At 64.3% G+C, this 57,671-nt stretch carries 46 protein-coding genes and 1 tRNA gene (1 of these 47 running past the window's edge); 13 read left to right on the top strand and 34 right to left on the bottom strand.

All coding sequences use genetic code 11. The features are described from left to right. The 5 genes in view from P9M14_18745 to P9M14_18725 are tightly spaced (at most 4 nt apart) and all read right to left on the bottom strand, a layout consistent with a single transcriptional unit that may run on beyond the window. A protein-coding gene (locus P9M14_18745; protein MDP8257789.1) for an extracellular solute-binding protein crosses the window boundary here: on the bottom strand, positions 1–765 show its beginning. Its footprint begins 1,404 nt before the window's first position; 765 of the gene's 2,169 nt are visible here — the first part of the coding sequence; it begins with the start codon at positions 763–765; its stop codon lies beyond the left edge, outside the window. Beyond that, complete coding sequence (locus P9M14_18740; protein MDP8257788.1) at positions 762–1,838, bottom strand: ABC transporter ATP-binding protein; 1,077 nt, start codon at positions 1,836–1,838, stop codon at positions 762–764. The genes P9M14_18745 and P9M14_18740 overlap by 4 nt, the downstream gene beginning before the upstream one ends. Positions 1,839–1,841: 3 nt before the next feature. Next, positions 1,842–3,641, bottom strand: a complete 1,800-nt coding sequence (locus P9M14_18735; GenBank protein MDP8257787.1) for an alpha-amylase family glycosyl hydrolase — start codon at positions 3,639–3,641, stop codon at positions 1,842–1,844. A gap of 4 nt (positions 3,642–3,645) precedes the next feature. Next, entirely contained in the window at positions 3,646–5,577 is a 1,932-nt protein-coding gene (locus tag P9M14_18730) for an alpha-amylase family glycosyl hydrolase (GenBank protein MDP8257786.1), read from the bottom strand. After that, positions 5,550–6,938: a carbohydrate porin gene (locus P9M14_18725; GenBank protein MDP8257785.1), complete on the bottom strand. Its 1,389-nt coding sequence runs from the start codon at positions 6,936–6,938 to the stop codon at positions 5,550–5,552. Before P9M14_18725 ends, P9M14_18730 begins: the two co-directional genes overlap by 28 nt. A 255-nt stretch (positions 6,939–7,193) precedes the next feature. Here P9M14_18725 and P9M14_18720 point away from each other — a divergent pair, with 255 nt between their 5' ends. Further along, positions 7,194–9,008, top strand: coding sequence for an acyl-CoA dehydrogenase (locus P9M14_18720; protein MDP8257784.1), 1,815 nt, complete (start codon positions 7,194–7,196; stop codon positions 9,006–9,008). A gap of 76 nt (positions 9,009–9,084) precedes the next feature. On the opposite strand, the gene P9M14_18715 is transcribed toward P9M14_18720, so the two are convergent. Further along, complete coding sequence (locus P9M14_18715; protein ID MDP8257783.1) at positions 9,085–9,921, bottom strand: radical SAM protein; 837 nt, start codon at positions 9,919–9,921, stop codon at positions 9,085–9,087. A 116-nt stretch (positions 9,922–10,037) separates the two neighbouring features. Here P9M14_18715 and P9M14_18710 point away from each other — a divergent pair, with 116 nt between their 5' ends. Both P9M14_18710 and P9M14_18705 read left to right on the top strand, forming a co-directional pair. Then, positions 10,038–10,967, top strand: a complete 930-nt coding sequence (locus tag P9M14_18710) for a hypothetical protein (protein ID MDP8257782.1) — start codon at positions 10,038–10,040, stop codon at positions 10,965–10,967. 52 nt (positions 10,968–11,019) lie between these two features. Then, positions 11,020–12,018: an NAD-dependent epimerase/dehydratase family protein gene (locus tag P9M14_18705; GenBank protein MDP8257781.1), complete on the top strand. Its 999-nt coding sequence runs from the start codon at positions 11,020–11,022 to the stop codon at positions 12,016–12,018. 31 nt (positions 12,019–12,049) lie between these two features. On the opposite strand, the gene fmt is transcribed toward P9M14_18705, so the two are convergent. Genes fmt through galU form a run of 6 tightly spaced genes read right to left on the bottom strand, consistent with a single transcriptional unit; the run spans position 12,050 to position 19,914 of the window. Continuing rightward, positions 12,050–13,027 (bottom strand): methionyl-tRNA formyltransferase, encoded by a 978-nt coding sequence (fmt, locus tag P9M14_18700; GenBank protein ID MDP8257780.1) that lies wholly within the window; start codon positions 13,025–13,027, stop codon positions 12,050–12,052. Further along, the gene (gene def / locus P9M14_18695) at positions 13,014–13,526 is read right to left on the bottom strand and encodes a peptide deformylase (GenBank protein MDP8257779.1); all 513 of its coding nucleotides are present in this window, start codon (positions 13,524–13,526) and stop codon (positions 13,014–13,016) included. Before def ends, fmt begins: the two co-directional genes overlap by 14 nt. Before the next feature lie 9 nt (positions 13,527–13,535). Further along, a complete protein-coding gene (locus P9M14_18690; GenBank protein MDP8257778.1) occupies positions 13,536–15,413 on the bottom strand; it encodes an ATP-binding protein in 1,878 nt (625 codons plus the stop codon). Then, positions 15,388–16,557, bottom strand: a complete 1,170-nt coding sequence (locus tag P9M14_18685) for a diguanylate cyclase (GenBank protein ID MDP8257777.1) — start codon at positions 16,555–16,557, stop codon at positions 15,388–15,390. Before P9M14_18685 ends, P9M14_18690 begins: the two co-directional genes overlap by 26 nt. 29 nt (positions 16,558–16,586) lie before the next feature. Next, positions 16,587–19,055 (bottom strand): primosomal protein N', encoded by a 2,469-nt coding sequence (gene priA, locus P9M14_18680; protein MDP8257776.1) that lies wholly within the window; start codon positions 19,053–19,055, stop codon positions 16,587–16,589. After that, positions 19,036–19,914 carry a UTP--glucose-1-phosphate uridylyltransferase GalU gene (gene galU, locus P9M14_18675; GenBank protein MDP8257775.1) on the bottom strand — a complete coding sequence of 293 codons (879 nt, stop codon included), beginning with the start codon at positions 19,912–19,914 and terminating at the stop codon, positions 19,036–19,038. The genes priA and galU overlap by 20 nt, the downstream gene beginning before the upstream one ends. A 225-nt stretch (positions 19,915–20,139) precedes the next feature. On the opposite strand from galU, the gene P9M14_18670 reads away from it, so the two are divergent. Beyond that, entirely contained in the window at positions 20,140–22,443 is a 2,304-nt protein-coding gene (locus P9M14_18670) for a hypothetical protein (GenBank protein MDP8257774.1), read from the top strand. Beyond that, positions 22,440–24,671 (top strand): hypothetical protein, encoded by a 2,232-nt coding sequence (locus tag P9M14_18665; protein MDP8257773.1) that lies wholly within the window; start codon positions 22,440–22,442, stop codon positions 24,669–24,671. The genes P9M14_18670 and P9M14_18665 overlap by 4 nt, the downstream gene beginning before the upstream one ends. Before the next feature lie 5 nt (positions 24,672–24,676). Here the strand turns inward: P9M14_18665 and P9M14_18660 are convergent, their stop codons facing one another. Further along, positions 24,677–26,227: a YncE family protein gene (locus P9M14_18660; GenBank protein ID MDP8257772.1), complete on the bottom strand. Its 1,551-nt coding sequence runs from the start codon at positions 26,225–26,227 to the stop codon at positions 24,677–24,679. 53 nt (positions 26,228–26,280) lie between these two features. Further along, positions 26,281–26,354 (bottom strand) — tRNA-Pro (locus tag P9M14_18655). A gap of 102 nt (positions 26,355–26,456) precedes the next feature. On the opposite strand from P9M14_18655, the gene P9M14_18650 reads away from it, so the two are divergent. From P9M14_18650 to P9M14_18635, 4 genes are read left to right on the top strand one after another with little or no spacing between them, the layout of a single operon-like run. Then, positions 26,457–27,302, top strand: a complete 846-nt coding sequence (locus tag P9M14_18650; protein ID MDP8257771.1) for a sugar phosphate isomerase/epimerase family protein — start codon at positions 26,457–26,459, stop codon at positions 27,300–27,302. Next, positions 27,299–28,369 (top strand): phosphotransferase, encoded by a 1,071-nt coding sequence (locus tag P9M14_18645; protein ID MDP8257770.1) that lies wholly within the window; start codon positions 27,299–27,301, stop codon positions 28,367–28,369. The genes P9M14_18650 and P9M14_18645 overlap by 4 nt, the downstream gene beginning before the upstream one ends. Before the next feature lie 4 nt (positions 28,370–28,373). After that, the gene (locus P9M14_18640; protein ID MDP8257769.1) at positions 28,374–29,372 is read left to right on the top strand and encodes an NDP-sugar synthase; all 999 of its coding nucleotides are present in this window, start codon (positions 28,374–28,376) and stop codon (positions 29,370–29,372) included. A 2-nt stretch (positions 29,373–29,374) separates the two neighbouring features. Further along, positions 29,375–30,736 carry a replication-associated recombination protein A gene (locus tag P9M14_18635; protein ID MDP8257768.1) on the top strand — a complete coding sequence of 454 codons (1,362 nt, stop codon included), beginning with the start codon at positions 29,375–29,377 and terminating at the stop codon, positions 30,734–30,736. A 30-nt stretch (positions 30,737–30,766) separates the two neighbouring features. On the opposite strand, the gene P9M14_18630 is transcribed toward P9M14_18635, so the two are convergent. Both P9M14_18630 and hpt read right to left on the bottom strand, forming a co-directional pair. After that, entirely contained in the window at positions 30,767–31,735 is a 969-nt protein-coding gene (locus P9M14_18630; protein MDP8257767.1) for an ROK family protein, read from the bottom strand. Between the two features lie 2 nt (positions 31,736–31,737). Next, the gene (hpt, locus tag P9M14_18625; GenBank protein MDP8257766.1) at positions 31,738–32,262 is read right to left on the bottom strand and encodes a hypoxanthine phosphoribosyltransferase; all 525 of its coding nucleotides are present in this window, start codon (positions 32,260–32,262) and stop codon (positions 31,738–31,740) included. Between the two features lie 79 nt (positions 32,263–32,341). Here hpt and P9M14_18620 point away from each other — a divergent pair, with 79 nt between their 5' ends. Then, positions 32,342–34,399, top strand: coding sequence for a DUF2723 domain-containing protein (locus tag P9M14_18620; GenBank protein MDP8257765.1), 2,058 nt, complete (start codon positions 32,342–32,344; stop codon positions 34,397–34,399). On the opposite strand, the gene P9M14_18615 is transcribed toward P9M14_18620, so the two are convergent. From P9M14_18615 to P9M14_18605, 3 genes are read right to left on the bottom strand one after another with little or no spacing between them, the layout of a single operon-like run. Then, positions 34,396–35,961, bottom strand: a complete 1,566-nt coding sequence (locus P9M14_18615; protein MDP8257764.1) for a GldG family protein — start codon at positions 35,959–35,961, stop codon at positions 34,396–34,398. The two genes, P9M14_18620 and P9M14_18615, sit on opposite strands and share 4 nt — an antisense overlap. After that, on the bottom strand, positions 35,949–36,731 hold the full coding sequence (locus P9M14_18610; GenBank protein MDP8257763.1) for an ABC transporter permease: 783 nt from the start codon (positions 36,729–36,731) through the stop codon (positions 35,949–35,951). Before P9M14_18610 ends, P9M14_18615 begins: the two co-directional genes overlap by 13 nt. 4 nt (positions 36,732–36,735) lie before the next feature. Beyond that, positions 36,736–37,656: an ABC transporter ATP-binding protein gene (locus P9M14_18605; GenBank protein ID MDP8257762.1), complete on the bottom strand. Its 921-nt coding sequence runs from the start codon at positions 37,654–37,656 to the stop codon at positions 36,736–36,738. A 173-nt stretch (positions 37,657–37,829) separates the two neighbouring features. On the opposite strand from P9M14_18605, the gene P9M14_18600 reads away from it, so the two are divergent. Next, positions 37,830–38,639 (top strand): DUF4190 domain-containing protein, encoded by an 810-nt coding sequence (locus P9M14_18600; GenBank protein MDP8257761.1) that lies wholly within the window; start codon positions 37,830–37,832, stop codon positions 38,637–38,639. Between the two features lie 76 nt (positions 38,640–38,715). On the opposite strand, the gene P9M14_18595 is transcribed toward P9M14_18600, so the two are convergent. From P9M14_18595 to P9M14_18525, 15 genes are all read right to left on the bottom strand, one after another. After that, the gene (locus P9M14_18595) at positions 38,716–39,207 is read right to left on the bottom strand and encodes a hypothetical protein (GenBank protein MDP8257760.1); all 492 of its coding nucleotides are present in this window, start codon (positions 39,205–39,207) and stop codon (positions 38,716–38,718) included. Positions 39,208–39,209: 2 nt separating this feature from the next. After that, a complete protein-coding gene (locus P9M14_18590) occupies positions 39,210–40,577 on the bottom strand; it encodes a trypsin-like peptidase domain-containing protein (protein MDP8257759.1) in 1,368 nt (455 codons plus the stop codon). Between the two features lie 60 nt (positions 40,578–40,637). Then, complete coding sequence (gene dnaJ, locus P9M14_18585; GenBank protein ID MDP8257758.1) at positions 40,638–41,744, bottom strand: molecular chaperone DnaJ; 1,107 nt, start codon at positions 41,742–41,744, stop codon at positions 40,638–40,640. Between the two features lie 33 nt (positions 41,745–41,777). Beyond that, complete coding sequence (locus P9M14_18580; GenBank protein ID MDP8257757.1) at positions 41,778–42,044, bottom strand: hypothetical protein; 267 nt, start codon at positions 42,042–42,044, stop codon at positions 41,778–41,780. 9 nt (positions 42,045–42,053) lie between these two features. Beyond that, the gene (gene rpoZ / locus P9M14_18575; GenBank protein MDP8257756.1) at positions 42,054–42,278 is read right to left on the bottom strand and encodes a DNA-directed RNA polymerase subunit omega; all 225 of its coding nucleotides are present in this window, start codon (positions 42,276–42,278) and stop codon (positions 42,054–42,056) included. After that, entirely contained in the window at positions 42,259–43,659 is a 1,401-nt protein-coding gene (locus P9M14_18570; protein ID MDP8257755.1) for a DUF4340 domain-containing protein, read from the bottom strand. Before P9M14_18570 ends, rpoZ begins: the two co-directional genes overlap by 20 nt. 22 nt (positions 43,660–43,681) lie before the next feature. Continuing rightward, complete coding sequence (locus P9M14_18565; GenBank protein ID MDP8257754.1) at positions 43,682–45,841, bottom strand: AAA family ATPase; 2,160 nt, start codon at positions 45,839–45,841, stop codon at positions 43,682–43,684. After that, positions 45,838–46,965, bottom strand: coding sequence for a metallophosphoesterase (locus P9M14_18560; GenBank protein MDP8257753.1), 1,128 nt, complete (start codon positions 46,963–46,965; stop codon positions 45,838–45,840). Before P9M14_18560 ends, P9M14_18565 begins: the two co-directional genes overlap by 4 nt. Next, the gene (locus P9M14_18555) at positions 46,962–47,708 is read right to left on the bottom strand and encodes a TlyA family RNA methyltransferase (GenBank protein ID MDP8257752.1); all 747 of its coding nucleotides are present in this window, start codon (positions 47,706–47,708) and stop codon (positions 46,962–46,964) included. The genes P9M14_18560 and P9M14_18555 overlap by 4 nt, the downstream gene beginning before the upstream one ends. Positions 47,709–47,941: 233 nt before the next feature. Further along, positions 47,942–49,861, bottom strand: coding sequence for a 1-deoxy-D-xylulose-5-phosphate synthase (gene dxs / locus P9M14_18550; protein MDP8257751.1), 1,920 nt, complete (start codon positions 49,859–49,861; stop codon positions 47,942–47,944). A 10-nt stretch (positions 49,862–49,871) separates the two neighbouring features. Continuing rightward, positions 49,872–50,117, bottom strand: a complete 246-nt coding sequence (gene xseB, locus P9M14_18545) for an exodeoxyribonuclease VII small subunit (GenBank protein ID MDP8257750.1) — start codon at positions 50,115–50,117, stop codon at positions 49,872–49,874. Positions 50,118–50,195: 78 nt separating this feature from the next. Continuing rightward, positions 50,196–51,554, bottom strand: coding sequence for an exodeoxyribonuclease VII large subunit (gene xseA, locus P9M14_18540; protein ID MDP8257749.1), 1,359 nt, complete (start codon positions 51,552–51,554; stop codon positions 50,196–50,198). Further along, complete coding sequence (locus P9M14_18535) at positions 51,554–52,663, bottom strand: cytochrome c biogenesis protein/redoxin (protein MDP8257748.1); 1,110 nt, start codon at positions 52,661–52,663, stop codon at positions 51,554–51,556. Before P9M14_18535 ends, xseA begins: the two co-directional genes overlap by 1 nt. A 142-nt stretch (positions 52,664–52,805) precedes the next feature. Next, complete coding sequence (locus P9M14_18530; GenBank protein ID MDP8257747.1) at positions 52,806–54,221, bottom strand: hypothetical protein; 1,416 nt, start codon at positions 54,219–54,221, stop codon at positions 52,806–52,808. Positions 54,222–54,230: 9 nt separating this feature from the next. Beyond that, positions 54,231–54,731, bottom strand: a complete 501-nt coding sequence (locus P9M14_18525; GenBank protein ID MDP8257746.1) for a hypothetical protein — start codon at positions 54,729–54,731, stop codon at positions 54,231–54,233. Positions 54,732–54,885: 154 nt separating this feature from the next. Here P9M14_18525 and P9M14_18520 point away from each other — a divergent pair, with 154 nt between their 5' ends. Next, entirely contained in the window at positions 54,886–56,220 is a 1,335-nt protein-coding gene (locus P9M14_18520; GenBank protein ID MDP8257745.1) for a cytochrome c biogenesis protein ResB, read from the top strand. Further along, positions 56,217–57,515, top strand: coding sequence for a cytochrome c biogenesis protein CcsA (ccsA, locus tag P9M14_18515; GenBank protein ID MDP8257744.1), 1,299 nt, complete (start codon positions 56,217–56,219; stop codon positions 57,513–57,515). The genes P9M14_18520 and ccsA overlap by 4 nt, the downstream gene beginning before the upstream one ends. The last annotated feature ends 156 nt before the right edge of the window (positions 57,516–57,671 follow it).

Genomic DNA, 57,671 nt, shown 5'->3' with positions numbered 1-57,671 from the left:
GCGGTCCTCGACCTGTCCTAAAAACCACGGGCCGTTGATGGTCATGGCGGCCAGGCCGGAGTTGAACAGTTGGGCCACCAGCGTGCCGTTGGGCTCCTCGGGAATATAGCCCGCGCTGATGAGCTGCTCGAGGAAGCGTAGCGACGCCGCGTTCTGCACTGAGTCGAGTTCGATCTCGCCGCGTTCGTTGAACGCCCCGCCGCCGAATCCGTGCAGCCAACCTGAATGGTGGTAGAAGCTGCCCGCCTCGTAGGCCAGGCCGAAGATTTCGGGCTGCTGTGTCTTGAGCTGCGCCAGCATTGCCAGCAGCTCGTCGGTTGTCTGCGGCGCGTTGGGCGCCAGCGCGATGTTGCGGATCAGCGCCACGCACTTGGAGCTCAGCGGCAGGCCGTAGAGTTTATCTTCATAGCGCAGGGCCTGGACCGTGGCCGGGATGAACTGCCCGAGGGAGCCTTGGTCCAGGCGCTCGTCCAGGGGCTGTATCAGGCCCGAGGCGGCCCAGTCGCCGATGCGTTCGTGAGCGAAAATGAACAGGTCCGGGCCGTGGCCGCGCGGGATCGCCGAGCTGAGTTTGTTGGCGTAGGCCTCGTAGGGCACCGACTCGGGGCGCACCAAATCTTCCGGGTGCGCCGCGTTCCACTCAAGAACGATGCTTTCCAGCGCGTCGCGCTCAGCGCCGTAGTACGAATGCCAGAGGGTAATCGGCGCGGCCCAGGCCGCTGTGGGCAGCAGCAACAGCAGCGCGATTAGCGCCAGCCGTCTCATGCGCGGAGCAGCGCGTCCCCGCTCGCGGGGTCGAAAAGGTGCAGCGCTCCGGAATTGGGCGCCACGCGAAGGCGCGAGCCGGGAGCGATGCCCGCAGCCTCTTTGGCGGGGAGCTGGAGCACGGCGGCTAACCCTTGGCCGAGCAGGCCGTGGATCTGCACGTCCCACCCCACGGTTTCGACCACCTCAACCTCAAACGGCATGCTCATGCCCTCAGCGTCGCCTTCGCTGCACAGCGCCAGGTCGTGGGGCCGCACACCGAGCTCGAGTTCGCCAAGGCGCGCTCCCTGGGGAGCGGGCATGGACCAGCCCGCGCCGCGCAGCATGCCGTTGTCGCAGCAACAGGGCCAGACGTTCATCTGCGGCGAGCCGATGAACTGCGCCGTAAAGCGGTTGGACGGACGCTCGTAAAGATCGAGCGGCGAGCCGACCTGCTGCAAGCGGCCGCGATCGAGCAGGGCCACGCGGTCGGCGAGAGTCATGGCCTCGACCTGGTCGTGGGTCACGTAGATCATGGTCGTGGCCAGTTGTTGGTGCAGCCGCCGCAGTTCCACGAGCATCTGGCCGCGCAGCGCCGGGTCGAGGTTGGACAGCGGCTCGTCGAACAAAAACACCTGCGGTCGGCGCACGATGGCCCGGCCCACAGCCACGCGCTGGCGTTGGCCGCCGGAGAGTTCCTTGGGCAGACGGTCGAGCAGCGGGGTCAGACCGAGCATCTCGGCGGCGCGCTCGACTTCGGCCTCGGCCTGCTCGCGCGGGATTTTGCGCACGTCCAAGCCGAAGCGCATGTTGCGCCGAACGCTCATGTGCGGGTAGAGCGCGTAGGATTGGAAAACCATTGCCACGTCGCGGTAGCGCGGAGCCAGCTCGTTGACGCGGCGGCCGTTGATGCTGATCGTGCCCGCGCTGGGTTTCTCGAGCCCGGCCACAAGCCGCAGCAGGGTCGACTTGCCGCAGCCGCTGGGGCCCACCAGCACCACGAACTCGCCGTCCTCAATCTGTAGATCGATCGAGGTCAGCACCTCGACCTCGCCGAAGCGCTTGGCAATCTGTTCGAGTTTGACGTCGGCCATGGTTCAGTCGGCGATCAAAATTTTAGCGCCGCGCGCCGGAACAGTGATCCGCAGTTTGCCCTCATCGCCCACCACGAACTCGTCGGCCGCGTCCGCGTCGGGCCAGACGTTGACCAGCACCGTGCCCGCGTTGAACGAGGTCTGCATGTCATCGCCCTCAAAGTCCGTGGCCGAGGTCTGGGATGAATGGTCGTCGGAGAAGTTGAGCACCACCAGCACCGCCTGGCCGTCGTACACGCGCTCAAAGGCGAAGATTCCGGCGTCCTGCTCTGAGCCGTTGCGCTCGGTGGACCAGCGGATGCGTAAATCGCCGCGACGTAGCGGAGCCAGCTCGCGTCTGATCTGTGCAAGCTTGCGGATCACGCGGAAGGTCTCGCCGCCGGTTGAGTAGCCGCTGCTCCACAGGTCCTCGCGGTTGGACGGGTCGTTGCCGCCCTCGAACTGCTGCTCCGTGCCGTAGTAGACGCAGGGGATGCCCTGCATGCTGAAGATGTAGATCAACGCCTGGTGCAGCGCCGAGGTGTTGGGGAAGCCGTAAAGGAAACGCGGTAGGTCGTGGTTGTCGATGAAGTTGATCAGCAGTTGCTCGGCGATCAAGCCGTCGCCGTAGGAGTCGGTCGGGCCGCGGGGATTGGGCACGCCCGAGTAGTGCTCGCCGCGCTGATCGAGCAGGCTCTCGATTTCGCTGGTGGGGTTGCCGCCCTTGATCACGCCGTCGATTACCGTGAACTTCTGGCTGAAGTAGAAGACCGAGTCGACCTCCTCGTTGAAGGTGTACGAGCCGATCAGCTCGTCGTCGCCGTCGAACGCCTCGCCGAACATCAGGAAATTGCGCTTGCCCATCCGCGCCGCGCGCCGCCGGACGTTGGGGCAGAACACCTGCCAGAAGCCGTGCTCAACGTGCTTGAGCGTGTCGATGCGGAACCCGTCGAGATCAGCCTTGGCGATCCAGTCGCTGAAGGCGTTGACCAGCGCCAGACGCACGTCGGGGTGGCTCGTGTTGAGGTCCTTGAGCCCGCCGGGGAAGTCGCCGCGCACCACCTGGTCGAAGTCGTTCCAGTCGATCACCCGGCCGCAGCGGTTGTACCAGTTGGGATTCTGGAAGCCCGATGGCTGGGGCGGCACGCGGTTGATGTCCGGCTGGTAGACGAAGATCGTCGGCGCCAAACCGGACTCGCCCATCGAGGTGTAGGCGTGGATTCCGCGCGGATCCCAATCCGGGTCCCACTCGCTGACGCGCGTCAGGTCCGAGCCGCTGCCCGAGCCGTAGAGCGTCTCGTCGGGCCGACCGTTGAGGTTGATGTCGTAGTAGAAAAGCTGGCCGATGTGGTTGACCACGATGTCGAGGATCACGTTGATCCCGCGTGCGTGGCATTCGTCGACCATCTGGCGCAGCTTGGCCAGGTCGCCGAAGTGCGGATTGACCTGGGTGAAGTCCTGGGTCCAATAGCCGTGGTACGAGGAGACCCCGGCGTCCTCCTCGACGTTTTTCACAACCGGCGTGATCCACAGCGTGGTCACACCCAGCTCCTGGATGTAGTCCAGGCGGTCGATCACCCCCTGCCAGTCGCCGCCGTGGTACGCGGCCGGTGCGTAGGGGTTGACGTTGTAGTTGTTGTTCGGGTCGCCGTCGGCGAAACGGTCGACCATCAGCTGGTAGATCACCTCGTCGCGCCAATCATCGACGTGGGTCGAAACATCCCAATCCTCGGTCACCGGCGAGAGGTCGGGGCAGGCGCACAGCAGCAGCGCAACCGCGGCCAATCCGGCGATCAGGGTCAGGCGCAAACGAATATTGCTCATCGGCTCAGTCCTTGTGTTGGACGATCCGAAAGGCGCGCACGCGATAGGGATCGAGGGTCAGCTCAATACCGAGGTCCGCGGCGCGGCGGCTTTCGATGGTCGGCTCGTCGGCCAGCTCGTCGAGCTGGTCGGTGAAGGTCAGCGTGCCCTGCTGCTCGTCGAACCCCATGAACTGCAACGCCTGCTGCGGCAGCTTGAGGTTGAAGGCGTGGGTCTGGTCCGAGAGGTTGACCACGATCAGGTAGCTCTCGGAGCGTTGCGGTAGGTAACGCAGATAGGAGTAGACCCACTGGCCTGATCCGCCGTAGCGCCAGTCGTCCTTGTTGCTGTTTTGCAGCGAGTAGAAGCTGCCCTGCACGAACACCGGACGCGCGGCGAGCTCGATCAGCGCGGCGTAGTCCGCGCGCAGATCGCGGTGCTGCCCATCCAGGCCGCCGCCGTCAAAGGCGAAGTTGTTGACCCAGGCCGCGACCTGCGGCATGGACCAATAGTCGAAGATCGTGGTCCGGCCGTCCTCGCCCGAGAAACCCTCGACGCCCGCGCCGGGCTCGCCCACGGCCTGGCCGTTGTAGAGTAGCAGCGGGCCTTGGGCCTGTAAAAAGAGCAGGGCGCTGATCGCGAACCCGGCCTCGATCGAGCCTGCGCCCGAGTCGTCGGGATTCTCGCCGCTCACCAGGTCCGAGGCCAGCCGCCGCTCGTCGTGGTTCTCGGCATAGCGCACCACGCGCGGCGCGAGGAAGTCGTCGGGCCACTGCTCGTCGAGGTCGTTGGCCCACTTGCCGCAGCACAGTACGCCCTTGGTCGTGTCGTAGCCGCTATCGTCGTAGATCGCGTCGAACCCGCTCTTGATTATCTCGGTGAACGAGAAGCCGGGCACAGCGTCGGATGAGTTGTAGGCCTCGGCAAAGAAAAAGACGTCCGAATCACGTGCCCGGGCGCGTTCAATCAACCAGGTCCAGAACTCTAGTGGAACGTAGTGCGCGAAGTCGCAGCGGAAGCCGTCGATTCCCAGGCCCTGCCAATAGGCGACGATCGCGTCGAGCTTGAGCCAGGTGTCGGGGGTCGGCTCGTAGAGGTACGAGCCATCGACGAAGTTGTAGCCGTAGTTGAGCTTGATTGTCTCGTACCAGTCGTACTCGCTGAGAGTCGGCGAGGTCTGGTTGTTGCCCGTGACTTTCGGCACGTCGTTCGGCGGATCGCCGTCGTTGTTCTCGAGATCGAAGGTGCCATCGGCCCCCGGCGGCCGCTCCCAGTTTGAGGGTTCGGGGATCGAGAGAGCCTGGCCCGGCGGATCGACCAGGTAGAAGAAATTGTTTTGCTGGCCGAAGAACAGCGAGCGCTCGTCCCCCGCGCCGAAGTCGAGGTCCGACCGCACGTCCGAGGCGTAGGAGCGCGCCACGTGGTTGGGCACCAGGTCGATCACCACCCGCATTCCGTGGTCGTGCACGCGCTCGATCAGATCCTCGAACTCGCCAATCCGGTTCTCCGGGTCCAGGGCGTAATCCGGGCAGACGTCGAAGTAGTCCTTGATTGCGTAGAAGCTGCCTGCCTTGCCCTTGAGGATGTCCGGGTCGTCCGCGGGCTGGGGCGAGCTCAGGGTCGAGTAGTCGGTGTTGCTGGCCTGCTGCAGCACGCCCATCAGCCACAGGTGGGTCACGCCCAAATCGGACAGCGATTGCAGAGCAGTATCGTCGATCGACTCGAAGCGCCCCACGCCGTTGGTCAGGATGTCGCCGTCGGTTTCCGGATTTTGCGTGACGTTGCCGAACAGCCGCACCACCAGCTCGTAGATCACCACACGCTCGCCCGCATCGTCATCGTCGCCAAAGTCGTCGTCAGCGTCCGGGTCGTTGCTTTCGTACGGCTTGCACCCCGCGGTGCAAAGCAGCGCCAGGCACAGCAGCGCGATCAGCGGTAGCTGGAGTCGAACCACCACTCAACCCCCAGGCCGATGAAGTGTTGCAGCTCGTCGTTGCGGCGCGTGTCGCCCTCGGGGAAACGTCGGCGCGCGGCGGAGTTGAGCTTGCTTAAGGTGTAGACCAGGCGGAACTGCGGCCTCGCGTAGTTGCCGCGATCCCAGCTTAAAAGCTCGAGCACGCTCAGCTGCCAGACCTCGGGCACCTCCTGCTCGTCCGTGGACGGGTCCAGGCCGAACGGGTAGTGCTGCTGATAGCTGATCTCGAGCCCCTGATGAAAATGATCGGTGATGTAGACGATCGGCCTCAGCACGGCCACGCCCTCCCAGTAGTCGTCGATGTCGAACTCGTTGGGGTCGGCGTCCTCAAAGCGCCGCGCCTCGGCCCCGAGCATCACCCCCACCCAGCGGCTCTCCCAGTTGCCCGAGAGCGCCAGCGTCAGCTCGGACGCGCCGCGGGTCTTGCCGTTGGTGTTCAGGCCCCAGGGCACGCCCCACTCGCCGTAGGCCGCCAGGTCCGCGGCGTAGGCCACGAAGAGCTTGATAAAGCCTTGCGGCGGGATGCCAATCAGGCTCACCTCGCCGCCGAGCTTGTACCCGCTCTCCTGGGGCAGCTTGTCCTTGATATCCTCCGGGTCGTAATCCGGCACCTGGTCCTCGATCAGCTCGGGCGGAATGCGCTCGCCCTGGGGCAGGCGGTGAAACTCGCCGTAGAGCACGAAGTCCATGCCAAGCGGTGCGGGCAGGGCGCTGAGGCGGTAGGCGCTGCGCAGGCTGTAGATCCAGCGCTGGCGGTCGAGGATTGTGTATTCGGAGCTGCCGAAGCCCGCGTTGGGAATCTCGATCGTCTGCAACTGGTAGTCGTTGTTCAGTCGGTTGACGCCCATGTGCGCGCGCAGGTCCAGCCCCCAGTCGGCGAATCCCACGCCGCCGCCGATGGTGTTGAGGTTGTCCAGCGGCCAGCAATCCAGAAGGTACACGTCGTCGCCGCGATACATCCGGCTGCCGACCCACAGGCTCAGGCGCGGCAGGAACTGCGAGGCCTCGGCGTAGAGGTTGCGCACGGCAAGGTACTGCTGCGCGTCCCCCGAGTAATGGTAGAACGGCTCGAACAGCGCCAGGGTGAATTGCAAATCCACAGCCAGATCGGGACGGGCCAGGCCGTAGCCGAAGTCGAGCTCAACGTAACTCTCCTCGGCCAGGCGCGGGCCGTGGCTGACCACGTTGATCTCGCGTCCGGGGTGGCCGTCGAGGTCCGAAGTGAACTGCACCCGGCCGTAGGAGCCGAAGTGGAACCCGCGTCCCAGCCCGTTGGGGTCCGCGTCTTGGGCCACGACGGCCGTGAGCGGCAGCATCAGCAACAGGGCGAACAGGCTGCGCATCGGGAGTCGGCCGCTGATTATCGATCTTCGTAAATATTTCATATCAAATGCAAAAAGAGGGGCCTGGAAAGATCACACGATTCATAGCAGAGGGCTTGATAGCTGTCAATTTGTGGCACCGGGAAATGAATGAGCCCCCATTCATTTTAGGTTGCGCCTGCCGGGGCTCTCTGCTAAACTCCGTTGGGTTGACTGTTCAGTCAGACATCGTAATTATCATCAACCGCCGTACCTATTTCTGAGGAGGAAGCGGGCATGCCTTTCACGATTGAAGAACGTGATGTCAACTTTGTGCTCTTTGAGCAGTTGGGCATCGAAGACCTGTGTGGGACCGAGAAATTCGCCGATTTCGAGGTCGATGATTTTAAGATGATCCTCGAGGAGGCCGGCAAGGTTTCCAAGAACCTGCTCGCGCCGCTCAACGAGGACTCCGACCGTATCGGTTGCAAAATCGAGGACGGCCAGGTTTACATGCCGCCGGGATTCAAAGAGGCCTACGAGCAATACCGCGAGGGCGGCTGGATCGGCATGACCCACAACCCTGAGTTCGGCGGACAGGGCCTGCCCAACGTAATCGGAGTGGCCTGCTCCGAGCGTTTCCTCGCCGGCTGCACCGCGTTCTCGATGACCCCGGGCCTGACCAACTCCGCGGCCCATGTGATCGAGACTCACGGCACCGACTGGATGAAGAATACCTTCTGCGAAAATATGTACACCGGCAAGTGGGCGGGCACGATGTGCCTCACCGAGTCCGGCGCCGGATCGGCAGTGGGCGACACCAAGACCACAGCCAAGAAGGTCGAGGGGTCCGACCTCTGGAAGATCACCGGCACCAAGACCTTCATCTCCTCGGGCGATCACGACCTGACCGAGAACATCATCCACTTGGTGCTGGCTCGCACGCCCGGCGCCCCCTCGGGCATCAAGGGCATCAGCCTGTTCCTGATCCCCAAGAACAAAGTCGATGAGAACGGCGCGGTCGGCGGCTCCAACGACGTCAACGTGACCAACATCGAGCACAAGATGGGCATCAACGGCTCATCCACCTGTACGTTGAACTTCGGCGACAACAACGATTGCGAAGGCTGGCTGATCGGTGAGGAGTTCGCCGGGATCAAGTACATGTTCCTGATGATGAACGAAGCCCGCATCGGCGTTGGCATGATGGGAATGTCCCTGGCCGCGGCCTCCTACCGCGAGGCGCTGGACTACGCCCGGGAGCGCATCCAGGGCACCGACATCCGCGACATGAAGGACGCCGACGCCGCGCGCGTGCCGATCATCGTTCACCCCGACATCAAGCGCATGCTTCTGACCATGAAGGCCTACTCCGAGGGCTGCCGCGCACTGCTGTTCGAGTGCGCCTACTTCGGAGACAAGTTCGAGACCAGCGGCGACGACAAGTACAAGGGCTTCGTCGAGCTGCTGACCCCGATCTGCAAGGCCTACTCCACCGACCAGGGCTTCACCACCTGTTCGCTGGGCGTGCAGGTTCTCGGCGGATACGGCTACTGCCAGGAGTACCCGCTGGAGCAGCACATGCGCGACCAGCGCATCAACTCGATCTACGAAGGCACCAACGGCATCCAGGCCCTGGACCTGATCGGCCGCAAGGTCGGCGCCAAGGGCGGCATGCTGCTGATGAACTACCTGATGGATCTGGCCACGTTCATCGACGGCAACAGCGACGACGAGCTGCTGGGCAAGTACGTCACCTCCCTGGGCGGCTATCGCGACAAGCTGGCCGAGGTCACGATGAACTTCGGCATGATGCGCGACGACCAGCTCTACCCGGTGAGCCACGCCACGCCGTATCTCAAGCTGTTCGGCAACGTGGTGATCGCCGCTCTGCTGCTAAAGCAGGCCAAGATCGCCGCTGAGAAGCTGGCGGCCAAAGAGGCTGACGCGACCAAGTGGGCCGCACTGGCCGAGTCCGACGACGAGGTCAAGTTCTACCTGGGTAAGGTCGAGACCGCCAAGTTCTTCACCACCCAGCTGCTGCCCGAGAACATCGGTCTGGCCGACTCCATGGCCAGCGGCGACCGCAGCGTGATCGAGGTCGTGCTCTAGCAACTGCAATCAGTTATCGACTACAAGGGCCGCCCAAATGGGCGGCCCTTTTTTTAAGCCTCAAAGGTGCCGATCTTTACTTCGCCGGGCCGAAGCGCGCGGCCGAGCAGTCGTTGACACTGTAGGAGTAGTGACGCTGGGTGCAGAGCAGCATTGCCTCGTAGGTCAGCGCTCGACTGCCATATAGAAAAAACTTTTTGGCGAACAGCAATCCGGATTGGTAGCCCTCGCCCTTGAGGCGCGCCACGTTGGCGTCGGTCACCCACAACTCCTGCAGGTTCAGCTGGTCAATGCCCACCCGCTCGAAGTCGGCCAACGCCGCGAGCAGCGGCTCGCGTTGCTGCGGGTAGGAGGGCACCTCGACCACCACGCGCTTGAAGCGCCTGCGGGCCTGGCCCACCTGGTCGATCACCACCGGGTCGTAGTCGGAGGCCGCCACGTTGAAGCGCAGCTCGTCGATGCGCATCTTGGCCAGACGGTCCAACGTGCGGTCGTCGGCCAGCAGCCCGTTGGTGTAGACCCAGACGTAGAGCCCGGGCTTGAGTTTGCGCATGCGCGGGATCAGCAGTTCAAGGGCGTCGATATACAGCAGCGGCTCGCCGCCGGTGAACGCCACGCCCTCGATCCGGTCCAGGTGGCGCTCGAACTCTTGCCACTGGGTCTGACGCAACTCGACCCCGTCGTCGGGCGCGTTCGCTTTAAGGGTTTGGAGAAAGCAGAAGTCGCAGCTCGCGTTGCAGCGCATGCCCAGCCGGAACGACATGTAGGCTTGCCTGATGCAGATCCGGCAGCTGGGGACCAGCGGCCCGCTGCTGTACGCCTGATTCGTACCGTGGGTGCGCAGCATCGGTACTTTGGCGCGCAGCGTTTCGATCTGGGCCTCGACCTCGCGCAGGGTGCGATTGAATTCCATGGCCGCAGATTGTATACCCCACGCCGACCGTCGGCAGTAATCCTCGGCGTCCTTGACCATCAATAAAGCGGTTTCATATGATGCGAGCAGTAGTCGACAAACAGCGGAGGCCGCAGATGAGTGTACCGTTTCCGTACAAACGAGTGATCAAGCGCGCCTGGGAGATTACCTGGAAGCACAAGTATCTCTGGTTTTTCGGCTTCTTCTCCTACGGCGGTTCGGGCGGCTGCAACGGCGGCTTCAACATGCCGATGGATCAATCGAGCATGGGCTCGCTCAACGAGTTTGAGATCGCGTTAATGATCGGCGTGGGCGCGCTGGTGCTGCTCTTCGCCATTACCGCGCTAATTCTCAGCTGGGTCTGCACCGGCGGGCTGGTCGACCGCGTGCGGCACATTGCCGCGGGCAACAGCAGCAGCTTCGGCGAGACCTGGCAGGCGGGCAAGACGTACTTCGGCCGCATCTTCCGGCTGTGGCTGCTGGTGCTGGCGCTGGTGCTGTGTTTCATGCTGCTGATCGGACTGTGCGTCGGAATCGGCGCGGCCCTCTACTTCACAATCAACGAGGTGCTGGGGATCGTAATCGGCGCGCTGATCGGGCTGATGGTTATGTTTGCGTTCATGGCGACAATGGTTCTGCTGATGCCGATCATGGCCTGGGGTCTGCGTTTCATCGTGCTTGAGGACATGCAGGTGATCCCGGGACTCAAGGCCGGTTGGGGGCTGACCAAACGCAAGCCCGGCCCCACGGTGCTCAACATCTTAATTATGATCGGCTTCGGCATGGGATTCGCCGTGGCCTCGATGATCGTGCTCTGCCCGTTCATGATCGGCGCGATCGCCCTGATGGTCGGCACCCAGAGCTACCTGTCGTTCCTGGTGATGCTGCCCGGAATGGTGTTGCTCTTCCCCTTGATCGCCGGGTTTAAAACCTATTCGTCGAGCTTTTACACTTTGGCGTTCATGGAGCTGCGCAACATCGAACACCTTGAGGTGGAACAGACTGTAATCGCCACGGAGCAGCCGCTGCCCGAGCCCGTGGGCTGAGCATTCCGCGAAGTCCCGGGATAGTTGCTCGATTTACAACGGAGAGGGAACGATGCCACAGGCTTTAGTAACCGGCGGCAGGGGCTTCATCGGCTCACAACTGGTGCGCACTCTGGTGCGCGGCGGATGGCAGGTGCGCGTGCTCGATCTGCCCACAACGCCGCACGACGCGCTTCAGGGCGTGGAACACGAATTCTACGGCGCGGACATCACCGACCCGCAGAGCTTCGGCGCGGCGTTCAAGGGTGTGGACGCGGTGTTCCACTTGGCGGCGATCCCCCGCGACTGGGGCCCGGCCAAGCTGTTCTTCGCCGTTAACCGCGACGGCACGCGCAACGTGCTGCAGGCGGCGATCGACGCCGGGGTCGAGCGCTTCGTGCAGATGAGCTCCCTGGCCGTGCACAAGTACCGACCCTACTTCGAGGCCGACGAGAACGCGCCGTGCGACGCGACCTATCCGCCCTACGCCACGAGCAAGATCGCGGCCGAGCGCATTGTGCGCGACTACCAGGATCGCGGGCTGATCCAGACCACCATCGTCCGGCCGGGGATGGTGATCTTCGGGCCGTGGGATCGCATGGCCTTCGTGCCGATGGTCGACGCCTTGCGCAAGGGGCAGTTCGGTTTTGTCAACGGCGGCCGCGGACGCTTCTGCTACTCCTACGTGGAGAACCTGACCGCGGGAATGGTGCGCGCGGCCAAGAGCGAGGAGGCGGCCGGTGGAACGTTCGTGCTGGCCGACGACGGCGCGATTAGCTGGCGCGAGTACGCAACGGCGATCTGCGATGCGTTGGACTTCAAGCAATCCAAGCTGAGTTTGCCCTATCCGCTGCTGGTGCCGCTGGCCGGGGCGATGCACCTGGGCGCGCACTTGGTGCGCTCCAAGGCCGGGCCGCCGCTGACCCTCTACCGCATTAAGGTCGCCTCGTGCGATTTGCATTGGTCCAATGCGCACGCCAAACAGGTGTTCGGCTACGACCCGACCGTGGGCTTTGCCCAAGGGTTGCAGCGCACCATCGACTGGTATCGCGAGCACTACCCGACAGGCTAACCGCGAAATTCAACTCGCGGCGGCTTCCTATTCAGTCGCCTAGTTCGGTTCCCGGATCGACGTGGCAGCCGCTGAGGAACGTGCAGCACTCCAACGGCTTGCGCCCCTCGAGCTGCAGGCGAGTGATGCGCAGGCAGCCGCGGCCGCAGGCCACCAGCAATCCTGAGGCCTCGCTTTTAAGAACCGTCCCGGGCTGGGCCGGATCGCAGTCGGACTCGGCGCAGGCCTCGATCACTTTGAGCAGCTTGCCGTCGAGATATGTGTAGCAGCCGGGCCAGGGCGTGAATCCGCGCAGGCGCGAGGCGATCAGCGCGGCGTTCAGCGACCAGTCGATCAGACCGTCGGACTTGCGCAAAATCGGCGCAGCGCTCGATAGGGATTCTTCCTGGGGCACGGGCTCGAGGGTCCCGGCCTTGAGCCCTTTGATCGCCTCGGGCAGCAGCGCGGCGCCCAGGGCCGCCAGGCGCACGGTGAGCTGCTGGGCAGTCTCGTGCGGCCCGATGGCAAGCTCGCGCTGCAGCAGCAGCGGTCCGGTATCCATCCCCTGGTCCATCAGCATGATCGTCGCGCCGCTGACCTGCTCGCCGTTGGCCACGGCCCACTGGATCGGCGCGGCGCCGCGATACTTGGGCAGCAGGCTGGTGTGCACGTTGAGACAACCGTGAAGCGGAATCTGCAGCAGCTCGGGTTTGAGAATCCGGCCGAAGGCGGCCACCACGAACAGCTCGGCGTTGAACGACTGCAGCCACTGAACCAGCTCCGGGTCGCGCATCCGTTCGGGCTGACGCAGGGGCAGGCCCTTGGTCTGGGCCACGATTTTAACCTGGGTCGGATGAAGATTGCGGCCGCGTCCGGCCGGCCGGTCGGGCTGGCTGACGCAGGCCACCACGCGATCCGGCCCCTCAAACAGGGCATCGAGCACCACCCGTGAGACCGCGTCGGTGCCGAAAAAGACTATTTTCCAGGGTTGAGTTTGCATGCCAGGCAAGGCGGGTCTATTCGTTTTCAAGCTGTTGCTTGCGGTACTCCTTGAGCAGCAGCTTGCGTTTGAGCGGGCTGAGCCGCTCGAAGAACAGCAGGCCGTCGAGGTGGTCGATCTCGTGCTGGAAGGCCACGGCCAGAAAGTCCTCGACGTCGTAGCGTAGCGGTTCGCCGTTGATGTCCAGCCCGCTGACCACCACGTGCACGGCGCGCTGGACCTCCTCGTTCATCCCCGGCACCGACAGGCAGCCCTCATCCCAGGAGATGCTCCCCTCGGAGCTTTCGATCACCGGGTTGACGATCTGAATCAGGCCCGATCCTCCCTGATCGACCGGTCCGATGTCGATCACCACCGCGCGCAGGTTGACCCCGAGCTGGGGGGCGGCCAGGCCCACACCGGGCGCGGCGTACATCGTCTCGGCTAGGTCGCGCAATAGTTTGCGCACCTCGTCGTTGACCTCGGGGAGCGGATCGCTGGGCCTGCTCAACCTTGGGTCGGGATGGGTGATTACCTCGCGTAGCGCCATTGTAAAATCCTAGGCCGCCTTGCTCTGGGGGTCCAACGGCAGCTCGATGCGCATCGTGGTGCCGGTGCCGACCACGCTGGTGGCCGAGATCCGGCCGCGATGGTCGCGGATGATGCTGTCCGAGATCGACAGCCCCAGGCCCGTGCCGTCGCCGACCTTCTTGGTGGTGAAGAACGGGTCGAAGATCTGTTTGAGTTTTTCCTCGTCGATCCCGCGTCCGCTGTCGGAGATTTCGACGATTACGTGGTCGTCCTGGGCGTGGGTTTTGATCGTGATCGTGCCCGGACTGTCGATCGACTGGATCGCATTGTGCAGCACGTTCATGAACACCTGGTTGAGCTTGCCCGCGTTGCCGATCACCGTGGGCAGCTCGCCGAACTCGCGGACGATCTCGACCTTGTTCTTGTACTCGTGGAACAGCAGGTTCAGCGTGCTCTCGACTCCCTCGTGGATGTCGACGGTGCCCATCTCCATCTTGTCCACCCGCGAGAAGGTGCGCAGGTCCTGGACGATGGTCTTCATCCGCTCGGCGCCGCGGGTGACATTCTTGACGATCTTGGTCAGATCCTCGTACACATACTCGAAGTTGACCTCTTCCTTGATCTGCTCGATACGCTCGTGGTCCTGATCGGCCATCGGGATCTTTTCCAGCTCGTTGATGATCCGCACCAGGGCCTGGACGTTCTCGTCCATCAACTGCATCGAGCCGTAGATGAAGTTCAGCGGGTTGTTGATCTCGTGGGCGATGCCGGCCACAAGAATGCCCAGCGAGGCCATCTTCTCGGTCTGGTAGAGCTGGCTCTGGGTGCGCTTGAGCTCCTCGTAGGCGCTTTGCAGCTGTTCGTTGGTCTGGCGCAGCTCCTCGTTGGCCACGGCCAGCTCGCGGCTGTGCGCCTCGACCGAACGCTGGAGTTTGATGCGCTGCGTCACGTCGCGCGCCAGCTCAATGCCGGCGATGATCTCGCCGGTCTCGTCGACGATCGGGCTGCCGGTGTTCTCGTAGTACTGCAGGCGTCCGTGTTTGTCGTAGACCCGGCGTAGCGAGCGCGGCACCTCGCCGGTCTCGAACGAGGCCAGCACCGGGCAGCCGGGGCAGGGCTCGGCGCGGTGCTCATAGACCTCGTGACAGCGGTGCCCGCGGTGGTCGCCGAACACGTCGCGGATCGCGTCGTTGACGTAGATGATCCGCATGTCGCGGTCGACGATCGTGATCCCGTCGCCGATCGAACGCAGGAACGCCTCGGTGCGCCGCTGTTCGGCCACCAGCTCGCCCTGCAGCTTGTTGCGCAGCTTGGACTCGAGGTCCGAGCGCTTCTGGGTCAACAGCTCGGCCAGCGACCTGATCCGCTCTTCGATATCGTTCCAAGGCCCCAGTGCGTTTACCTGCGGCGGCGACTGCTCGCCGTTGATCACGCCGTCGAGCATCCCGATCGTGCGCTCGATCGGCGTCCACAGACGGCGCACCAGCACGTAGGAGAGTAGGAAGATCAATCCCGAGAGCAGGGTCAGCGGCATCAGCAGGCGCCAGTAGGTATCGGAATCCGATCCCGGCGGAACCAGCAGCGGCACGATGATCGCCAAGATCACCAGCGGCGTGATTCCGAGGGTGACGCTCAGCGCCAGGGCGCGGCGAACGTTGTGCTCGCGCCAGCGGATCCAGATCGCCTCGCGGCTGAGCCGCATGTAGAACAGCAGGCAGGTCAGCGACAGCGCCGCGGCGACGATCACCGTCACGAACAACGGCCGGGTGGACTGGGACGATCCCTGGATCCAGGAGACCGCCGAGAACACGGCCGCCAGCGCGATCGGCGCGATCGAGCCGACGATCAGCGCGATTTTCAACAGCCGCCGTTGGGGCGTGTCAGGTCGGCTCGACTGTTTGTTCATCGCTCTCGTCAAGATCCTCGTCGCCGAAGGATGTGATCCGGTCCCGTCCGCTGTTCTTGGCCTCGTACATCGCCGAGTCGGCCATGCGGATCAGGTCGTCCTTGGTCCAGACCTCGGGATTAGGGTAGCCCGAAATCCCGACGCTGACCGTAACGTTGGCCGAACCCTTGGAGGAGACGAAGCTGTAGCCGCGAATATCGGCGTGGATCCGTTGGGCCATCTGTTGCGCGCGCTTGAGCCCGGTGTGCGGCAGGATCATCAGGAACTCGTCGCCGCCGTAACGGCTGGGCAGGTCGGTCTCGCGGATGTTGCTGCGGATGATGTCGGCCACGCGCTTGAGCACCGCGTCGCCGAACAGGTGGCCGTAGTTGTCGTTGATGTCCTTGAACTTGTCCAGGTCGAGCATCAGCAGCGACATCTTCAGGTCGTAGCGTTTGGCGCGGCCGATCTCGGCCTCGAGCAGCGTCTGCATGTGGCGATGATTGTAAAAGCCGGTCAGTCCGTCGGTGATCGAGAGGTGTTGAAGCTTCTTGTTGGCGGCCTCGAGCTTGAGGTTTTTCTGGCGGATCTCCTCTTGGGCGCGCAGCAGCTCGAGGTTGGCCTGGGCGAACTTCTCGCTCATCTCGACCGCGATGTCTTTTTGGCGGCGGAACTCCTCGGCCATCTTCTCGAGCTTGGCGCGCTGGGCCTCGATCTCATCGTTCTTTTCGACCAGCTCCTTGTTGATGCGCAGCAGGTCGTCGGTGAGCATGATGTTGCGCATCTTCAGGTCGTAGCGCTCCAGCTCAAGCTCGACCACCTTTTTAATTTCGCGCGGGTCCCAGGGCTTGGACGCGTAGCGATGCACGCGGCCCTGGTTGATCGCATCGATGGCCGTGCGTGCGTCGTCGTAGCCGGTTATCAACATGCGGATCATGTCCGGGTAGGCCTCGGTGGTGCGCGCGAGCAGCTCGGTGCCCTGCATGCCGGGCATGCGCTGGTCGGTGATGATCATGTGGATCTCATCGCTGTCCAGGTGCAGCAGCGCTTCCTCGGCATTGCGCGCCTTCAAGATCTTGTTGTCGCGGCGCAACGTAGCCTCGAGCAGATCGAGGTTCTCCTGCTCATCGTCAACGATCAGAATTGTGTGTCTTTTTTCCGACATTAATACCTATCCGCTAAGTCAAACAATTATCAGAACATAGAAATCGGGTCAACGTCGGGTTGAATACGTACGCCACTGATTTTGATCGATTTGGCCGCCCGTCGCAAGAGCTGAGAGACGAACGGCGAAAGCGCCTTGGTTCCCCGGCCGCGCAGCAGCACCTGCCAGCGATAGCGCCCGCGGACTTTGCTCACCAGCGCCGGGGCCGGACCCAGCACGTCGATCCAGCCCGCGCTGCGCCTGGCCAGCACCCGCGCGATCTCGGCCAGGGCGTTGGCATAGTCCGCGGCCTTGATCGGGCTGGTGGCCGAGAGCCTGACCAACGCCAGCCTGCCAAACGGCGGATAGTCCGCCTCGCGGCGCATCTGAAGCTCGCAATCGAGCAAGCCGATGAGGTCGTGGGCCGCCGCGGCCTTGATCGCGTAGTGTTCCGGCGCGTAGGTCTGCCACAGCACCAGGCCCGCGTCGTCGCCGCGTCCGGCGCGGCCCGAGACCTGCACCAACTGCGAATAGGTGCGCTCGGCCGCGCGAAAGTCGGGCAGGGCCAGCGACTGGTCGGCCAGCAGCACGCCGACCAGCGTGACGTTGGGGAAATCATGCCCCTTGGCCACCATCTGTGTGCCGATCATCACGTCGTGCTCGCCGCGGGCAAATGAGCCCAGCGCGCGTTCGTACCCGGCGCGGCCGCGGGTCGTGTCGCGGTCCAGGCGCAACACGCGGGCTTTTGGGAACAGCTCCTCGACCTGCTGCTGCACCGACTGGGTGCCCGGCGGGCCGAATACGAACTGCGTGCCGCCGCATTGCGGGCACTTGGTCGGCGCGTCCTGAACCTGGTCGCAATAGTGGCAGTGCAGTCGCGAGGTGCTGCGATGCAGCACCAGGCTGATCGAGCAGTTGCGGCAGCTCGGCACGTGGCCGCACTGGGCGCAAAGCACGAACCCGGCCGACCCGCGACGGTTGATGAACAGGATCGACTGGCGCCCGGCTCGCAGAGTGTTTTCCAATCCGGCGATCAGCTCGTCACTCAGCGCCGGAGCCGCGCCTTGAGGATCGGGCGGCCGCCCCTGCATGTCGATCACCCGAATCTCGGGCAACGGCCGATCGTCGATGCGTTTGCTGAGCACGAACGGCTCGAGTTTGCCGCGCTGCACGTTGTACAAGCTCTCCAGGCTCGGCGTGGCTGATCCGAGCACCGCCAGCGCCCCGGCCTGCCTCGCCGCGACCAGCGCCAGGTCGCGGGCGTTGTAGGCCACGCCGTCCTCCTGCTTGAACGAGGTCTCGTGTTCCTCGTCGACCACCACCAGCCCCAGGTCGCGCAGCGGCGCGAACAGCGCGGAACGCGCGCCGATCACCAGCCGCACCTTGCCCGAGAGGATCGAGCGCCAGGAAGCCAGCCGTTCCGATGGCGTCAATCCCGAGTGCAGCACCGCGATTTGGCCCTCGATGCGGCAGGCGAAGCGGCTGACCAGCTGCGGGGTCAGCGAGATTTCGGGTACGATCACGCAGGCCGATAGACCCAGCTCCAGCGCACGCTGCGTCAACCGCACGTAGATCTCGGTCTTGCCCGAGCCGGTCACTCCGCGCAGCAGACAGGGCCGAAACTCGCGTTTCTCCAACGCCGGCTCGAGCTGGTCCAGCGCCATTTGCTGCTCGTCGCTGAGCTGTGCGGGCTCGTCCGCCGCCAGGTCGGCGCAGGCCTCGGGGCCGCGCGGCGCGTCTTCGTTGTGAAACTCGATCAGCCCCTTGTCGCGCAGCGTACGCAGGCTCGCGGCGCAGGGGCCGATGATCCGCGCCAGCTCCGCGGCGAAGATCCGTCCGCCGCCGCCGGCCAGCGCGGCGAGCACCGCGGCTTGACGCGGCGCGCGGTGGACCAGTTGCTCCACGTCGAGTTCCGCACCCTCGGCGCTGAGGGTCACCACCCGCGCGCTACGCGGCCTGACGCTGGGCTTGAGCCGCTCGATGGGCTCGATCCAGCCCTGGCGCTGCATCTGCAACAGGTGGCGGTGACGTGCACCGTGTACCGCTTTGATCAGGCTCTGGGCCGAGCGCGGCCCGCGCGAGGCCAAGGCGAGCAGCGCGCGTTCGAGCTTGTCCGGCGCATTGTGCATCGCCGCACGCCCCAGCTCGGTGAGCTCCAGGGCGCGGTAACTCTCGACGTTGACTCCCGGCGGCAGCATCGTGCGCAGCACCTCGCCCAGCGGCGCGACGTAGTAGCTCGCGGCGAAACGCGCCAGCTCGAGCAGCTCGGGGGTGATCAGCGGCTCGGGGTCGAGCACGTCGCGCACCTCCTTCATCGTCACCTCGGCCACGGGCACGCCGGGGCCGATCACCATTCCGGTCACCAGCCGACGTCCCAGGGGCACCAGCACCCGGCGGTAGTCGAGCTCGGTATCGGCGAGCTCGTCGCCGACGATGTAGGTGAATGTGCGCTCTACCTTTGAGAGGATCGCGACTTCTACCAGCCGTCCCTTGGAAGACTCACGCGGTCGGTTGGTCACTGATGATCCGCCTGAACAGCTCTTCGAGCTTGGGCCGCATCGCCGGGTCCTTCATCGCGTGCATGATGTTGGCCTGGATGAAGCCGAAGACGTCCCCGGCGTCGTAGCGGTCGCCGTCGAACTCGTAGGCCAGCACGCCCTGGCTGCGGTTGAGCCGAACCAGCGCGTCGGTGAGCTGGATCTCGCCGCCCACGCCCGCGCGCTGGCTCTTGAGCAGCCGGAAGATCTGCGGCGGTAAAATGTAGTGGCCGATGATCGCCATGTTGCCCGGCGCATCTTCGGGCTTGGGCTTTTCGACCATCTGCTTGACCTGGATCACGCGCTTGTCGATCCGCGGCCCGGCCACGATCCCGTAGCGATCGACCTGATCGTGCGGCACGGGGAAGGTCGCCACCACCGCCTTGTGGTACTTGTTCCAGACACGCATCATCTGCTTGATGCACGGCACCTTGCTGTCGATCATGTCATCGCCCAGCAGCACGGCGAACGGCTCGTCGCCCACCAGGTCCGCGGCCTGCAAGATAGCGTGTCCCAGGCCCAGCTGGTGCTTCTGCCGCACGCTGACGATCTCGACCATCTCCGAGAGTTGCCGCATCTGGGCCAGGCGTTCGGTGTCGCCCTTGCGCTCGAGGAACGATTGCAGCGACAGGTTGTGGTCGAAATAGTCGAGGATCGAATCCTTGCCCGAGCTGGTGACGAAGATCACGCGTTCGATGCCCGAGAGCGCCGCCTCCTCCACGATGTAGTGGATGATCGGCTTGGCGTAAACCGGCAGCAGCTCCTTGGCTACGACCTTGGTTGCGGGCAGGAATCGCGTTCCCTGACCAGCGCAGGGGATGACGGCCTTTTTAATCTTCACCGCTGACCTCCTTGTTTCCGGCATACGCTATCGGATCGACAAATCGAATGCAAAATCGAACCAGCGTCCCAATGGTCCGTTATAATCAACGTTCAACAACGCATTATAACAACCGTGCGGCGCTTAGGTCCCACAACGATGTTTAGGCTTGATCCGGGGGCGGAACTTTATGCGCGTTGTATGGTCTAGTATGTAAAAGACTCAACCATGCAATTGGGGGCGAAGATGCGGCATCGGCTGATCGCGGTTCTCTCGCTGGTACTGATGATGCTCATGCTCGGCGCGCCGATCGGGGCCGCCCAATCCGCGGACATGCCCAAGCTGCCCGACAGCGCGTTGATGATCCCCTGGTCCGATTTCCAGCAGATCCTCGACCGGCTGCTGCAGCTCAAACAGCAGACGCCCTTGCCCGATCCGCCGCTGGACGCGCTGGTTTCCTCCGCGATCTACCGCGCCGCGGCCTCGGGCGACAGCGTGCTGATCGAGGCCGAGCTCGAGCTGGTTGTGCTCAAGCCAGTGGGCTGGGCCGAGGTGCCGCTGCTGCCCACGGGGCTGGCAGTGGACAGCGTATTGCTCGACGGCCGTCCGGGGAACTTCAGCGTGCGCGACGGACGGCTGAGCCTGATCATCGATTCCCCCGGACCGCACCGCGCTCTGGCGCGGTTCTCCGTGCCGCTGAGCACCGCCGGCGGGCCCAGCGGTTTCAGCTTCGCGATTTTGCCGACCCCGGCCACGCGGCTCGAGGTCGAGCTGCCCGGAGCGGATTACACCGTGCGCGTAGAGCCCGGCGGAGTTGCGCGCGTGGTGCGACGCGATGGCCGCAGCCTGGCGCTGACCGCGTTGCCGCCCTCGAACTCGGTGTCGGTGCGCTTCCAGCGGCTGGTGGCCGACGACGGCGAACGCCAGGCGCGGGTCTCGGCCACGGTGGAGACCATGGCCGCAGTGGGCGAGGGGCTGTTGAGCTACCGCACGCAGGTCAACTACGAAATTCTGCACAGTCCGCTGAGCAGCTTTAAGGTCAAGCTGCCCGCGGGCCTGAGCGTGATCGACGTGATCGGCGAGGGCGTGCGCGACTGGAACGTTTCAAAGCTCGACGATGGAACATTGGTCGATGTGCGCACCACATTCGAGGTCGTTGGCGGCTACAGCCTGACCGTGCTCAGCGAACGCCAAGTGGGCGACGCGGGCGCCGGCGATAAGCTCGTGCTCGGCGCGCCCGAGGCGCTCGAGATCAGCCGGATGGTCGGTTACCTGGCGGTCACCGCGCGCACCAACATCGGCGTGATGGTCGACAACGTGGAGGGCATGCAGCCGATCGACCCCAGCGAACTGCCCGACGGGCTGCGCATGCTCTACGGCGCGCCGGTGCTCGAGGGCTTCAAATATCTGCGCGGCGGCGGCAAGGCCGAGGTCTCCACCGTGCGCCACCGCGACCAGGCGGTGCTTACCGCGCTGGTGGAGAACGCCGAAGCGCGGATCATGCTCGTGGAAGAGGGGCACCTGGTGGGCCTGCTCAAGCTGACGATCCGCAACAAGCGCCGCCAGTACCTCAAACTGAGCATGCCCCAAGACGCCGAGCTGTGGGCGACCTACCTCGACGGCGGGCCGGTCAAACCCGCGGTCGACGCAAAGGGCGATATTCTGATCCCGATTCCCCGCTCGGACGGCGCCACGGATCAGGGCCAGACCTTCAGCGTCGAACTGATCTGGCGTCAGGAGCTTACAAAGCTCGGAGTGCTGGGCACGCGCGAACTGCTGCTGCCCGCGCCCGACCTGTACGTCAACCAGATCAGCGTCGAGCTCTACCTGCCGCCGGGCAGGCGCTACATGCGTTTCGAGGGCAACCTGGGTTCGGAGTCGCGGCGCGGCATGACCTGGGACGTTGATCTGGACAAGTCGCGAATCAACGCCGACCAGAGCGGTCGAGGCTTCGATATGAAGTCGATTAGCCAGTCCAACGTGTACGACGATTACTTCCTGATCGAGTCGCGCGGCGGCCTGAGCACGGGCGCTTTGCCGGTGCAGGTGCAGATTCCCTGGCAGGGCCAGCGCTTCGGATTTACGCGCAGCATTATGGACGAGGGCGAGCAGGGCCTGGTCGAGTTCAACTTCGTCAACCGGAAACTGGCGTCCTGGGCCAGGTTGATCGGTCTGTTGGCGCTGTTCTTCGCGCTGCTGTCCATCGGCTTTACCCTGATCGGACGCAGCGGCCTGATGCCGCCGCTCAAGCGACGGCCGAGCGTTTCAGCCTGGCTGGCCGCACTGCTGATCTATTCGGTCCAGGTAGTGTTGCGCGGATTCATCATGGCCGACCTGGTCTGCATCGTAGTGCTTACGCTGCTGACCTTGTTGGTCAGCATACTGGTTACGCGGCTGGGCGCTGAGTTGCGCAAGCGGGCCAAGACCGTGCGTCAGGCCGTGCCAATGCCGCCAGCCGTTCCACCGATCCAAACGCCGCCGCCGATCGCGGGAGCGCCGTATCGAACGACTCCCGAGAAAAGCTCCGACGATCAGGAGCAGGACTCGTGAGGGGCCGGGCGTGGTTGGTTGTGTTGGCGCTCTTAGCGTTGTGCGTCGCGCCGGCACTGGCCGATTCGGGCGTGCCCACGTTGCCGCACAGCCAGGTGACCGTCCCCTGGGAGGAGTTTGCAAAAATCATCGAGCTGCTGCGGACCAAACCGCCGGTTGAGCAGCCCGATCCGCCTCAGCCTTGGGGCTTGGGCGTGGCGCGCGTGCGCGGCGCATTGGTCGGCGAGGTGCTTGAGGCGCGGATCGATTTGGAGCTGAGTGTATTCAGCGACGAGTGGGTCAGCGTGCCGGTGCTGCCGGCCAACGCGCCGTTGATCCAGGCTAGGCTTGACGGACGCCCCGCGCCCTTGGCGCGTCAATCCGACGGACTGGCGCTGGTGCTCTACGGTCGCGGCACGCATCAGCTGAGCCTGCTGATGCGCGCGGCAGCTCCCCAACGACCCGGTCCGAACAACGCGCTGCTGCCGCTGGTGCCGCGCATCGGTGCGGAGGTCGAGATCGATTTGCCGCAGCGGCTGACCGACGTGACGATCGAGGGTGCGGTGGGCACGCGCGTGGCCGACGGCACGTACCTCGCGGTGCTGCCCGAAGGGCGGCGGCTGGTGCTGCGCTACACCGTTCCGCTGGAGGGCGAACTGGCCCAGCCCGAGCAGAAGCTGCCGCCCAAGGTCGTGGCCGACGTGCAGACCCTGCTGACTCTGGACGAGGGCCTGGTGCGCGCCGACGCCTGGGTTCACTACAACGTGCGTCACTCGCCGGTTTCGAATTTCTCGCTCGAACTTCCCGCGGGCTTTGAGGTAGCGACGGTGGAGGGCGAGGGGATCGCAGGCTGGAAAGTGCTCGAAGTCGATGGTGCGACAATCCTCGAGGCGCAGGTCGGGTTCGAGGTCGAGGGCGACTACCTGCTCAAGCTGCGGCTCGAGCGCAGCACTGAAAGCTCGAACTTCGACGTGCGCACCCCGCTGGTGCACGCGCGCTCAGTGGAGCGCGAGAGCGGCGTGCTGGCGGTCCAGGCTCAGGGCGGCGTGGAGGTCACCCCGGGCGAGATCGGCGAAGCGTTGCCGGTCGATCCCAAGGAACTGCCGCCGCAACTTGTGGCGCGCGCGCAGAATCCGATTCTCTTCGGCTACCGCTACGTGCGGCCGCCGCAGATCTCCCTGAACGTAGTGCGTCACGAAAGCGCGCCGGTGCTCGAGGCGGCCGTGGATAACGCCAACCTGGTCTGCCAGGTGACCGATGACGGCAAGAGCGTGACCCGCGCTCAATACTGGGTGCGCAACAACCGCAAACAGTTCCTCGAGGTGCTCTTGCCTCAAGGATCGGTGCTCTGGAGCGCGTTTGTCGACGGCAATCCGGTCAAGCCCTCCATCGCATCCAGGGGCACTGAACAAGACGAGGCGCGACTACTCGTGCCGCTGAAGAAGTCCGAGCCCGGCGAGGGCGAGCTGCGACCGTTCGAGGTCGAGCTGATCTACTTCACGCCCATCGATCAGATGGACGCCATCGGCTCGCTGGAGCTTTTAACGCCGGTTCTGGAACTGCCGATCTCAATGATGGCGATCACCGCCTACCTTCCGCAGCGCTTCGACTATCTACACGTGGGCGGCAGCATGGACCCGCCGTTGCAGCCGGTCGTATCGCACGGCCCGCTGGGATTGCTCTCACGGTTCGGGGTCGGGAGGAACAAGATGCTCTCCGCGCCCGCGTCGGACGAGTTGAAAGTGTCGGCACCATCGCAGGACCAGACCGAGATGCTGATGTATCGCCAGTCGATGGCCGAGTTGGACAACCGCCAGCGCGTGGCCGAGGAGGAGTTCAGCGGCGAGGTGGCGCGCAAGGTCACGACCTCCAGCGGCAGTCTGCCCGCGCGGTTCAGCCTACCGCAGGCAGGGCAGCCGCTGCGCCGGATCAAGGTGCTGGTGATGCAGGACGCTCCCACGGTCAAACTGATCTATGCCGGAGCGTTCGGCGCCTGGGTGCTCAAGCTGCTGGCGATGGTCGCCGGACTGCAACTGGCCCTGCGCGCCATCGGACACGCTCGGCGGCGTCTGGACCGTGAGCACGGCACAATGCGCAACAACGCGCTGTCCGCGCTCTGGCTGGCGTTGGCGCTGGGTCTGCCCGCGGGGCTCGAGATCGGCTGGGGCTGGGTCGTGTTCGGAATCGTAATCGGGATCGCTGTCGCGGTATTCAAGTTGCGCCGGCAGCGCGGCAAAGCCTCCGCCTGAGCCGATTACTCGAACGCGTCGGCTGGGGCAAAGAGCACTCCATAGCGCGAGCTGATCAGTAGATTGCCCTGGCCGTCGGGCAGCAATCCGCGTGTTTCGCAACCGCAACGCAGCTCGCCGATTTTCTCCAGACTGTCCGGATCCAGGGCGTAAGTCCGTCCGTTGAAGAAGTCGGCCGCGTAGACCCGGTCGGTGATCGGGTCGAAGGCCACCTCGCGAATCCCGCTGTGGCGGAAGACGTTGATTATTTGCAGCGTTTCCAGGTCGATGGACACCAGGCCGTTGAGCAGCTGTCCGACATAGGCGATATTGCGTTGCGGGTCGATGGCTAGGCCGTAGTTGTAGGGGCCGATTAAGGCCCGGCGTCGGATCTCGAGGGTCTCGGGGTCGATCTCGGCGATATGAAATCCGGGGAAGTAGCCGCGGCGGTTCTCCACAACGTAGAGGCTTGTGCGGTCCGGGCCCCAGGCCATGGAGGCCGGCGCCACGAGCTGATTTTCGTAGGTGCGCGAGACGAACGACTCGAAGTCATCAAGATTGCAGCCTACGATCGTGCCGGGCATGCGCGCGCTGGCGTAGAGCCTGCCGCCCTCGGGATCGAGCAGGATGTGGTTGTAGCGCCGCCCGCTGAAACTGTCGGGCAGGTTGAACATGCGTACTATCGACAGTGGTTGCTGGCTGAAAACCAGCGGCGTGGGATTGCCGTTGGAATAGACCAGGCCGTCGATCGGGTTGACCTCGAGCCGTACGATCCACGAGCCGACCTCGGGCTGGTAGTTTTCGATCTCGCCGTTTTGACGATCGATGCGGTACAGCCCGGGCATTGTGCGGTGCTTGAGCGAGTAATAGAGCAGGCGTCCATCAGCCGATAGCGCCATGCCGTAGGCCGGAAGCTCGGTCAACACCTCCCAGCGCGCGCCCGGCGGCATCTGGGCTGAAAGCGGGTCAAGAGTGCACGAGGGTTTGACCGCGCTGGCGCCAAGCGCAAACAGCGCAGCCGTGCTCAGCAGCAGCGACAGCGATCTGCGCCAGGATAGTTTGAACGCGCCCAGAAAGGTCAGCACCGCAGTACACAGCGCCAGGCCGGCCAGGCGCGGCCACAGCACACCGTTGCCCAGCGCATAGCCCAGGGCGCAGGTCAACGCAACCGCCAAGGCCGCGGGGATCAGCGAGCCGGCAAGCAGCCGCAGACCCTTGAATCGAGCGTTGACGATTGCTGCGCAGGCCGCAATGGCCAGGACCGTGGGCAGCAGATAGGGCCAGACGCCGCTGGCCAGCAGGTTCTCGCGCCAGCCGAGCACGAACAGGCCGCCCAGCATCAGGCTGAGCACCAGCGCAATGAAGCGGCCGGCGCGGGAGTAGCGATCAGGCTTGCTCGAGAGCAGCGCGACGATCAGCCGCAGGGGTATGGCGAACACCAACAGCACGCCGATGGCCAACAGCGCGAAGATCATCAGGAAGGTCATCACGAACTGCGCGTCAGGGCTGTTGTAGAACCAATCAACGAGCCACTGCGCCACGGCGCTGTCAGGTCCGAGCCAGATTCGGCTGCCCATCGGCTGTCTCCACTCTCAGTACGCGCTGTGCAAACATTGACGGTCTTGGAAAGTCGGGGCGGGCGGATTCGAACCGCCGACTTCCTGCTCCCAAAGCAGGCGCGCTACCAGGCTGCGCCACGCCCCGAATCCGCGATCTTCTAGCATGCCCCCTCGCGCCCTACAAGCGCGATCGTTGATTTTTGCACATCCTTCTGGTATCCACAAAACCCACCTGCGCGGGGTCAAATTGAAACCTTCTGTCAGTACCCATCTGTTCGCCATGAACGAACTCGAACGCGGCCAGCTTGAGGCCATGCGCGGCCAAGGCTTTGAGCGCGTGGAGATCTGGGGCATGGCCCCACACTTCGACGCGCGTGACGACGCGCGGGTCGAGCTGCTCGACGCCTGGCTTTCCGAGATGGACATGGTAGCCGCTACCTATCATGCGCCGTTCTACAACCGTTTCGGCAGCCCGGATTTCAAGCTCTACTCTTTGGCCACCGAGGACCAGGCTCTGTTGCGAGAGTCCATCGACGCCACCCGCAGGGCGATCGAGGTCGCGGGCTTTCTGGGCAGCGACCTGGTGGTCGTACACGGCCCCGGAGGCGTCGACGACAGCGGCCCGGAATGCGTGCGGCACTTTATCGAATCACTCGCCGAGCTCTCGCAGGTTGCACAACGCGTGGGCGTGCGCATCGGCGTGGAAAACGTCATCACCGACGAGAGCCGGGCCGAACGGCTGGTGGAGCTGATCGAGGACCTGGGCGCGGGTAACGTCGGCCTGTGTCTGGACTTGGGACACCTCAACGTGGAGCAGGATCTATTGTCTGGACTCGAGGCGGGATCCGATCTGCTGCTCTCGGTGCACATCTCGGACAACCACGGTGAGCGCGACGAGCACCTGATCCCAGGCCGCGGGAATATCGACTGGGGTGAGGCAAGCGATAAGCTTGGTTCCATGCCGCGGCTGGCCCACATGGTGCTCGAGGTGATGTCGCACAACGCCGGCGCGCCGGTAGAGGATCCGCTGGTGCAACAAAGTCTGCAAGCACTCGAACAATGCTGGCGGCGCTTTTTCACGGAGACGAAATGAGCTTGAAGCCCGAGCAACTTGATTCACTGATCAACCGGCTGTTTCGTACTGCGGTCGACGGCGTGGAGCTGGCGCGTTTACCCGGCGACGCCTCGGACCGCAACTACTACCGGCTGAGCGCCGATCGCGGCGGCCGTATCTCGTCCTACGTGGTGATGCAGATCCTCGATCTGCCCAACAAGCTGCACTCCGAGGAGGTCATGCTGTACCACGACGAGAACGGCGAGCTGCCGTTCATCAACATCCACCGACACCTTTCGCACGCCGGCATCCCGGTACCGCAGGTCATGCTCTACGACGCGGTCCAGGGGCTGATGGTGCTCGAGGATCTGGGCGACGTCATGTTGCAGGACCTGGCGCTGACCGTCGAAAGCGCGCGGCGCATTGAGCTGTATTGCGCGGCGCTGGACATTTTGGTGCAGATCCACCGTCGCGCCACCAAGCTGCTCGACGGCTCGGACTGCATGGCAACGGAGCAGCGCTTTAACACTGCGATGTACCAATGGGAGTTCGAGCACTTCATCGAGTACGGTGTGGAGGCGCGCGGCGGTGTGAAAATCGAGCCCGCGGTCCGCGAGCGGGTCAAGGAAATTTTCGCCCACTACAGCCGCGAGCTCGACGCGCTGCCCGTGGTCTTCACTCATCGCGACTTTCACAGCCGCAATATAATGCTGCTCGACGATGGACGAATGCGGGTGATCGACTTCCAGGACGCGCTGCTCGCGCCGCGCGTCTACGACCTGGCGAGCTTGCTCTACGACAGCTACGTCGAACTGCCCGAGGAGCAGATCTACCAGTTGCTGGACTACTACGATCGGGCCACGGCCGACGAGCCGGACCGCAAGGAGCAGGGCGAGCTGCGTTTGCATTTCGAGATGGCCGCGGTCCAGCGCAATCTCAAGGCCGCCGGACGCTTCGTTTACATCCAGTGCGTCAAGGGGAACGACTCGCTGGTCAAGTACGTGCCACAGACCCTGGGCTACGTGCGGCGCAACCTGCCCAAGCTGCCCCGCGGCGCCGAGGCGCTGGAGCTGCTGGCGCCCTATGTCGGGGAATGGCGGGACTGAGCCGATGCGGGCGATGGTCCTCGCCGCGGGTCTGGGCACGCGCCTGCGGCCACTGACCGACCTGCTGCCCAAGCCGCTGGCGCCGCTGCTCAACCGGCCGCTGATCGACTGGGTGCTCGACGATCTGGAGTCCGCGGGCGTGACGCGCTGCGTGATCAACGCGCATCATTTGCCCGAGCTGCTCAGCGAACAACTGGCACAACGCCGGGGCATGCAAATCGAGATCAGCCGCGAGTCACAGATTTTGGGCACGGGAGGAGGATTGCTCAAGGCGCGTGCAGCGCTGGGCAGCGAGCCGTTCATCGTGCAGAACAGCGACTGCCTGCTCAGACCGGACTATAATCGACTCTACAAGTTCCATTGCCAAAGCCGGGCGCTGGCCACGTTGCTGATCATGCGCCACCCGCAGCAGCGCAGCTACGGCGAGGTGCGGACCGACGTTGCGGGCCGCGTGATCGACATCGCCGGGCTGATCGGATCGAGCGTCGAATCCGCGCAGTCCGGGATGTTCGTGGGCGTTCACGTGCTCTCGCCGCAGATTTTCGACCACGCGCCAGCGGGCAAAACAGTGTTCGGCGTGGTGCGCGATTTATACGTGCCGCTGATCAAACGCGGCGCGCTGATCCAGGCCATGCTCTACGAGGGAGAGTTCGTTGACGTGGGTACGATCGAGGGGTTTGTCGTGGCTAATCTTTGGGCGCTGGAGCAAATCGACCGGCTCTACACGCGGGCGCTGGAGGATCATCGCAGCCCGCAGCCGGGAGTGTATCTGCATCGCAGCGCGCGGATCGATCCTGCGGCGGAGCTGCGGCCGCCGTTGTTGATCGGCGCGCAATGTACGGTGGAGGGCAACACGCGAATCGGGCCGCGGGTCGTGATCGGCCAAGGGTCCGCGGTGGAGCCCGGCGCGCGGATCGAGCACGCGGTGATGTTGCCGCAGAGCCGAGTGCCCGGTGGTAGACTTATCAACAGTCAGTTGATCATGCCCGCAAAGGAGGGCTGAGCGTGTCCGGCGACAAGGATCTGTTCGACGCCTCGGGAATGCTAAACACCCTCGCGCCGCTGGCCGAGCGCATGCGGCCGCGCAGCCTGGACGAGGTGGTGGGACAAACGCAACTGCTCGCCCCGGAAAGCCTGCTGCGACAGGCCGTGGAATCGGGCAACCTGCCGAGCATCATCTTTTGGGGGCCGCCGGGCTGCGGCAAGACCACGTTGGCGCGGATTTTGGCCGAGGGGACGGGCGCGGCGTTTGTCTCCTTCTCCGCAGTGCTCTCGGGCGTGGCCGAGGTGCGCAAGGTGATCTCCGAGGCCCGCGATCGCGGCCGGATGACCGGCCAGCGCACCGTGTTGTTCGTGGACGAGATCCACCGCTTTAACAAGGCGCAGCAGGATAGTTTCCTGCCGCACGTGGAGAGCGGGGTGATCGTACTCATCGGCGCGACCACCGAGAACCCGAGCTTCGAGGTGATCTCGGCTCTGCGCTCGCGCTGTCGCGTGATGACACTCGAGCCGCTGGAGGCCGAGCAGATCCAGCTGCTGGTGCAGCGGGCGCTGGGTGATTCAAAGCACGGATTTGGCGCGCTGAAGATCGCGGCCGAGCCCGAGGCGTTGCGGATGATCGCCGAGGCCTCCCACGGCGACGCGCGCGTGGCGCTCAACGCGCTGGAGGTTGTGGCCTCGTCCAAGCTTCCGCTGCGCGACGGCTCGCCCTTGATCGATGTTAAAGCCGCGGCCGCCGCGTTGGCCGGGGAGGGCGCGCGGCGTTACGACAAATCGGGCGACGAGCACTACAACGTGATCTCCGCGTTCATTAAGTCGATGCGCGGCTCGGACCCCGATGCGGCGCTGTACTACCTGGCGCGAATGATCGACGCGGGCGAGGATCCGCTGTTCATCGCCCGCCGACTGCTGATCTTCGCCAGCGAGGACGTGGGCCTGGCCGACCCCTACGCCCTGCCGATCGCCAACGCCGTGGCCCAGGCCGTGCACATGCTGGGCATGCCCGAGGGGCGCATTCCGCTGGCCCACGCCACGGTCCACCTGGCGTGCGCGCCCAAGTCCAACTCGGCCTATGCCGGGCTCAACAGCGCCCTGGCCGACGTTGGGCAACACGGCGCGCTGGAGGTGCCGCTGCATCTGCGCAACGCGCCGACCAGCCTGATGAAGGAGCTGGGCTACCACGATGGCTATCGCTATGCCCACGATTTCGACGGCGGGCAGGTCGAGCAGCAACACCTGCCCGAGCGGCTGAAGAACAAGCGCTACTTTCGGCCCAAGGAGATCGGCTACGAGCGAAGGATCAAGGAGCGGCTCGAGGAGTGGAGCAAGCAGCGGCAACGTCCGAAAAAAGACGAGCCGAACAAGTAACAATTTTGGGAACTGAGCCCCCGGGGAATACTACTCGCCGAATTGATCGTTGTTGAGAGCCAAGCGCGCGGCCCCGACCATTCCCGCATCGTTACCAAGCTGTGCGCGGCCGAGTTTGACGCGCTGGGCCGGAATGCGGAACGTGCGAAGCGTAATTTCGCTCCGGATGTGCGTTTCGAGCAGATCGTACGACGCGCCGACCCCGCCGCCGAACAGGAACAGCTCGACGTTGAGCACGTTGAGCACCGCCGAACAACTGCGCCCCAACGCCTCGCCCGCCTCGCGATAAACCTGCGCGGCCTGCGCATCGCCCTCCAGCGCCGCCTGGGCGATGACCTTGGCGTTGATAGATTGCAGGTCGCCCGCCGCCAGCTCGAGCATCAGCCTTCCGCCGCCAAGCTCGATCAACTGCCGTGCGCGCCGAACCATGGCCGGAGCGCTGGCGAACTGCTCGGCACAGCCGTGGCTGCCGCAGCCGCAGGCCGGGCCGTCGGGATCAACGCAGATGTGCCCGGCCTCGGAGGCCATGCCGAACGCGCCGCGCCACAGCCGACCATCGAGGATCAGCCCCGAGCCGACCCCCGTGCCCAGGGTGTAGAGCATCATGTGCTTGAAGCTGCGGCCGCCGCCGATCCAGTGTTCGCCAACCGCTGCCGCGTTGGCGTCGTTCTCCAAAAAGACCGGCAGGTCGCAGGCCGCGACCAGCGGCGAGCGTAAATCCACGTCGATCCAGCCCGGGAAGTTGGGGCTCTGGCTGATCCGCGCGCGGTCCTCGTAGATCCCGCCGGGAACGCCCAGCCCCGCTCCCACGCAATCCAACCCCAGTACGGCGGCGCGCTGTTTGAGAGCGTTGATCCGCTGGGCCAGCCGTTGCGCGACCTGCTCTACATCGAGCGGCCCGGTGGGCTCGGAGCCGCGCTGGATGATTTTGCCGGACTCGTCGACCAGCCCGTACTTAATACGGCTGCCGCCCAGGTCGATGGCAATCGCGCTGCGCATGTTCAGGCCTCCAGGTAGTAGACGCCGTCGAGGTGGCGCATTGCCTCGGCGTGATCTAGGCCGTAGCCCACGATGAAGTGGTCGCCGACCTCGAAGCCGATAAGCTCGGGCTCGAAGAGCACCTCGCGGCGCTCGCGTTTGTCAAACAGCGCGCAGCAGATCAGCTTTTGCGCGCCGAGCTCGCGTAGCCGGTTGCTCAGTGCAAGCATGGTGCGGCCGCTGTCGCAGATGTCGTCCACCAGCAGCACGCTTCGTCCCTCGAGCGCCACCTCGGGCTCGAGCGTGATGCGCACCTCGCCGCTGCTGCTTGTGGCGTTGCCGTAGCTCGCGGCGCGCATGAAATCAACTGCGCAGGGGGTGTCCATCGCGCGCAACAGGTCGGCGGCGAACACGAAGGCGCCCTTGAGCACCACAACCATCAGCGGCGGCGGATCGCTCGGCGGTGTGAGCATGGCGTCGATCCGCTGCGCTAGCTGCGCCACGCGCTGCGCGATCTGCTCTGCGTCCTTGATCTTGATCAGTCCCATTGGCTCTGCATTTTATATGTCCCCAAGGCCGGACGCCAGATCCTTGCGGGCTCAAGCGCAGGGGTGCTACAAACAGGCGATGAATCCACGCCGCGACAAGCTGCTGATTGCCCTATCTGTGGGTCTGCCCGCCCTGGTGCTCTATCAGCTGACCTGCGGCGATACGGTCTTCTGGCAGGACAGCGGCGTATTCCTCGCCGCGGTGCACGACCTGGGAGTGGCCTATCAGCCGGGATTCCCGCTGTACGTGCTGCTGGCCAAACTTTGCACGCTGTTGCTGTTCTTCGTGCCCTTTGTGCGTGCGGTGACCGCGTTCTCCAGCTTGTGCGCGGCAGGGGCCGCCGTAATCTGCGCGATCACGGTATATGACCTGCTGGCCGAAAAGAGTTCGCGTTCAGTGGCCGCGGCCGCGGGCCTGATCGTCGGCTGGCACGCGGCCCTGGGCTACAGCATGTGGTACCAGGCCAACAACGCCGAGGTCTACACCTTCCACGCCCTGCTGTGGTGCGCCACGCTGTACTTCGTGCTGGTGCCCCTGGCTTATGCAAAAAGTCCGGAGCGTGCCCGCGCAAAAAACTCGCTGATAGCGGCCTGCGCGCTGTTCGGCCTGGGCCTGGCCAACCACCCATCGATGTTCCTGCTCGCGCCGCTGATGCTCGTTGCGGCGATTGTCTTTGTGCTGCGCTTTTATCGCGACCAAACACGGCGCGGCGTGCGCACGGTGCTGATCGCCTCGGGGATCGGGCTGCTGTGCGCGGCGCTGCCCTACGTTGCGCTGCCGTTGTTCGCCATGGGCGATCCCTATTTGGTGATGGGCGACGTCACGAGCTGGGGCGGCTTTATCGAGCACGTGACCATGAGCACCTTCGTGGGTAAGGAGGCCAACTTCGGCTACGCGCCGCAGCGGCCGGGCTACCTGCTGACCGAGCTGTGGTGGCAATACCGCTGGTCCGTGGGGCTACTCGGGCTCGGCGCCTTGATCGCGGCGTTCAAAAGTACACGGCTGTTGCTGTTGTGCCTGCTCGCCGCGCTGCCGTTGACCGTGGTCGATCTGCTGTACATCAAGGGCGGCGAATGGGACATGTGGCTGATCGCGACCTGGATCAGCCTGGCCCCGCTGTTGGGCCTGGCAATCGCGTCGCTGATCGGCTGGGCCGCAAGGTGGCGGTTGCTGAGCGCCGCACTGTGCGTTGTCGTGGCCCTGGGCGCGCTGCTGCCCCAGGCCCTGGAAAATTTCCCCTACGTGGATCGTCGCGGCAACTACGACGCCCGCGACTTTGCCATGAACCACCTGCACAAGCTTCCGCGCGGTGCAGTTTTGATCGCCAAGGGCGACCCGGTCTGCTCGACCCTGTCCTACCTGCAGGGCGTGGAGCACGTGCGGTCCGACGTCAAGCTGATCTGGTACCCGATGCTCGGCAAGCCGTGGTATCGGCGTTGGGCGGCCAAGCGTTTCCCCGAGCTGCGCTTTTCATTGAGCAACACGCTGATGCCCCAGCAGCGCGCGGCGCAGGTTTTCATCGCCGACAACCTGCCGCGCCGCAGGATCTTTCTCAACCAGATATACACCGACCTTCCCGGTCCGCCGCAATTCTTCTATCAGGTGCCCTCCGGGACCCTGGCGGAAATCCGTCGCACAGATCCGCAGACCCTGGACCGTGCGATGTGGGACTACCGCCATTCAGATCCGCTGTGGCTGGACCGACCGGCGCGGCCCCACGGCCATCGTCGCCGGGTTAAGGACGGAGTGAACCAGAGCCTGCGCCTGACCTACGAGCACGACATGCTGATGTTCGAGATCCAGGGCTGGTTGGACTGGTCGCGCTACAACATGGCGCACCAGATGCCGCAGTTGGCGATCGAGGGCTATCAGCGGATCTTCGAGCTCGCGCCGTGGTTTAACGACATCAACGCGCTGAACATGTTCGTAATGGCGTTTTACAACACGGGCCGTTACGAGCGCTGCCGCGAGATCCTTGAACAAATTATCGAACTCGATCCGAGCTGGCCCCCTGCCTACGTTACGCTTAGCGAGGTCCAGCGCAAGCTCGGCCGGATCGAACAGTCGCGTCGCAGCCTGGACCACGCCCTGGCCCTGGACCCGCAGATATTACAGAGGATGGGTATTGAGCCTTAGCGGCTGAGTCGGCGCACGCCGATCAATGCAATGCCCAGCAGAGTCAGCAGCTGGGGAATCACAAACACGATGGCGTAGAACAGCAGCCCGGCCTGGGCCGGCTGAAGCATGAACGCGCTGCTCTGGTAGCGGTTGGGGATGACCTCGATCGGCTCGGATTCGCAAAGCCAGCTCAGCGCGTTGACAAACAGCGAGGCGTTGTCGCGCCCCAGGGTGATCAGCTCGTCGCCCGCGAAATCCGAGTCGCCGACCACCACTATCCGCGTTTGTGCGCCGCCGGGCTGCAGGCGTTCGATCGCCGCGGCCAGCGACACGGGTCCGGCCAGATCCAACTCGCCCAGCTCGATCTGCTGTTGCTGCATCAAGGCAACTAGGTCGGTCTCGGCCCACGATGATTTGCCCGAGCTGATCAGGGCGGTGACGTAGGTGCTTTCGGGCTTGGTCTGTTTTGGGATTACGGCGCGCGCCAGCACGAACACCACGCCGTCGCGCACCTTGGATGTGATGGCGTGCGAGGCCGCGTCAGTGGCGATGAACTCGATGCCCAGGGTCGGGCCCTGGAACAGCCGCAGGCTCTCCTCGATGATTACGCAGTCGGGCAGGTCCACGCCGTAGTCGGACAGCAGTGGCTCGAGTCCGCTGATGATCATCGGTTCGAGCATCGTCAGCAAACGTCCGCCGCCGGACAGGTAGTCGGAGATCGCGCGCAACTCGCTTTGGGCGAGCTGCTGGGTCGGCCCGGCGATCACCAGCGCCCGGGCGTCGCTCGGCACATCTCCGGCGGTCAGCAGGTCCAGGGGCGCGACTTGATAGTTCTCGTTGCGTAGCCGATCGGCGGCCGACTGCATGCTGCGCTGCTGCTGCGTCTGCTCGGCGGGTCGTTGAAGCGGCGCCTCGCCGTGACCCTGGAGAAAGTAGACCGCGCCGCGCTCGCCCTGGGTGACGTTGAGGATCGCATTGGTGATCTGCGCCTCGTCCGGCTGCTCAAGCACGTGGCGCGAATCGTTGTAGAGCACGGCCAAGCCCGTGTGCTCGTCCAGGCCGTACTGCCGGGCGAGCAGCGGGTTGCGGATCGGGTCGATGAAGCGCACCTGCACCTGTTCCGAGGCGCGTTCGTACAGCCCGAGTACGCGCTGGGCGTCGGGCTTGTAGGGGTCGGAGTCGGGGAAGAACGCCAGCACCTGCACCGGCGCGTCGAGTTTGCCCAGCACCTCGTCGGTGCGCGCGCTCAGCGTGTTGACCTGGGCGCCGGTCAGATCCCAGCTGTGGTTGAAGTGGCGCGCGCTGAGAAAGTTGACCAGGCCCAGGCCGGCCAGCACCAGCAGCGTGTAGAGCAGGCTGTACAACGCGAAACGCGAGCGGGCGCTGCTGATCCACTGGCCCAGGGAGGCCAGCCGCGCGACAGTGCCCGCGATTAACAGCACCAGCCCCAGCCCGAGGAATCCCAGCGAGAGCAAAATCGTCTGCGGCACGAACAGCAGGTTGATTACGCCGAAGACCAGCAGGATCAGCCCCTCGGCCTGGAGCACCTTGAACAGCATGCCGCCGCTTAAGCGCGCCATCGGGCCGACTCCAGGCTGCGCTGCGAGAGGAAGTTGAACAGCAAAATGAAGCTGACGAAGTAGACCAGGTGTCGTGTGTCGATCAGCCCGTTGATGAAGTCCGGGAAGTGGTCGTTGAGCGAGATGTAGCTTAAAAGCTGCGAGAGCCGGAAGATCAGCGGCGAGGGATCGGAGGCCAGGTGTTCGCCTAGGGCCGAGACGATCCACAGCATCAGAAACGCGGCAAAGGTCAGCACCGCGGCCACGATCTGGTTCTTGGTCAGCGATGAGATGAAACAGCCCGTGGCAATGAACGCGCCGCCCATTAGCAACAGTCCCAAATAGCCGCTGAGCATCACGCCCAGGTCCGGATCGGAGAGCCGCCGCAGCAGCAGCGGCCCGGGCAGGGTCAGGGCCAGGGCGATGCAGAAGAAAATCAGCGTGCCCAGAAACTTGCCCCAGACCACCTGCTCGACGCGGATCGGCGCGGTGAGCAGCAGCTCGTCGGTCCCCTGTTTGCGCTCCTCGGCATAGGTGCGCATGGTGACGAAGGGGATGATGAACAGGATCAGTACGCTCAGCAGTCCGAAGAACTCGGACAGCACGTACTCGGTGACGTTGAGCTCGGGCATCTGCCAGCCGTACTCCTGCAGCGCCGCGCCGTATTCCTGGAGGATCAGGAAGAAGAACAGGCCGGAGAGCATCAGAAAGCAGACCAGCACCACGTAGGCGATCGGCTGGGTGAACAACGTTCCCAGCTCCTTGCGCGCGATGGTGAGGGTTGCGCCCATTGTGCTACTCCGCCGTGAGCTTGATGAAGATTTCCTCGAGCGTGGGCCGCATCTGCCGCATCTGGGCGATGCCCCAGCCGTGTTGCAGCACAGCTAGGCTCACGTCGGGCCCCATCGGCTCGGAGGAGGGTGCGGTCAACACGTAGCGTCCGTTCCCCTGTTCCTCGATCTGCTCGACCGAGGGCAGGGCGCCGAGGATCTTGCCCGCCTCGGGCACCGGGCGGCTGAGTTCGAGCAGTAGCCGCTGATCGCCGGTGTCAAAGCGTTTGGCCAGCGATTCGACCGCGTCGCAGGCCACCAGTGCGCCGTGGTGGATGATCGCCACCCGCGAGGCCACGGCCACCACCTCGGGCAAAATGTGACTGGAGAAGATCACGGTATGGCTTACGGCCAGCGACTTGATCAGCTCGCGGATCGTGTGCATCTGACCCGGGTCCAGGCCGATGGTCGGCTCGTCGAGAATCAGTACCGGCGGGTCGCTGACCAGCGCCTGCGCCAGTCCCACGCGTTGGCGGAAGCCCTTGCTCAGTGTGCGGATCAGTTGGCCAATGACCTCGCCCAGCCCCGCGAGCTCGACCACGCGCTCGATGGCCGCCGAGCGCCGGCGGCCGGGCACGCGGTGGATCGCCGCGACAAAGCGCAGATACTCGTGGACCTTCATGTCGTCGTACAATAGAGGATGCTCGGGCAGGTAGCCCACTACCCGCCGCACTTTTTCGGGCTCGGATACGATGTCGTGGCCCGCGACCTTGGCCGTGCCCGAGCCGGGGGGCAGGAAGGTGGTGAGCATGCGCATGGTGGTGGTCTTGCCCGCGCCGTTGGGGCCCAGGAACCCGAGGATCTCGCCGGGCCGCACCTCGAGGTTCAGTCCCTTGACCGCCTCGAACGGCCCGTAGCTCTTGCTCAGGTTCTCGATACGAATCAAACCGAACCTCATATTATCGGGGGTGTCCGACCCTGCGCGCGAAGGTAATCAGGCAACGCCACGCTGTCAAGTTAGTCCGGATTATTGATGAATATTCCGGGCCGGATATGGCTCCGGGCTACGGATGATGTTAGCTTATCTTGGATTGCTGTTTGCATACGGAGGTTAATTTAATGAGCTACGATCAGAACGCACAGTATGTACCGCCGCCGCCGCCCGCGCCGCCGCTGACGCCCGGAGGCGTTGCAACGCCTATCGGGGTCGGGCCGAGCGCCGACGGGATGGCGATCGGCGCATTGGTGCTGGGTATCCTGAGCTTCTGCCTGGGCTGCCTGACCGGCATCCCGGCGATCATCCTGGGCATCATTGCGGTCAAGCGCATCAACGCCGATCCGCAAAATCGCGGTGGCAAGGGCATGGCCATCGCCGGTATCGTCATCGGTTCGATCATGCTGCTGGTGACGATCATCTTCGGCATCGTCGGCGGAATCTCGGCGATCTACGCCGAGCAGATGGCCACGGATACGTTCGGCAACATGGACCAGAATATTGGCGTAACCACGACCGGCGGCGATGATTACCAGACGCTGTTCGATCAGGCCACGGCCGCGGATCTGAATTACCTCACGGGCAGCTTCACCGCGCCGAGCTCGGTCAACCAGGGCGACTCGTTCCTGGTGGTGCTCAACCTGGCCAACAGCAAGGGCAGCGCCCTGTCGCTGGACAGCGTGGACGTGCACGACGAGTACCTCGCGGGGATTACCATCACCGCTTCCAATCCGGCCTCGACCATGGAGCCGTTCCACATTCCGGTGGACAACTCGATGAGCTACTCGATGAAGACCACGATCCCGGCCAGCGGTTCACGCGAGGTCAGCTTCACCTGCAACGCTGCGCAGCGAGGCACCTGGGCGGGCAACTTCGACGTGTGCATCACCTACTCGGACTGCCTGCAGGTCTACGTTTCGACCACGGTCGACTGACCGCAGACCGACGACGCAAACTCTCCCTCGGGGGCAGTCGCCTCCGGGGGATTTTTATTACCATGAAGAATTCGGGCTAACGGTTGATCGGCCGCTTGATGGGCTGTTGCGGGGCCTGCGGCGGCGGGCAGTACTGCTCGCGGGTCGGTTCGTGGGTGATGTAGACACTGCTGGTGCGCTCGTCCACGCGGGCGCGTACGCCGTCTTTGAAAAGCTCGCCGCGGTTTGCCGAAGTGGGCGCGGGCGGGCCGAGCAGCGTCACCAGCTCGCGCTTGAGAGCCGGCATATCGGCCGGGTCGGCCAGCACCACAGTGGCGCCGAACAGACGCTCGGAACAGCCCCAGATCGTGACGTCGTCGACCCGAAGGCCCATAAAACTCTGCGGTGCGTGCTCCGGAGCGTAGGCGGTTGTCGAGCCGCGCACGGTGTACAGCTGCGTGAGGTCCGCACGTCCCAGCAGCGAATCGGCCCAGCGCATGCCGAGCAAACCCTCGAAATCGAGGTCCGCTGCCAGGGCCAGGCCGCAGGCCAGGACGATCAACAGCAGGGACGATACGACGATTTTCATGCTCAGTCTCCACTCATCATCGGCAGGGCGATGCGCCGCAGAACGTTGCCGCGTCCCAGCACCAGGATCGCACCCTCGGCGTAGCTTAAGTTGCTCAGCGCGCGACTCCAGTCGTCGCCGCGGCTGATCTCGAGCTGGTTGACCATCAGGATTACGTCTCCGGCCGCGATTCCAGCTCGCATCGCCGGGCTGCCGTTCATCACGCTGAGCACCAGCATGCCGCGGTCCATCTTCAGTCCGTGGCTCGCGGCCAGCTCGGGCGAGTTGGCAACGATCCGCAGCCCCATGCGTCGCCAGCCGATGTCCTGGACAGCCTCGGGCGGCACCTCGATCGCCCTGGCTTCCAGGCTCAGCGGGCGGCCGTTGCGCAGCAGCTTGAGCCGGACGTTTTCGCCCACGGCGATCTGGCGCAGCACGTGGCGCAGCCGATCGGGATCGACGATTTTCTGCGTGCCCACGCCGACCAGGATGTCGCCGGTCTGCACGCCGGCGATGTCGGCCGGTCCCTGCCGGACAACGGCGCTGATTACCAGGCCGCCCTGGTCCTGCAAACCCAAGGCCTCGGCCAGTTCGGCGTCGATGGTCCGCGCCTGCAAGCCGATCCAGCCCTGGTGCACCTCGCCAAAGAGGATCAAGTCTTCGTAGGCCAGCTTGGCCTTGTCGATGGGCACGGCAAAGCCGATGCCCTGGGCCTGGTCGTGAATCGCGGTGGTAATGCCGATCAGCTCGCCGCGTACGTTGACCAGCGCGCCGCCGGAGTTGCCCGGGTTGATCGAGGCGTCGGTCTGCAGGAAGTCGTAGTAGACGCGATTGTTCTGCAGCCGCACGTTGCGGCCCACGGCCGAGAGTACGCCGGTGGTTACCGTATGGCTCAGACCGTAGGGATTGCCGATGGCGATCACCGTCTCGCCGATCATCAGCCCGGCGCTGGATCCGCAGGCGATGGACGGCAGCGAGCGGGGCGAGTCGATTTTAAGCACCGCCAGGTCGCGGCGCGAGTCCGAGCCGATCGGGCGCGCTTCAAACTCGCGGCCGTCGGCCAGGGTTACGCTGATTTTGTCGGATTGCATGATCACGTGTTCGTTGGTCAGCACGTAACCCCGGGGGTCGATGATCACGCCCGAGCCCAGGCTGATGGTCTTGCGCGTGCGCGGGCCGATTGCGTCGCCGAAGAACATCTCGAAGAACGGATCGCGCGCCGCGGGCATTCCCGGAACGCGCACCACGCGCTCGGTGGAGACGTTGACCACAGCCGGCGAGGCGGCGCGCACCGCGCGCACTACCGGCGTTTCGCGCTCGTCGGTCTGGGCGGTCGCGCTCAGACACCAAAGCGTCAGCGCGATAACCGCAATCAGCGCCCATCTGCTCATTGGTAAATCAGACAACGCCCTGCGTTTGAAAGTTCCGGCTTGGCAGACCATTGATCTAAGCTAATTAAGCTGGGATTTGATCCTGTCGAACAACGACTCGTGTTTCTTGACCTGGCGTCCCTCGATCTCGGCGAACTCGCGCAGCAGCTCCTCTTGGCGGGTGGTGAGCTTGGTCGGCACCTCGATCAGCACCTGCACCACCTGATCGCCGCGACCGTACCCGCGCACGTGCGGGATGCCCTTGCCCTTGAGCTTGAACACCCGACCGCTCTGCGTGCCGTGCGGGATCCTGAGTGTGGCCGGACCCTCGAGCGTGGGCACCTCGAATTCGGCACCCAACGCGGCTTGGGAATAGGAGATCGGCGCGCGCAAGAGCACGTCGTTGCCCTGGCGCTGGAAGATCTTGTGCGGTTTGACGCTGATCAGCACGTACAAATCGCCCGCAGGGCCGCCGCGCATGCCGCTCTCGCCCTTGCCGCTCAGACGCAGGCGCGTGCCGTCCTCAACGCCCGCGGGCACCTTGACGCTGATTTTTTCGACGCGCGGTACGCGGCCCGCACCCTGGCAGTCGGGGCAGGGATCGTTGATGATCACTCCTTCGCCGCGACACTGCGGGCAGGCCGTTGCAATGGCGAAGAAGCCCTGGGAGCGCCGTACCTGGCCCGTACCCTGGCAGGTCGGACAGGCCGCGGGCTTGGTGCCGGGCTTGGTGCGCGCGCCCTTGCACGTGTTGCAGATATCGTACTTGTTGACCTCGATGGCGGTATCAACGCCAAAGGCAGCCTCCTCGAAGGAGATCTGCAGGTCGTAGCCGATGTCGTTGCCGCGCTGGGCGGAGTTGCGGCCGCGGCGCTGTTCGCCGAAGCCGAAGAACTCCTCGAAGATCGAGCCGAACGTCGAGAACACGTCCTCGAAGCCCGAGAATCCCTGGAATCCGGAGCCGCGTAGACCCTCGTGGCCGAAGCGGTTGTACATCTCGCGCTTCTCCGGGTCCGAGAGCACCTGGTAGGCCTCGGACGCCTCTTTAAAGCGCTCCTCGGACTCTTGATCGCCTGGGTTACGGTCGGGGTGGTAGCGTATCGCCAGCTCGCGATACAATTTCTTAATCTGCTGGAGCTCGGCGTCGCGAGCGACTCCCAGCACCTCGTAGTAGTCTTTTTTAATCAATTGGGATTCCCCGGCAAAAAAACGGGCCGGGCGTTAATCACCCTCGATATTGGCCAGCTCGTCGTAGTCAGCGGGCGCATGGACCTCGACCTGTTTGACTCGGTGGTCGACCAGCGCGCCTTTGATCTTACTCGGCTCGCCGCCGAAGATCTTGTTCTTATCGATGATCTCCGCCTGGGTCGCTACGTCTTTGAGTCCCTTGAGGAACTTGTGGTGGTCTTTTTTATTGACCAGGCCCTTTTTGACGTTGCGCTTCACAGTGCGCAGATCACAAAGTGTATCGAGGTTCTTCTCAGCCACGGCTAACCTCTACAGGTCGTCGGCGACCTTTTCGATAGTGTCCAAATCAACGGCGGAGCGAACCTTGCCCGCCGCGATCTCTCGCAGAGTAGTAACGATCTCTTTGTTGTCCGGGGCGTCGACCAGCGGCTGGCTGCCCCTGAGAATCTGTTTGGTCCGTTGGGCCGCAAGCACCACCAGGGCGAAGCGGTTATCGACGTGCTCCAGGCAATCTTCAACCGTTATTCTCGCCATGCGATTCCTCCGTGGCCTCGGGAGCGCGCTCGATTAAAGCGAGGTCCGCGACCGAACTTGCCAAGCCCGCCAGGGAGTCGGGTTGCAGCAGGTAAATGTACGGCGGGTCGCCTAGACTCACCCGGCGTTGACCGCGTAGCGGCCGTCCAACCTTTAGGTGCGCCAGGGCGTTCCCCTCCGCGTCGTACAGCACGACCTCCAGGTCCGGACGATTCAGACCGACTCGACGCAGACTGCGCGCCGTTACCGCCGGTCCGACCGGTTCAGCCCAGGAGGTCAACTGCAAGCTGTCGAGCAGGGAGCGCACTTTATGCGGATCGACAGTGAATTCGTCGGATTCGCTGACGAACTCCCCCTCGGAGCGCGAGAGTCTAATTGACTGTTGTGGGAATTGCAAGTCGATGCGCTCCACGCTCTCCAGGTTGGGTGAGAGCAGCCCTCTGTCGGCCAACTCGACGCTGTTGACAAGGATTTTATCCAGCGCGTCAGCTTTGAGTGCGTAGGTCTGATCCGCGCCCTCGGGCCTGGCGATGATCTGATCATCCCGGATAAGCAGCGACGTCCGCAGCTCGACGATCCGGCCCGCATCGTCCGTGGCCGATATGCTCAGCCGCGCGTCGGGCCGGCGCAAAGCGCGTTCCATGGGGCGCGCCTCGTCTTGTTCCAGATAGCGCTCGACCTGCAACCTGGTCAGCAGGTTGGCCAGCGACACCAGCCGCGCGCCATCGGCCAGTGCGGGAAAGGGCTCGACCACCCGCCAGGTGCCGTCGGCCTTGGACAGAACACAGCGCTCGAGCAGCCTGCGGCCGCGCTCGATCTTGATTTCGACCAGTTGGTCGGGCGCCACCGGGAAGACCCGGCGGTCGCGGAAGTCAATCGCGCCGTAGACCAGGTAGCGCTCGAACTCCGGCGGCACCAGGTAGACCCGCTGGTCGTTGTGATTGAATACGTAGATCCCGCGGTCCAGTGGCGCGCGATCGCCGAAGCTGATGCTCTGCGAGCTTTGCCCGTCGTCCAGGGTTAAAACCGCGGCGTCTTGGCCCAGGCCGAATTGCTCGAGCTCGCCCGCGTCGACTATCGGCTCGGGGCGCCCCATGTAGCGCAGGGTGTTGACCAGACTGCGCACCACGGTCTGGTCCGCGGCAGCCGCGACCGGTTTGACTAAAAGCCACTGCTCCTCATCGTTCAGTTGTAGCTCGATGGCGCTTTGGCCGCGCGCGATCTCGATGTGTCGTACAGCCTCGGGATCCAGCGACAGCAGCCGTTCGGGCCCCTGCACGGGCGTTGGTTCGGGCTGCACGTCCGCGGGCTGCGAGAGGTAGTAGGTCAGTCCGGCCAGGGCCGCGACCACAATCAGCGCGATCAGTACTCTGATTTTCATAGTTCTCCCGCAAGACGAAAGATCATTGTCGATCGGTCCCGAGCCTGATTAGATTGGCCCCCGGCGTGAGCTCGGCCAACGACTCGTCGTGGCTGAGCACGATTAGCTGCTGTCGGTCGGCCAGCTCGCGCAACAGCTCAAGCAGCGCGGTCCGCCGTTTGCGATCGCAGTGCACCAGCGGGTCGTCGAGGATCAGCGGCAGACCCGCGTCGCCCGATAGATCGTCGAGCACCGCCAGCCGGGCGCAGAGGTAAAGCTGATCGCGGGCCCCGGCCGAGAGCTGTTCGACATCGAGTTGCACTTTACCGCGCAGCAGCGGCAAAGGGTTGAACTGCTCGTCCATCTCAACGCCGCAATAGCGCCCGGCGGTGCAGCGCTCGAACCGGCTGCCGATGGCCTCGCCAACGCGCGCCACGCTCAGGGAGCGGAACTCCTCAATTGCCTCGGCCAGCACCTCGCGCGCCAGCAGCAGCGCCTGAGCGCGTCGCTTGTCCCGTGCCAGACGCTGGTCGAGCTCGACGATCTCTTCTTCGGCCGACTGCCGATCAATCAGCCCCACCGAGGCCACTGTGAAGTCGGACTCGACCGAGCGCAACTGCTGCTCAAACTCCTCGATGCGTTGTCTGCACGCGGCCGCATCGCGGTCTGCTTGGAGCACCGCGCGCTGATCCACGCCGCTGAGCTGCGGGGTTTGGGCGACGAACGAATCAATGCGAGCCTTGTGCACGTCCAGCTCACGGCCGAGCTTGGCCAGGGCCTGCTGTAGCTGTTCGTCATCCGGGCGTCCCGCAACCAGCGCGGCGGCCTGCTCGCGTTTAAGCGTTAGATCGCGGGCCTGCTCATAGCGGGCGCGCACGATGCTCAGATCGTCGAGGGAAAGGCGGATCGCGGAGGGCAGCGCCTCGAGATCATGCTCGTACTGCGCTTCGAGTTCTGCGCACGCCTCACGGGCCTGTGACAAACTCTGGGTGAGTTGTTGCGTTGCGTTGCGCGCCGAGCGGCGCAGCACGACCAGGCGGACCCACAGTGTTCCCGGAACGCATAGCAATGCAATAGCAGCGACCCACGACCAGGGCGAGGGGAGCAGGGCCAAGCCCAATCCCGCACCGATTGCGGTCGCAACGCTGACCATTGCGGCGGAGAGGGCAGGCTGAGGATTAATCGCCTCGAGTTGTTCGCCGATGCGGTCGAGCCCGCGTTGTTCGCGGCCGATGGCCTGGGCGTCCGCGGCCAGCTTGCCGGCCGATTCGAAATCCACGGCGCTCAGCGCAGTCACGTCGCTTAACCCGGCCAGGGCCGCGTTTGTGGCGGCTAAATCGTTGAGCGCGTCGACCAGTTGCAAACGCTCTTTGTAGAGTTCCGCGTGCAGCCGCTCGGTTTCCGCCAGATCCTTTTGCAGCCGCAACAGCTCGGCCCCGCGTTTGGCCAGCAGCTCGTGGGAGTCAAGCTCGGTTCGCTTTGCGACAAGCTGTTCGCGCATTTGCGAACGCTGCACGCCCAACTGCTGGCGTTTGTCCAACGCACGCTGCGCATGGTCCAGCGCCTCGCGTCGCGACTCGATCTGGGATTGGAGCAGCTCGATTTTGCGCGGATTGCGCATCCGTTTGCGGCCCTCGACGTCGAACAAGGTCAGCTCGAAGTATTGCTGTTCCAGCGCGTCGAGCACCTCGTCGCTGCCGCGGGAGGCAGCGCCGGCCAACAGCGTGCGAATCCCCGAAGCGCCGTCCTGCCACGAGCCCAGCAGCTTCTCTTGGCCGATCAACACCAGGGCGCGAAACAGCTGTGGGTCGCTCAATCCCAGGGTCTGCTGCAGCAGGTCCAGGTATTGCTCGCGGTCGGACGAGCGGCCGCTGGGGCTGATCTTCTCGTTCAGTAGTAAATGTTCCTCGTTGTTGATGCGTTCGATCACACGCAGTTGGTTGCTGGAAAAGTCGCGCGTGATCTCGAGCAAGCGGCCCGCGCTTTGGATGGCCAGACCGGCCTGATATTCGCCGCCGCCGGGCCTGGGCAGAAATCGCTCGCGGTTGGATTTGAAGCCGAACAGCACGCCGAACACCGCTTCGACAATGGTCGACTTGCCCGATTCGTTGGGTCCCAGCACCAGATTCAGCCCCGGCGCGAATTCGTACTGCGCGCCGCGCAGCGCGCCAAAGGCGTCGAGGCGCACGCTGACCAGTCTCACGTCTGGTCCCCGCGTTTGAACTCGACCAGCGCCAGCCGCGTGGCCAGGGTCAGCAGCTCGCGCTGTTGATCGTCCGCAGCGGACTCCAGCCGCTGGGCCATGCGTTGCACGAACGCGCCGCGCACCGTGCGCTCGGCCCCGAGCCGCTCCAGCTCGCGCGTTGAGATGCTCAGCGTATCGTCGATCAGTTCCAGGTAGTCCAGCCGCGCCTCCAGGCGCTGACGCAGCCCGGCCAAATCGAGCTCGAGCGGAGGGGAGCCGCGCAGAGTCACGCGGCAGATCGAAGCCTCGCCGCAGGCTGTGACCGCCGCGTCCACGGCCTGGTCCAGCGATTCGACGTCGCTTTGTTCGACCTCCACCGCGGCGAGCTGCCTGGTCTGGCAGTTCTCGCTCTGGATCCGGGCCCCTCCGGCGGAGAGTTCGACCCACAGAAAAGCGCGCGGCCCGTTCTCGGTGAAATCCTTGCCCTCGGGGCTGCCGCAGTAGGCGGCCACCAGCCGACCCTCGTGCTCCACAGTTTGTTGGCGGTGTAAATGCCCCAGGGCCACGTAGTCCAGGCCCAGATCGGCCAACTGTTCGGCGGTTACCGGCACGTCGCGCGTGGGCACCTGCCATTGCGGAGCACGCACCAGGGTGGCGTGCAGCAGACCCAGGTGCAGGCCGGGCAGATCGCGGCGGGCCATACTCGACAGCGGGTTTTCCGTGCCGGGACGAGCGGCCAGGCCGTAGAGGTTGATCCGCTGGTCGCGCACGGTCAGCGGGACCGGCGATTCGCAGCGCGGGTCCATCAGCACGATTGCGCCGGGCAGGTTGATCGTGCGGTAGATCGCGTCGGAGGCGTCCACGCCGTCATGGGTGCCGGGGACCAGCACGCAGACCACTCCCGCGGCCTCAAGACGCTCACAGCCGCGGCGCACGCGCTCGATCACCCGTTGCGGCGCGGCGTTGCGGTCGAACAGGTCGCCGGCGATCGCCAGTATATCGGCCTGGCCCTCGATGGCGCGATCCACGATGCGCTCGAAGGTCGCCGCGAAATCATCGCGACGCTGATCAGCGAACTCGCCGAACTGCACCATGCTCGCGCCCAGGTGCAGGTCCGCGGTGTGCAGCACGCGCACGCTCATCGCATGCGTCCCAGCAGCACGAAGGTCTCGACGTTGCCCTTGGGTCCGGGCACCGTGCTCTCGAACTGGCCCAGAGGTTTCAGCCCGAGCTTGGCGGCTGCGCTGAGCACCGCATCGACAGCCTGTTGACGCAGGGCCGGGTCGCGCACCACGCCGCCCTTGCCGACCTGTCCGCGTCCGACCTCGAACTGCGGTTTGATCATCGCCAGCACGCGTCCGTCGGGCTTGAGGCAGCGCAGCACGGCGGGCAGCACCAGGCTCAGGCCGATGAAGCTGACGTCGATCAGCGCCAGGTCCGCGGGCCAGGGCATGCGTGAGGAATCGAAGTTGCGCACGTTGGTGCGCTCGAACACGGTCACGCGCGGATCGTCGCGAAGCTTTTGCGCGAGCTGGCCGTACCCCACGTCGATGCCCACGATCCGGGCTGCGCCGCGTTGCAGCACGCAGTCGCTGAAGCCCCCGGTGCTGATTCCCACGTCCAGGCAATCAAGCCCCGTCACGTCGATCTCCAGGCCGTCCAGCGCGGACTGCAATTTGAGTCCGCCGCGACTGACGAATGGGATGTCATCGCCGCGCAGGCGCAACGCCGCGTTCGCGGCCACGGCGGTCCCGGGCTTGTCGCAACGCTTGTCGCCGACAATTATCCGACCGGCCATGATCAGCGCAACGGCGCGCGCGCGGCTCTGGGCCAGGCCGCGTTCCACGAGCAGCGCGTCGAGTCGGACCTTGCCTGGATTATTCATGAAGCTTCTACTGCTGCGCACAATCTGCTCACAACAACTGCGTCATCCTCGCCGATCCATCCTCGACGTACCACAGCGGGTACGCCTGCGGCGTATCGACTCGGCTTTCTAGTTCTTGCGGCATTTTGCACGCCTCGTCTACGAACCATCATGAATAATCCAGGCTTGTCGCGAGGAGTCATAGCGGACCAGATTAAACCCGGATTGGCGCTCACGGGCAAGGCCGGTGCGGGTTACGCTACGTTGTTTCCAGTGGAGGAGTCGCGGCGAGCCTTATCGCGGGGTCGTTCGACCAGCTCGAGTACCGCATTTAGCAGGTGTTCGTCGTCCAGGCCGCAGTCAAGGGCGAGCTGTTCGCCGTCGCCGTGCGCGATGAAGCGGTCGGGGATTCCAAGCCGCGTAACCCGCACGTTGCAAAGCCCCTGGTCGGCCAGCAGCTCGAGTACTGCGCTGCCAAAACCTCCGGCCAAGGCGTTGTCCTCGAGTGTGACCAGTCGGCCGGTGGAGCGCGCCAGCTCGCAGATCGCGTCGCTGTCCAGGGGTTTGACAAAGCGTGCGTTGAACACCGCGCAGTCCACGTTTTGTTCGGCCAACCGTTCGGCCACGGCCAATGCTTGGTGCGCGCGCGGGCCCAGGGCCACGATGCCCGCGTCTTGGCCGCGGCGCAGCCACTCCCCGCGTCCGATGGGCAGCGCTTTGAACTGCGCACTGGGCTTGACGCCCATGCCTGCGCCGCGCGGGTAGCGCAGCGCAACCGGGCCTTCGTGCTGCAGCGCGGTGTAGAGCATATGCCGCAGCTCCTCTTCGTCCTTGGGCGCCATCAGCGTTATGTTCGGGATGTGCCGCAGGTACGAGAGGTCGAACGCGCCGTGGTGCGTGGGGCCATCGGCGCCGACCAGGCCGCCGCGGTCAACGGCAAAGACCACCGGCAGGTTTTGCAAACAAACGTCGTGCACGACCTGGTCGTAGGCGCGCTGTAAAAAGGTCGAGTAGATCGCGGCCACCGGACGCAGCCCGGCCCGCGCCAGCCCGGCGGCAAAGCAGATGCCGTGCTGCTCGGCGATCCCCACGTCGTAGGTCCGGCGTGGAAAGCGCTGGGAGAAAAGCTCCAGGCCCGTGCCCTGGGGCATGGCCGCGGTTATTGCCACGATCCGCTCGTCGCGCGCGCCAAGCTCGCAGATTGCATCGGAAAAGACCTGGGTGTAGCTCGGCGGTCCGGGCTTGGAGCGCGGCTCGCCGTTGGCCGGGTCGAACGGTCCGATGCCGTGGTAGCGCGCGGGGTCGGCCTCGGCCGGCGCGTAGCCTTTGCCCTTGCGCGTCACCGCGTGGACCAGCACCGGGTTGTCCAGGTGCCGCACGTTGCGGAAAGTCTCGATCAGGTCGTGGGTGTTGTGGCCGTCGATCGGGCCGAAGTACTCAAAGCCCAGCGCCTCGAACAGCAGGCCGGGGGTCATGAAGCCCTTGAACGAATCCTCGAGCTTTTTCGAGATGTGGAACACGTCATCGCCAATGGCCGGAATGTTTTTGAGCATCGCCTTGAGCCGTCGGCGGATGCGCGTATAGAACGGGCCGGACATCTTGCGCGAGATGTAGCTTTGCAGCGCGCCGACGTTGGGGCTGATGCTCATCTCGTTGTCGTTGAGCACGATGATGATTCGACGGCCCAGGTGCCCGGCCTGGTTCAGCCCCTCGAAGGCCAGCCCCGCGGTCATCGAGCCGTCGCCGATCACGCTCACCACGTCCTCGCCGCGTCCGGCGAGCTTGAGCGCCTCGTTCAGCCCCAGGCCTACGGAAATCGAGGTGCCGCTGTGGCCCACGGTGAACAGGTCGTACTCGCTCTCATCGCGATGCGGGAAACCCGAGAGCCCGTCGTGTTTGCGCAGGGTGCCGAAGCGTTCGGCGCGTCCGGTGAGCAGCTTGTGGGTGTAGGCCTGGTGCCCCACGTCCCAGATCAGCCGGTCGTGAGGCGCGTCGAAAACGTAGTGGATCGCCAATGTCAGCTCGACCACGCCCAGGTTGGAGGCCAGGTGCCCGCCGGTGCGGCTGACGGTCTGGACGATCAGCTCTCTGATCTCCTCGGCCAGCTCGGGCAGCCGTTCCTCGGGAATCAGCTTGAGCTCGCGCGGGCTTTTGATGCGTTCGAGCAGGTTCATCGATCGGTCTCTATTGTTCGGGTTCCGGGTCCAGTGGCCGGCGTTCCACGCCGTTTTCGGTTTTCACCAGCTGTTCAACGCGTTTTGAGATCAGATCGAGCTTGTCAAGGCAGCGCCGTGAGAGTTTGACACCCTCCTCAAACGCGGCCATTGCCTCCTCGATGTCGATCTCGTCGTCCTCGAGTTTTTCCACGATCTGTTCCAGCCGGGCGATCTGGTCGGCCAGCCGTTCCTGATCTTGATTGTTCTTCTTCATCAGACAGCCCCCGCCGCCGTTGGTTGCACGGCAAATATACTGTGCCGATCCGCGGCCGCGCAAACGGCCGTCACCGGATCAGTTATCGTCGACCTCCACGTCTTGAACCAATGCGCCGAACGCGCCGCGCGCCAGGGAGACGTGCACCGCGTCGCCGACACGCAGCGCGGACGCGTCGCGTAGCGGCTTGCCGTCCGGCCCGCGCACCAGGGCGTAGCCGCGCTTGATAACCGCCGGCGGTCCGGCCGCTTGCAAGCGCGAATCAAGGCTGCTGCGCAGCGCGGACTGGCGCTCGATGCGAACTTGTGCCGCGCGGATCAGCCGTTGGAAACGCGCCTGCACCAACAGCGCCACGCTGCGCGTTCGGCGGTCCGGCGACGAGGCCGCGACGCGTGCGGACATTCCGCTGCAGCGCTCGTCCAGGCGCTGAACCCGGCCGCGCATCGCCGATTCGATCAACGCCCCCAGGTCGTCGAGACGTTGAGAGGTGCGTTGCACCAGCTTGCGCGGGTCGAGCAGCCGCGAGCTCAGCGCGTTTACCGCGTCGCGTTGTCCGTCGATCATCCCGCGCAGGCGATCATAGGCGCGTGATCGCGAATTTTCGATCGATTCCTCGACCTCTGCGCGGTTTGCAACCGCGCGTTGGGCCGCGGCAGTGGGCGTGGCCGCACGTTCGTCCGCCACCAGGTCGCTCAGGGTCCAGTCGATCTCGTGCCCCACGGCCGAGATCACCGGCAGCGGGCAACGCGCGATGGCCCGCACCACCGACTCCTCGTTAAACGCGAACAGATCTTCGAAGCTGCCGCCGCCGCGGCCGACGATTATCACCTCGACCTCCGGTGCATGATCGACCAGTCGCTGAAGCGCCCCGGCGATCTGCTCGGCCGCGCCCTGGCCCTGAACCAGCGTCGGGCTGAGAACAACCGGAAGCCCGGGAAAGCGCGACTCGATGGTGTTCAGAATGTCGCGGATCGCCGCGCCCGTGGCACTGGTCACCACGCCCACGGCCTGGGGCAGATCGGGGATCGGTTGCTTACGATCGGCGTCGAACAGCCCTTCGGCCGACAGCCGGGCCTTGAGTTGCTCCAGCGCGAGCATCATCGCGCCCACGCCCGTGGGCTCGATGTATTCGGCCAAAATCTGCAAATCGCCGCGCGCGTCGTAGACCGTAACCTGGCCGCGCACGATTACGCTCTGGCCGTCGCCCGGCTCAAAGCGCAGCAGCCGCGCGCGGCTGCGGAACAGCACGCAGCGGATCTGGGCGCCCTCGCCGGCGAGGGTGAAGTAGCAGTGGCCCGAGGCCGGACGCCGCAGGTCGCGGATCTCGCCCTGGACCGCCACGTCGTCGAAGGTCTGTTCCAGGCCGCGGCGCACCAGCGCCACCAGCTGGGCCACCGGCAACGGCTGCGAGCGCTCGGAACCCGGGAAATATTCCATTACAACAGGTCGGGAATTTGCTCGATCAACTTCTTGCGTTCCTCGGCCCGACTGGCCGTACCCACGGTCCTGCCGCGTTCGTCGATCAGCACCAGGAAGGGCAGGGAGGAGCCGCCCATCGCGGGCAATCCCTCCTCGCCCGAGAGCAGCACCGGATAGCCCACGCCGTGCTCCTCGCGGAACCCCTCGGCGATCGACGCGTCCTCGTTGTAGTTCACGCCCACAACCTGCAGCCCCTGCGGGCCGTATTCGGCGTGCAGCCGGTTGAGCTCGGGCACCTCGTTGATGCACGGTGCGCAGTACGAGGCAAAGAACACCATCAGCAGCGGATCGCCGCGATAGTCCGACTGCACCACGCGTTTGCCCTCCAGATCCTGGAACTCGATCTGGCCCATGGCCTTGATGCCGGTCAGCGCCAAATAGGCGGCGAGCAGGATCAGGATCAGGCCGCTGACGATTTCCACCGCGCGGTAGTGCGTGCGCATTTTGCCGAAGAACTTCATCGCCTGATTGACGAACAGCGCGGTGAGCAGAAACGGCATGCCCAGGCCCGCGGAGAAGATCGCCATCGTGGTCAGGCCGCCGATGAAGCTCTCCTCGGTCACGGCCAGCGGGATGATTGCGATCACGATCCCCGAGAGGCAGGGGCTCAGCGCAAAGGCGAAGGTGAAGCCCACGATGAACGAGCCGATCGGTCCCAGCACCTTGTTTTGCACCTGAATCCGGTGTTCGGTCATCAGGAATTTAAGCTTGAACGCGCCCATGATATGCAGCGCCAGCACGACCACCAGCGCCGCGGCGATGATGTAGATCGCCGCCTGGTATTGCCGGATCAGCTCGCCCAGGGCGCCGGCCAGTCCGCCGACGATCAGGAATACAACCGAGAAGCCCAGGATGAACAGCACGGTGTTCAGCAGCACCTTGCCCAGGGTTCCGCCCGATCGTCGTTCGGCGGTCAGCTCGTCGAAGCTTACCCCGGAGATGAAGGTCAGGTAGCTGAAAACCAGCGGCAGTACGCAGGGCGTGAAAAAGCTCAGGATGCCAACGGTGAACACGCCCAGGCTCGAGATGTGCTGTAGGTCCAGGAAGTAATCGATCACACTTTGCACGACTATTTTCTCCGATCAGCTTGGTTGCCAAAGCGAGAATTGTCATCCAACGGCCGTGCCGTTTCCAAGCCATGATGCCACATAGAGCGAAAACGGGCCGACCTTGCAGCCGACCCGAAGTTGAGCTGTTTGGGGCAGCCGCCTATTTGAAGCCCTCGACCCGCAGTGACTTGTAACGGTAGTTGCGGGTGAAGGTGCCGCGGAACACGATCTCCTGCGGCTCGCCGAAGACCAGCGGCTTGTTGGTGGCGAAGTACGAGGACTTGTAGTCCACCAGCTCGCGGTTCTGGTCGAAGAAGTTGACCTTGACCCTGACGTTCTGCACCGGGAGGTTGGTGTTGTTGCGCAGTTTGGCGAACAGCGTGAAGTTGCCGATCTCGTCGGCGAGCCAGCGCGGATCGTAGATCTCGATCGGTTCGGCCAGCACGCGCACGCCCTTCCAGACCAGCGGGGATTCGGCGAGCTGTTCGTCCTCGGTCCGCTCGACCAGCCCCTCGAAGTCGAAGCTGCGATCGACTCCCTTTTTCAACCCGATGGTTTGGCACACGCGCTGGGAGTAGACGTAGAGCGTATTGGTCTCCGGGTCTTCGAACACCACCTTGACCCGGATGTTCGACAGCGGCAGGTCGGTGCGGTTGCTCAGGGTGTAGTGCAGTTTGAAGTAGCCGGTGTCGTCGTAGACCAAGTCGTTGTCGACATAGGTCAGCTGGACCGGGTAGTTGTCCAGTTGGACGTCCCAACGTTTGAACTCGATGTTGCCGTCCTCGATCTGGGCTTGGAACACGAACGGCTCGGAGCCCTGCGCCGGCAGCTGATTGTCGATGAAGAAATCCTCCTCGCGTGTGATCATCGTGGGGATTTCCTTCTCGGCGCCGGTGCCCGGCTTGTGCGCGACCTCGTCGAATTCCTCGGCCTCGCGGCCGTCATCGGTGACGTCGGCGGGCAGCTGCAACGGGCCCTCGTTTTGGCGCTCGTCGCCCCGGCGCTGCGAGAACGAGACCAGCAGGCGCACGTGGTCCAGCGGCAGGGCGATTATATTGCGGAACGTGCCCCGAAGCTCGAAATCGCCGCCGGTCGTGGGATCGTAGGAGATGCGCTCGTTGAGGATTTTGATCGGCGAGCCCATGTGCTGGATCGTCTGCACGCGCAGGTCGTGTAGTTCGCGCGTGATAATGTTGTCCTCGCGCACCCAGCCGCCGACCTGTTCGGCCGTACCCTCGCCGTTGAGCTTATTGACCCTGTACCAGCCCTGGTCGTAGTCCCGCGCCAGCAGCTCGTCTCCGGCCTGGAAAGTCTGGACCTTTTCGCTCTCGGGATCGGGCGACTCGTAGCAGTCGGCCTTGGCCGCCACGACAACCAGCGGATTGCTCAGGTTGAGCCGATCGTTGCGGTTGATGGTGTAGATCAGCAAGGCGACGATCAGCAGGACCACGACGGTGCCCATCAGCGCCAACGCTGAACTGGTCCGCTTGAGCTTTCTGATGTCGGCCTCGATCTCTTTATCAACGTGATCGGTAAGGCTCTTGATGTTTTCCTTGGGGTTCTTGAGCTGTCCCATGATCATCCCTTACTGAAGCAAGTCCCCGGTTCGGGGAAGCGCCAAACCGCCGAGGTCGAGCGCATCGGATTGGAGGGAGCCTTCGTCGGTTTCGAATACTCCGTCGTAATCCTTGTCGATTTGATATCGCGCATCGCCTCGATCGTCTCGATATTCCCTGTAATCTATCCGCCCGTCGCGGTTAAAGTCTATCTCAAAGATGACCACCTTATCGTCCTGGTAGGTGGCGAAGGTGTCGAAACGTCCGTCGTTGTCAGTATCCCATTGCGACGAGATCAGCTCGCCGTTGCTCCAGGTCTCCAGGTAGTCTACGACCCCGTTGTTGTCTGTGTCGCGCTCGATTATCCCGTCTTTATACCACAAGTAGGCCTGAAGCACCCAGTCGAAAGGCAGCATCACCGAGACCATCAACAGCATCCCCACGATGATCACGCTGATCAGCAGCAGTCGCAACAGCCGGCCGGGCCTGGGCAGGATGCGGCGCGATCGATTTTTGGTCGTGCTGCTCATCGGACTCCCTACAATGGACGGTCTGTCCCAGAGGATAATCCAGGTGATTGACGACAGTCCACCTTTAAGGTTAGATACGCGAACTCGGTATGCTGATTATTACGCCTATGACAGTCGTTAAAAACGACCCCCGAGGGGATGGAGACCGCCGCCGTTGAAGGTATTGTCATCACTTAAGCTCTCGGTCTGGTTGCTGTTGATCTTCACGGCGATGTGCCTGGTCGGCGTGCTCATTCCCCAGCGGCCGGGAATGATCTGGGTGCCCCACGGCGAGCTGTTCGAGCAAGCGGCAATGGATTACCGCCAGACGCTGCAGGCCGGCGGCGACCAAATGCCCCTGGCGCTGGCAATCGCCAATTACCTCAATCCTTACGACGTGTTCCGCTCGCTGCCGTTCGTGACGCTGATCGTGTTGATGCTGGTCAATATCATCGCCTGCTCCATTGATCGGCTGACCAAGCTGCTGCGCTCGCTTCGCGCGCCGATGCTCAAGCTCGACCGCACTGCGCAGGGCGCGTTTAGCAACCTGGTCGAGGTGCGTCTGGGGCAGACGGCGCTGGAGGGGCTGGAGTCCCGGCTGGCGCGGCACGGCACGCTGCGCAAGCTCGAGCAAGACAGCGCGGTCTACTATGCCGTGGAGCGCGGACGGCTGGGCCGCTTCGGCGTGTACATGATTCATCTGGCGGTGCTGGTTTTGGCTGTAGGCGCAATGATCGGCGTGCTTTACGGCCAGCGCGGGATGATCAACCTGCCCGAGGGCGGATCGACCGAGTTCTTTTACGACCGCGACAGCGGCGAACCGATCGATCTGGGATTCAAAGTCAGCTGTGAAAGCTTCAAAATCAATCTCTACCCCGGGACCCAGGAGGTCAGCGACTACCTCTCGCATCTGCTGATCGAGCGTCCCGGCGAGCCGCCGGAAAGGACGATGGTCGAGGTCAACCGGCCCTACAAGGCGCCCAACGGCTTCACCCTGTACCAGAACAATTACGGCAATACGACCCTGCTGCAGATCGAGGACAAGGCCAGCGGCCGCACCTACCAGGTCTCGTTCGAGTCCGAGGCTCACGGCCCGCTGGCCGTGCCCGACTCGCCGCTGGTGCTGGTGCCGCTGTCGTTTCGCGAGGATCCGCTCTACGGGCCGCGCCTGGAGCTGGCGCTGCAACATCCCGACGGGTTCGTCGAGCGCGCGCTGCTGCTGTTTCACTACCCGGAACACGACGCCGACCGACCTGACGCGCGGACCTCGATCACGCCGCGTTCGGTGCAATACACCGGGCTCGAGGTCGGCTACGACCCGGGAGTTTCAGTGGTCTACCTGAGCTTCGTGCTGTTCATGGTCGGCCTGTTGATCGTCTTTGGCGTGCCGCACCGTCACTACTACGCCCGGCTGGAGGGAAACAAGTTGTATCTCACCGGCCGATCGAACAAGTACCAGGACACCATGGCTCAAAAACTCGAGCAACTGGCCGCGGAGCTAAAGGCATGAATCTCGACCTGCTATCCCACCCGCAGCTTTTGGGCCCCTCGATCCAGTTTTTCAACTTCGCGGCCGCGGCCTACCTGCTCTCAACAGTGGCCTACGTGATCCACCTCGCCCGCCGCAGCCGCTGGTCGTGGCTGCTGGGTGTGGGGGCGGCCGCAGCCGGAGTGACGGCCCAGACCGTGGGCCTGGCCCTGCGCTGGATCTCAATGGGCTGGGACCACCCGCCGTTCACCAATATGTACGAATCGCTGGTGTTCTTCGCCTGGGGGATCGTGCTGGTCTACCTGGTGGTGGAGTGGCGCCATAAGGTCCGCGTGGCCGGGGCGTTCGTGATTCCCCTGGCGTTCGTGGCCATGGGCGTGGCCAGCCTGCAACCCGGCCACGGAGTCAGGCCGCTGATGCCTGCGCTGCAAAGCGTCTGGCTGCACATCCACGTGGCCACCGCGGGCATCGGCTATGCCGCGTTTCTGGTGGCTTTCGGATTTTCGCTGCTCTATCTCTATAAGGTGCGCACCCGGCTTGTGGGCTTCGGCCTGACCACATCGTTGGTCGGCGCGGCAGTGGCCGCCATGGCCAGCAGCCTCGAGATCTTCGACCGCTCGGGCCAGGGGATCTGCATGCCCGCCAACAGCCTGATCGCCATGCCCGGAGAGTTGGCCATGGTCTCCGAGCGCTGGGTGCCGATCCACGCGCCCGGGCCCTGGTTGCTCGGGGCGTTCGCCCTGTTCCTGTTTGCGGCGGCTGCTTTCGGCGTCAGCCGCGCCTTTGACAACGACCAGCGCTCCGAGCGCGTGGGCTGGGGCGTGCTGGGCCTGGCGCTGATCGCCCTGAGCGCTGCCGCGGCAGTCTATGTCTACGTGCTGAACAGCCGCAACGACGTGGGCATGTCGGGCAACCCCTACCGCCTGGCGATGCTGCTGGTGGGCTGGCTGGCCGTGGTGCTGGTCTTTGTGCTCAAGCTGTCGAGCAACGGTCTGCGAGAGGCGCTGCCCGACGCCCAGCGGCTGGACATGCTCTCGTATCGCGCGGTGGTCGTGGCGTTTCCGATCATGACGTTGGTGATCGTCACCGGCGCGGTCTGGGCCAACGTGGCCTGGGGCACCTACTGGTCGTGGGACCCCAAAGAGACCTCGAGCCTGATCACATGGCTGATCTACGCCATCTATCTGCACACCCGCGTAACCCAGGGCTGGACCGGCGTACGCACGGCCTATATCTCGATTATCGGCTTCCTCTCGGTGCTCTTCACCTACCTTGGGGTCAACCTGCTGATCGCCGGTCTGCACGCCTACGCCTAGGGCGGCTTCGAGCCGCCACAAAACTCGCAAAGCACGCTGGTCGCAGCGCCACGAGCCTCCCCGCGTAGGAAGATGTTGGGGAGAGGGGGTAAAGATCGAGAAATCGATCTTTGTGTGTGGGGCGAGCGGCGCATTGCCTCAGGGTTTTCATAAACT

The organism is Candidatus Alcyoniella australis (assembly GCA_030765605.1).
GTDB classification, from domain to species: Bacteria; Lernaellota; Lernaellaia; order JAVCCG01; family Alcyoniellaceae; genus Alcyoniella; species Alcyoniella australis.
This window is presented reverse-complemented; position numbering and strand designations above follow the sequence as displayed.

Bases quoted from the DNA above. Each gene is read 5' to 3' on its own strand.
- P9M14_18705 (MDP8257781.1), top strand. From the start codon at position 11,020: ATGCCACAGGCTTTAGTAACCGGCGGCAGGGGCTTCATCGGCTCACAA.
- P9M14_18570 (MDP8257755.1), bottom strand. From the start codon at position 43,659: ATGAAAATCAGAGTACTGATCGCGCTGATTGTGGTCGCGGCCCTGGCC.
- P9M14_18645 (MDP8257770.1), top strand. From the start codon at position 27,299: ATGAGCTTGAAGCCCGAGCAACTTGATTCACTGATCAACCGGCTGTTT.
- P9M14_18740 (MDP8257788.1), bottom strand. From the start codon at position 1,838: ATGGCCGACGTCAAACTCGAACAGATTGCCAAGCGCTTCGGCGAGGTC.
- P9M14_18725 (MDP8257785.1), bottom strand. From the start codon at position 6,938: ATGCGCAGCCTGTTCGCCCTGTTGCTGATGCTGCCGCTCACGGCCGTC.
- P9M14_18530 (MDP8257747.1), bottom strand. From the start codon at position 54,221: ATGGGACAGCTCAAGAACCCCAAGGAAAACATCAAGAGCCTTACCGAT.
- P9M14_18660 (MDP8257772.1), bottom strand. From the start codon at position 26,227: ATGGGCAGCCGAATCTGGCTCGGACCTGACAGCGCCGTGGCGCAGTGG.
- P9M14_18610 (MDP8257763.1), bottom strand. From the start codon at position 36,731: ATGGGCGCAACCCTCACCATCGCGCGCAAGGAGCTGGGAACGTTGTTC.
- P9M14_18720 (MDP8257784.1), top strand. From the start codon at position 7,194: ATGCCTTTCACGATTGAAGAACGTGATGTCAACTTTGTGCTCTTTGAG.
- rpoZ (MDP8257756.1), bottom strand. From the start codon at position 42,278: ATGGCGAGAATAACGGTTGAAGATTGCCTGGAGCACGTCGATAACCGC.
- hpt (MDP8257766.1), bottom strand. From the start codon at position 32,262: ATGGGACTGATCAAGATCAAGGACGCAGAGCAGATCGCGCAGCGCGTG.
- P9M14_18685 (MDP8257777.1), bottom strand. From the start codon at position 16,557: ATGTCGGAAAAAAGACACACAATTCTGATCGTTGACGATGAGCAGGAG.
- P9M14_18735 (MDP8257787.1), bottom strand. From the start codon at position 3,641: ATGAGCAATATTCGTTTGCGCCTGACCCTGATCGCCGGATTGGCCGCG.
- P9M14_18630 (MDP8257767.1), bottom strand. From the start codon at position 31,735: ATGCGCAGCGCGATTGCCATCGACCTGGGCGGCAGCCGTATTAAGTAC.
- P9M14_18595 (MDP8257760.1), bottom strand. From the start codon at position 39,207: ATGAAAATCGTCGTATCGTCCCTGCTGTTGATCGTCCTGGCCTGCGGC.
- P9M14_18590 (MDP8257759.1), bottom strand. From the start codon at position 40,577: ATGAGCAGATGGGCGCTGATTGCGGTTATCGCGCTGACGCTTTGGTGT.
- ccsA (MDP8257744.1), top strand. From the start codon at position 56,217: ATGAATCTCGACCTGCTATCCCACCCGCAGCTTTTGGGCCCCTCGATC.
- P9M14_18670 (MDP8257774.1), top strand. From the start codon at position 20,140: ATGCGGCATCGGCTGATCGCGGTTCTCTCGCTGGTACTGATGATGCTC.
- P9M14_18615 (MDP8257764.1), bottom strand. From the start codon at position 35,961: ATGGCGCGCTTAAGCGGCGGCATGCTGTTCAAGGTGCTCCAGGCCGAG.
- P9M14_18555 (MDP8257752.1), bottom strand. From the start codon at position 47,708: ATGAATAATCCAGGCAAGGTCCGACTCGACGCGCTGCTCGTGGAACGC.
- P9M14_18690 (MDP8257778.1), bottom strand. From the start codon at position 15,413: ATGAACAAACAGTCGAGCCGACCTGACACGCCCCAACGGCGGCTGTTG.
- xseB (MDP8257750.1), bottom strand. From the start codon at position 50,117: ATGAAGAAGAACAATCAAGATCAGGAACGGCTGGCCGACCAGATCGCC.
- dxs (MDP8257751.1), bottom strand. From the start codon at position 49,861: ATGAACCTGCTCGAACGCATCAAAAGCCCGCGCGAGCTCAAGCTGATT.
- P9M14_18620 (MDP8257765.1), top strand. From the start codon at position 32,342: ATGAATCCACGCCGCGACAAGCTGCTGATTGCCCTATCTGTGGGTCTG.
- P9M14_18600 (MDP8257761.1), top strand. From the start codon at position 37,830: ATGAGCTACGATCAGAACGCACAGTATGTACCGCCGCCGCCGCCCGCG.
- xseA (MDP8257749.1), bottom strand. From the start codon at position 51,554: ATGGAATATTTCCCGGGTTCCGAGCGCTCGCAGCCGTTGCCGGTGGCC.
- def (MDP8257779.1), bottom strand. From the start codon at position 13,526: ATGGCGCTACGCGAGGTAATCACCCATCCCGACCCAAGGTTGAGCAGG.
- P9M14_18560 (MDP8257753.1), bottom strand. From the start codon at position 46,965: ATGAGCGTGCGCGTGCTGCACACCGCGGACCTGCACCTGGGCGCGAGC.
- P9M14_18640 (MDP8257769.1), top strand. From the start codon at position 28,374: ATGCGGGCGATGGTCCTCGCCGCGGGTCTGGGCACGCGCCTGCGGCCA.
- P9M14_18710 (MDP8257782.1), top strand. From the start codon at position 10,038: ATGAGTGTACCGTTTCCGTACAAACGAGTGATCAAGCGCGCCTGGGAG.
- P9M14_18525 (MDP8257746.1), bottom strand. From the start codon at position 54,731: ATGAGCAGCACGACCAAAAATCGATCGCGCCGCATCCTGCCCAGGCCC.
- P9M14_18715 (MDP8257783.1), bottom strand. From the start codon at position 9,921: ATGGAATTCAATCGCACCCTGCGCGAGGTCGAGGCCCAGATCGAAACG.